Source organism: Paenibacillus sp. CF095 (assembly GCF_900101225.1).
Taxonomy (GTDB): Bacteria; Bacillota; Bacilli; order Paenibacillales; family Paenibacillaceae; genus Paenibacillus.
The window spans coordinates 57,672-115,342 of sequence record NZ_FMZN01000001.1 but is presented as its reverse complement, the minus strand read 5'-3'; the positions used below and the strand labels follow the sequence as shown (position 1 = coordinate 115,342).

Genomic DNA, 57,671 nt, shown 5'->3' with positions numbered 1-57,671 from the left:
TTCGGCTTTCATCTGCTTTGTTTGTCCAATAGTCATAACCGAATCCGGTGTTACATCGATTTCTTTTTCTTCAACCAAATCACCTTCCCAGATGATATCCATTGGTGTATGGTAGGCTACCACTTGCTTGAGACAACCTTGATTTGTTCTACCACCGTTCTCATAATCATTCCACTCCGTTACTTGGTGTGAACCTCCTGTTTTGGTAATGATTTTTACTATGGTACTACCTTCTCTTATAACCGTAGTACCAACCCCAGTATAGAATAACTGCTTATTGCTTGTTTGATAATCTACACTCTTAATCCGAATGTTTTCTACCATTCGCTGTGTAATTCTTTGGGATTGGAACTCTGGCCAATGTTCAGCAGGCCACCTGGAAAAATCAACTTCGTTAGGTATTTCTTTCTCAGCCGGGAATGGTCTAGAGCATGAATTACTATTAAGGTTATCCGAGTAAGTTGGTCCATTAGTATGGTCTGCCCTGAAGCTACCATTATCAAGCTGATACCAATAAACACCTGGATTTGCTACCCTTTCTAACGACTGTATTGTATTAGATATTTCTTGTTTCTTGGGCCCATACGGATCCGAGCCTGCAGCTTCTATAGGCGATGAAAAATTCAAACACAGTATATTAAAAAGAAAAATTAAGATAACAATTAAAGATTCCTTCTCACCATGGACCCACAATAATACTTCACCACCATTTAATACTACTTACATATTTTGAATTTGTAGAACATTTTTACTTTTTTCGTTAAAGATATATGCCCCCCTTTTTCCATCCAAAACGGATGTGATCCAAAATCTCTTCTTTATATCTTTCTTAATCAATTCACTCGAACTCTCAGGGATAGTAACCAAGCCATTTTTAGAGGTTTGTTTAAGATCCAATCGATTAAATTGTAAAAAACCACTATATAGGCCGCCATTGAAGGTGATTAAATTGGATTTCTCAATTTTTGATGTAAAAGATATATCTGCAAAAGCCATATAATTACCTTTGAAAAGATGTGTCTCTGAACCAATAAATAATGGTGCATAGATACCTTTTGCTTTACCTTGGGTAACATCTATGACGATATATCTATGGAGTGTAACTACACCAGATTTATTGGATAAATTAATTTCTTCTTTTGATATATCACTTACTTTGACAGAGTTCTTAGTATAAAAATAATTACTAATCGTCGTTAAATTCGTACCCGTCGTACCGACCTCTCTCATCTCATTCAGGTCACTGTACTTCCCGGCGTCCGTGCCCTCCACATCCATGTAACGCAGTAAAATGGCCGATACTTCTGCACGAGTGGTGGAATCCGCAGGTTTTAATGTGCCATCCTGGAATCCACCGACAATGCCTGTCCCACGAACAAGGGCAAGATACGGAATCTGCTCGGCACGAATGGTACCGCGGTTCACTTCCGGTGTGGGGAGCAGCGTATTTTTTGTATCGTTAAAAGCATCCTGAAAGCTGGTTCCGGACTTAATCAGTCCATTGGCAATCCATTTCATCATCTCGTAACGCGTTAGCTCCGCATTTGGATTGAATCCTTTGGCGTAATCGCCAGCGTTAATGAACCCTTGTCCTACAAGCTGGTTAACCGCCGCTTCAGACCAATGTCCCTTGAGATCAGCAAAGGGATTCTGCCCCTCTACCTTCTCTAGTCCAGTCGCGCGGGCGAGTATTGTCGCATATTCCCCACGCGTGATTTTGCCATTGGGACGAAACGTTCCGTCCTGGTAACCAGAGATCAGATTTTTTTCATAAGCTTTGGCAATTGTCGCTTGAGCCCAGTGACCCTTGATATCTTTGAACTTGCTAAGAGCAGTATCACCTGTTCCCGATGCAGCATTCGCTGTTGACGTCAAATGTACGGGGCCAATCGGTAATAGTGTTGCTGCCAATACAGCTGTCGTTAACAACCCGACGATCCAACCGTTCCGTTTTTTCTTCTTCTCGTGTCCTTCAATCTGCTTCTTCAATCTACTCACGCTCCTATGTACCTTAGTATGGGGATGCTTTACTTGGTCAACCTAGTCATTTCTCTTCATAACCAAAACCTAAATTTGCCATAATAATCAATATTCTACCATGTTGTACTAGGCTATTGGTATTATTTTTCGTCCATCCCCATCACGTCAAGGCGTGCGTCCCTCCTTCCATAGACCCACTTCATTCGCTTAAAACACAAAAAAAGGCCATGAATCCGCAGATTCATAGCCTTATGCTTTAAGGGTGTGGTCTTTCTTATGATATTGGAAAAATGAACTCACTCATAGAATAAACCATATCATTCCATTTGATCAACCTTTTTTTATTTCAGCCAGCTTTATTTTCCGTTCAATTCCTTATAGGACGCTTCGAGTTCCGTGATCAATTGATCACCACCGGCTTTTCTCCAGCTTGCGATTTCCTGCTCCCAACCTGCATCATCGATTTTACCCATAATGTACTTGGTCTGCGCATCCCAGATCATCTGATCCAGCTCCTGACCACGCTCGGTATAGATCGCAGAAGACAATGTGAGTGCCGGATTTGCAATGGCATATTGCTCATTCTCACGCGCCATCTTTGTACCTTTCATACCAATGGGAACATCAACCAGTTCAGGCACGTTATAACCTTCAATGCTTAACAAATTATCCCGATATGGCTTTACTTCACGCTGATAAGCGTCAAAATCTTTGAGTTCGGTTTTCCCATCAGCAGTCTTGGTGTAGTGCACATCAAGTAATCCACGGAGCTGCAACGTGCTCAATTCCTCGTCCATTAACTGGTCCAGGAACGTGAGAACTTGTTTCAATTGCTCCTCATCCGTAACGGATGCTTTCGGGATGACCAGCATTCCGTAGTTTCCTGGCTCCCCGGCGATTCGAATACCATCGGTTCCCTGAAACGGAGCCACATCAATCTCTCCATCCGGAGCATTAGGCGTAAGCCGCTGCTGAGAGGACTTTCCGTTCTGGGCCACACCGTTAAGCTTCATGCCAACTAGACCCGAATCCATTTTTTTGTCCGCATCAGAAGGGTCCAGGGCAGGGAAATCACTATTAATCAGTCCTTCGCTGAACAGTCGCTTGAAGAGTTTCATTGTGTCCACATATTCGGTGGTCAAAAACTCCGGGGTCAGTTTCCCCGCATCATCCACACCCCATTTGTTGACACCGCCAATACTCACAGCAATCCGCGTCAGTGGGGAAGAGACACCCTCATTATACTTTTTGAAGAGCAGTGCACCGTACGTATCTTCTTTACCATTCCCGTCAGGGTCATCCTTGCGAATGGAGCGCATCACTTCATACCAGTCATCCAGCGTTTTTGGTATATCCAGCTTCAAGGTATCAAACCAGTCCTTGCGATATACGATCGCAGTCCGTCCAATATCCCGGAAGTTCGGAATACCGTAGACCTTGCCTTCAATTTTGATATTGTTAAAATAAGCTTCGGATTGGGCAGACAGGTTTTTATAATCCTTCAGGTACGGCCCCAGTTCCCAGAACAGTCCCGTTTTGGCGGCATTAAATGTTGTCGGCACATAATTCACACGCATAATGGTTGGCATCTCGCCTGAAGCAACCATAACATTCACCTTATCATCAAAAGCAGACTGCGGAATCCACTGTACATTAACATCCGTATTGGTATATTCCTCAATCTTCTTTTCAATCCCGTTCTCCTTGGCCGGTATATCACCTACCTGCATTAAAGAGATGGAAATGGGAAGTTTACCTTCCCCTGCAGCAGGTGCTTTTTCTCCCCCGCAACCTGCAAGCAATCCAGCGGACATTGCACCAATTACAACGATTCCGCCTAAACGGGACATTGGACCTTTTGGACTCATGAACCATCTCTCCTTTTGGATAAGGTTATGTACACAGACCACTCCGATGACAGAACAACCTTCAGGTCGCTGTTATCCCCAGATTTTTTGATTCCCTTTTATAAAGGGGAAAATCCGGGGATAAGCCTATGCTTCCGATGCAGCTTTCTTTCAGAAAGCTTTTAGGCGAACGCTTCGCTTCCTCAAGTTATTTCTGTCCTCTACGTTCTCATGTACATGTTAGTTGGACTTGTAAAGTTCAATCTCCACTCCTGCCAAAATGAACGGAGCGACCGACTTCGGATCATTGATCCGAATGGACTCGGTCACATAATACTCATAGGACCCGTCACGATACGGGCTTCCTCCGAGACCTGCTCCGCCATTACACTGCGTCAAGGAAAGTACGCCTTCACGGTCCGTTTGCAGCAGATGCTGCACCAGACCCTGATATCCTTTTTCAGCAATCGCTTTGAACTTGCCACTCAGATACCCTCTACGCACACCTTTGGCCAATGCATAGACAAACATCGAGGTCCCGGAAGCCTCCAGATAGTTCCGCTCACGTCCCGGTTGATCCAACAAATGTGGCCATAGTCCGGTCTGCTGATCCTGCACATGCACTAGTGCGTTTGCTACCCGTTCGAAGATACCCACAATCTGCCCTCGCTGCGGATGATCTACTGGCAGGTGATCCAATGTATCCACAACCGCCATCACATACCAGCCCATCGCCCGGCTCCAGACATGTGGAGAACATCCGGTTTCTCCCGAACTCCAGCGCTGCTCTTTGCTCTCATCCCAGGCATGGTACAAGAGACCGCTACGTGGATCACGTGTACGTTGCTCCACCAGCAAAAGCTGCAGAGCCGCCTTGTCAAACCACTTCTCTTCACCCGTCACTGCGCCATACTGGGTCAGATACGGAGTCGCCATGTACAATCCATCCAGCCACATCTGGAAAGGGTAAATCTTTTTGTGCCAGAATCCGCCTTCACTCGTATGTGGCTGTCCCTTAAGCTGAGTCATAAGCAAATCAGCAGCTTTGCGATACTTCTCTTCACCCGTTTTCTCAAGCAGCAGGAACAACGATTTCCCCTGATTGATCTGATCCAGATTATATTCCTCAACCGTATAGGATTGAATGGAGCCATCTTCCTGAACAAAATGATCCATCAACTCACGGATGTAGTCAAAATACTTTTGCTCCCCCGTGTGCGTATACAGCTCCTCCAGTGCTTTCAGCAGGCAGCCATTCTCATAATGCCAAGTGGAGTACAGCTCATGGTTGCGATAACTTTCCATGAACTGCTGTGCCATGCGCACCGATGTGAATTGCAGTGTTTCTTTCATGATCAAGCCTCCGCTTCTGGCTCTTATTGAGCCTGTTTTTTATAGTCTTCGGCATATTCCTCACGAATCTTGTTTCCACCAGCATTGCCCCAATTCTCGATTTCCTTTTCCCAGCCACTTTGATCGATCTTGCCCATAATGTATTTGGTTTGCGCATCTGCAATTACCTGATCCAGATCCGCCCCACGGTCGCCATAGGTCGGAGAGTATAACGTCAGCGCAGGGTTTGGCACAGCGTGCTCCGCCAGTTCCTTGGCAAGTGCCGTACCTTTTTCACCCAGTTCGGTATCCTTCAACTTCGGTACGTTATATCCTTCGACATAAGGCAGGTTGTCACGGTAAGGCTTCACTTCACGCTGGAATGCATCGAAGTCACTCATCTCCACCTGATCTTCGCCCACTTTGGTGTAATGTTTGTCTTCCATACCACGCATCAACAAGGTCGCCATCTCAGGGTCCATCAGTTTATCCAGGAAGGAGAGCAGGTTTTTGAGTTCTTCTTCCGATTTCACCGTCGATTTAGGGAATGCCAGGATTCCGGAGTTACCCGTCTGTCCTGCAACACGATCTCCGTTGGCTCCAAGCAAACCAGCGATGTCTACCACACCATCCGGATTGTTTTTGGACAAACGCTCTTGCTGACTTTTTCCGTTTTGAGCAACACCAACACGGATACCGACAACACCGGAATCATACTTTTTCTCCGCTTCCGTAGAGTCGAATACGGCAAAGTCTTGGTTAAGCAGTTTCTCATCGTACAAACGTTTCAGCAGATCCAGCACCTGCATATATTCCGGTGTCATGAATTCCGGCGTGAAGCTGCCATCATCCTCGACTTTCCACTTGTTAGGTGCACCGAAACTTACGCCCAAGCGCGTCGTGAAGGAATATTGGTCCTCATTATATTTTTTGAAAAGCATCAGTCCAAACGTATTATCCTGACCGTCTCCATCCGGATCGGAGGTTGCCAGTGTTTTGATCGTTTCATACCATTCATCCGGTGTGGTTGGCACCTTGAGATTCAGCTTCTCGAACCAGTCCTTGCGATAGATCACTGTAGCCCGCGCAATATCCGAGAATACAGGAACCCCGTAGATTTTGCCTTCTACCTTGATGTTGTCAAAAAAACGCTCGTTCTGTGCCGACAGATTTTTGTAGTCTTTCAGCAATGGGCCAACTTCCCAGAACACGTCATTGCGCATCGCGCTGGTCACCGTTGGGTTATATTGCACCTTCACAATTTTCGGCATATCGCTTGAAGCGATCATCACGTTAATTTTGTCATTATAGGCCGAAGCCGGAATCCACTGGATATCCAGTTTGGTATTGGTATACGCTTCAATCTTTTGCTGAACTTCATTGCCTTTGCTTGGTACATCACCCACCTGTGCAATGGCTATGGACACATTTTGTACGCCACCCTCGGCAGCCTGACCCTCGTCTGATCCGCATCCTGCCAGCAAACCTGTCACCAGTGCCAGTGTGCTCAAGACAGCTACGGCTTTCTTTTTTGTTGCTTTCATAACATGAAAACCTCCCTTTTTTATACAGTCATACTGAACTGACTTTGAACCATGTGACGACTCAACCTTTCACCGAACCCAGCATCACTCCTTTTGCAAAGTGCTTTTGCAGGAATGGATATACCAGCATAATCGGGATCGTGGAGAATACGATAACAGCCATGCGAATGGTAAGCGGCTGGATCTCGGTCTCTTCGATACTTGTGTCTCCGATTCGGCTCTGTGCCAGAATGACAATCTCACGCAGCCAGACTTGGACAGGCCACTTCTCACTATCGTTGATATAGATAACAGCGCTGAAGAAACTGTTCCAGTGGGCCACCGCGTAAAAGAGTGAAAATGTCGCCATCGCTGGCATGGACAAAGGCAGAACAATCCGGAACAATACGCTGACATCGTTACATCCATCAATTTTGGCTGCATCCTCCAGTTCGTCGGGAATGGCCTGGAAGAAGTTTTTGAGTACGATCAAGTTAAAAGCACTAATAGCAGTAGGCAACATCAGCGACCATAACGTATCCGTCAGGTGCAAGGATTTCACGACAAAGTATGTTGGAATCATCCCCCCACTGAAGAGCATCGTGAACAACACACCGAGCAAAATGGGCTGGCGTCCACGCAAATATCTTCTGGAGAGCGGATACGCCATAAGTGATGTAAACAGCAGGTTAATGAAGGTACCGATCACCGTAATATAGACCGATACACCCAGACTGCGAATCAAGGTATCTGTAGAGAAAATGTAACGGTACGCAGCCAGAGAGAACTCTTTTGGAAAAAGAATGAATCCTCCCTTAGCCACTTCATGTGGACTGGTAAATGAGACAGCCAAAATATAAATGAACGGGATGACCGTCACGATACCAATCAACAGCAGCAAGCCGTGATTCACAAAATCAAAGATCCGGTTGCCCCACGTTTTATCCTGTTGCATCTTAATGTTCACTCCTGTCTGGTGAAGAACGTCTGCCCCCAAAGGTTAGTAGACGCCTTCCTCCCCGAATTTTTTGGCCAGCGTATTGGCACCAAGGACAAGCGCCAGCCCGACAACCGATTTGAACAACCCGACAGCAGCACTATAACTGTACTGTGCCTGGGTAAGCCCCTTCGTGTACACGTAGGTATCAAATACCTCGCCCACATCCCGGTTTGTCGGAGTTAGCATCAGGAAGATCTGTTCAAATCCTGTATCCAGGAAATTGCCCAGACGCAGAATGAGCAAAATGACGATTGTACTGCGAATGGCTGGCAACGTAATGTGCCAGGTTTGGCGCCAGCGATTGGCACCATCAATCCGTGCAGCTTCATAGAGCTGTGTATCAACACCGGAAAGCGCAGCCAGGAAGATAATTGTGCCCCAACCAACTTCTTTCCAGATGGATTGTCCAACAATCATCGTTCGGAACCATCCGGGTTCAAGCAGGAACGCCACCTTTTGTCCAGTCAGGTTATAGAGCAATTCATTAATTGCACCACCCTCGGTTGTGAACAGCATGTAGAACACACCGACAACAACAACCCAGGAAACAAAGTGTGGAACATAGACGAGAGTTTGCACAAATCGTTTGAAGCGTTCACGACGAACTTCATTCATCATGAGTGCCAGTACAATCGGCAGTGGGAAAAAGAACACAATGTTATAAATGGCTAGCAAAAACGTATTCCGAAATAATGTCCAGAACTGCGGTTCTCCGAAGAAACGCTGGAAATGTTTGAAGCCTACCCAGTCACTTCCCAAGATGCCCTTGTAAGGCGTGTAATCCTGAAAAGCCATCGTGATGCCATACATGGGTATGTATTTGAAAATAACAAAGTAAAGCACACCCGGTATTAACATGATATACAGCCACCGGTTTTTGATAATGTCCCTCCACAGCAGGTTTTTGTCACTGCGGGTAGTGGGCCGTGTTCGAGCCGCCGTTTCGGCTTTCATATTGTCTTCCTCCCCACATTGGAAACGATTACAAAATATCACTTCCTGAATTCATGTCTTCATTGTGGAGGATAAACGAATGACTGGCTATCGTCTCGTTTTAGCCTTTTGTTTTTCCTTATGTAGCAAGGGTTTAGCTCATTTCCCTCACAGAATCTAAAGGCGCAATGAACTGCTTTCAACCTCCATATTCCTGTCTTAACTTTATGGAGGAAAGTGGTCTTCTTCCTTCATCCGAACATAAAAAAGCCTGCCTGCCATGGCGGGCAGAGCAGGTTGTTTTATCGCTGCTGCTCCCGGTACTTGCCGGGGGTTGTTCCTGTGATTTTGCGAAACGTACGGATAAATGCGGTTGGATTGGTATAGTTTAATTTCTCGGCAATCTCTGATATTTTAAGATTTGTTGTTTGCAGCCAGGTCTTCGCTTTTTCCATACGATACTCTGCAAGATATTCCGTAAAATTGACTCCAGCTTCCTTCTTGAATACCCGACTGAGGTAGACAGGGTGAAAATTAAGCTCAGCGGCACAGGCTTCCAGCGATAATTCACGGTCATAACGTTCCTCGATCAAGCGAATCATGCGTCTCGCAATATTCATGTATTGGGATTCTTCCTGTTCTCGCCAGAAACGGATGACGGGCAGGAACAGCCGCTTGCGGAACCAATTGGTCATTTCGTCCAATGTGGACAACTTCAGCAAATGTGACATGGATGCTTTTTCACCCAGTACTTCAGCCACATCTCCACCTTGCTCCTGCACAAGCTGATATACACGAGACAATAACTGAACCATAATGACGGGGTATTCACTGAAATGGAGCTTTTTGTCTGCAAGCAGCCCCAAATATTGCTTAAAGTAGGCGTCCGTCTTCTCCTCATCTCCTTGCTTGAGCGCAGACGCAAGCTGATCCTCAATCATACGTAACTGGGTATACAACGCGGCCTCCATCTGACCACGTGGCTGAATATCCTCGTAATGCAAAATAATACGGCTGCCCAGACTTACCCGGCCCTGCAGAGCCTCTCGGCTCTCTTGAACAGCTCTTGGCGTATCGCCGATACAAGCGTAGGAACGACTGATACCGATACTTACGGGCAGATTCAGATAAGTCACGACACGTTCGCGAATCCAGTCTGCCTGGGTATGCATCCATTCCTTCAGCTTCACCTCATCCGTGAGTTCGGAGGCAAGTACGGTGACCTGAGCATCATCCAGCATGACCGGGGTGAACCGAACTGCCGAAGGGAGTAGCTCACCTACCATATTGTTGACAGCAAACAGCAACAGATCGCGATCCTGTTCCTCATATCGTGTCCCTTCCAAGGTATCGATCTGGAGCATGAGTACGCCAAGATTTGCCCACCCTGTCGGGAAATCGTACAATTCTCCCTGATATCTGAAATCCTCTTCCGAGATTTTGCCTGTGAGCAGTTTGGTCATAAAAAACTCCTGGAGGTGCACATGCTGCCCCTTCATCTGCTCACGCATCGTTTTCTCCGAGCTGAACAAGGTTGACAATTGCTCCTCAATATAGATAAATTCATCCTGTCGGCGTCCTGACGGAGCAACTGGGGAATCCAACCCCTTCGTAAATTGCAGCAGTCTGGAGATCGGTGAGTACATCCGCCGACTGCCGTATATGGCGAACAATCCCGTTACACATAACATGACCAGTGTAGCGATACCGGTAACCAATGCAATTTTCTGTGACTGGGCCGTAATCTGTCCAAGAGATACAACGGACACGTATAACCAGCCATTGAGCGGAGATTGCCTATAACTAACCGCCACTTGATTACCTTCCACCTCCGCACTGAAGAAACCCTCTGACTGGGCCGTCGTTTGTACCATTTCCTGAATTTCCTTATTCAGCGCGTCATATTTCCCGCCTTGCTGCATATCGTTCAGAAAATACTTCTGCTCCCGATCCAGAACGTACATATCTCCAGAATTCGTATTTCGGCTCAAGTAGGTACTCAGTTCCGTATCGGCGATATCAATTACAAGAAATCCCTTCGGTTTCACATTGGTTGGTATCATCGGGATTTTGAATACCATACTGACCACATTATCCGATGATATAAGGGTAGGTGCCTGTTCGGGTGTTAGTTCACCCATACCTGCTGACACAGGTACACTTTCTTTGGCTGAACTGGCATTCTGAGTGACCCAGAACAGGCTGTTGGTATAACTTAGGTAGGAGCCAATTCGGTCTCGAATGCTGAAATCATCCAATTTGCCAAAAGAACGCATGGACACGACCCAATCTTCATCCAGATTAACCAGATAGGCTTGGTCAATGTTCGTAACCGCTTGCAAGTTGTTAAAACCGGATGTCAGATCACGAATCTCCTGAAACTCGCTGCTGTCTAGTGGTTTCTTCATCGCTTGTAGTACCAGGGGCGAATTAACATACTGGATGGATGATAATTGCAGGCTGCGCAGAACTTGTTCTACCCTCATTTGGGTCTGATGTAATATCTGAAGATTGCTCTCACGCACTTTCTGTTCAATGTCACGTGATGCAATCGTATACGAGACCGAACCAATAACAATGACCGGAAGGGCTCCGAGGATCAGGGTAAAGCAGAGCAAACGCAGTAAATACTTAGGCAAGAAGAGCATCCTCCTTTATACATATGTTCATTAAATTAAATCGCTTTCATTGGATTATTTTACTATTGTTATTTTAAAACCCATTCTTATTCAAGTCCACTCATTTATTCTAAAGGTTGACTTCAAACCAATTTCCAGTTTATATTGGTTGCATATTCCTCAATCAAAGGAGAGATTTTTAATGTCGGTGAATGTTCTTAACTAACCAAGTTTCATATTCAGGAGTTTGGCCTTTCATTGCGCTTGTGCCCATATGGCATACGTGTATTTCATGATGCGCCAGATCCCTGTACTTAGTTAAGAACAGCGGATATCATAAATCGCCTCCGGGATTGTAATTGTCCGGGTCTATTTCCGCGCTGAGTTCAGCGCGGATTTTTTAATATAGACCTGTAGTGGACTTTGCTTTCCCATATGTTTAGGGCGGAGAATGACGTTTGTTCATTCTCCGCCCTTTTTGCGTTTTCCAGGAATATGTTTCAGCGCATCAACTGAAATTACAATTCAAATTCAAGGAGAGATTACGCATGAATGAAAACACATTAAACAGTCTGGGTTATCCACAAATTCAAAAAAACGTTGCAGACTGCGCCCTGTCTTACCTGGGCAAACGTTATGCGAGAGAACTAAAACCGATGGTAGATGCTCACCTTATTCAGATTCGCCTGGAAGAAACTGCAGAAGCGGCTGCGTTGATTCGCTTCGGGGCCAGTATTCCCCTCCCTTCACTCGACGGAATGGAAACCATTATGGATCTGCTTGGCACCGGTTATCTATTCAGTGAACGCGACTTCAGTCATCTCGCTCAGTTCCTGCGGAGCTGTGCACAACTCATGAAGTACATGGAGGGCAAATCTGGGGCCGCTCCCACCGTCAGTCGTTATGCAGCATCCATGATTCTGATCGAACCTTTGCTGAGTGAGATTGAGCGCTGCATCCATAGTGGACGCATTCAGGATCAGGCGAGCAAGGAACTCATTCGTATTCGTAAAAAAATAACGGTCAATGCGGAACGCATGAAACGAAAACTTGATTCTCTGGTGAGTAAACATCGCTCCATTATGCAGGAACATGTCATCAGCCAACGGGGAGGAAGAACGGTTCTGCCCATTAAGAAAGAGTTCCGTAAACAGGTGAAAGGCAGTGTACTGGATGAATCCGGGAGCGGGCAAACCGTATATATCGAACCTGTTGAATTAGTAAGTTTACAGATGGAATTGGCCGCTCTACAAGCGGAGGAGTCCCGAGAGGAGATGAGAATTCTCGGTGATTTAACCTCCCTGGCCGAATCATATAACCGTGAAATCGCACTGAACACCGAAACGGTAGGTGTATTGGACTTCCTGTTTGCCAAAGCCAAATATGCGGCCACCATGGACGGACGTACCGTTCGAGTTAATACTCAGGGCCACATTAGCCTTCAACGTGCACGTCATCCGTTCATGGGTTCTTCCATGGTTCCCCTTGATTTTGCAATCGGCAAAACGTACTCGTCGCTCATTATAACGGGCCCGAATACAGGGGGTAAAACGGTCGCACTCAAAACACTTGGTTTGTTAACCCTGATGATGCAATCGGGTTTGCTTATTCCGGTGGAGGAAGGTGGCGAGATGGCTGTTTATAACGAGGTAGCGGTTGATATTGGTGACGGGCAGAGTTTGGAACAAGCGCTCAGTACATTTTCCGCACACATTCGCAATATGATTGGCATACTGGAACAGGCCAATATGTCAACTCTGGTGCTCATTGATGAGATGGCTTCCGGCACAGATCCCGGTGAAGGTGTGGGACTTTCTATCGCCATGCTGGAGGAACTTCACAGCCGCGGAGCAACCGTTGTGGCAACAACACATTTTGGTGAAATCAAACATTTTGCAGCTGCCACGCCAGGATTCGAAAATGCCCGTATGGAATTTGACACCGTTTCTCTCCAGCCGCTGTATCGATTGCGTATCGGAGAAGCTGGTGAGAGCTATGCTTATTCCATCGCATTAAAGCTGGGCATGCCACAGCGAATTATCGAGCGATCCAAGTCCCTGTCCGATCAAAGTATTTCAAGAGATCGTACATTCGTGTTCACATCACCTCCTTTGGAAAATCCAGCCCTGACGCCTGATCGTTCCGTTGCAGAAGCAGAAGGCCCAGCAGAGTTATCCAGGAGGAACCAGTCAAAGGATTCAATCGGTCCCCACAAAAAGACAAAAACTAGAGTGTCGGATTCTCCTGCTCCTGCCAAAACTTTTCGCAAAGGGGATCGGGTGTATGCGGCCTATCTTAATCAGTCGGGCATCGTCTGTGATGTCGAGGATAGCCGTGGAAATATCGGGGTCATGCTGCGAGGACGCAAAGTCAAAATCCATAAGAAACGCCTGACCCTGCATATATCAGCCGATGAGCTTTATCCGGGTGACGATTATGACTTGGACATTGTGCTAGAAACAAAGGAAAATCGAAAGAAGCGTAAGTTGATGGGACGCAAACATGTGGAAGGCCTACAGATCGAATTACCGCCTGAAGAATAGCCGATGGGAGAAACAGATGTGGTGAACTGGAAGTCATATATACAGAGCGAAATCCATAATCACCGGCACATTTCTGTTATACTGGGGACCAGTATGTTTAACTTCAGCTCGTAGCTATTGCACAGGGAGGGAAGAACTGAATGTCTGCAGAACAAGACGATCAAGAGCACATCCATATCGATGTTCTTGTCTGCCCATTATGCGGGGAAACTAATCGCTGTTCCTATGCCGCAGGACATCCTCATTCGGAATGCTGGTGTAACCGGGCTACTTTCCCCGAGGGTGTGTTTGACCGCATTCCGGCAGAGCAGCGCCGAAAATCGTGCATATGTCAACGTTGTTTGGACGAATATGCCGATAAAAGCCAACCAAAAGAAGAGCCACACAGTTAACAACTGTATGGCTCTTCTTCATTATGCCTCATCTATACTGTTAGCTGGCTGCCACTGCTCTTACATTTGGTTATACTGGGCAACAGCCTGTTCAAGCACCGGATGATGCTCATCCATGGACGTATAATGATGCAGTACAGCTGTAATCCCCTTCTGGCGGATCATGTTCTGCAGTTCAACTGCTTCCGGATCATCAGAGACATCGAACTTGCAGGCTGCTGCCATACCCATAGCCAGATAAGTCGTATCAGTTCCATCCGCATAGGCCTGAAGGGCCGGGCGAACCAGACGATCATTCGGAGACAACTTGCGCAGCGGAGAACGACCAACACGAGTAACCTCATCGGTGAGATACGGGTTGACGAACCGTCCCAATATTTTGACAATATACTGCTCATGCTCTTCAGGGTTGAATGCAAAACGCTTCACCAGAACTTTTCCGGTTTCCTGCAAAGCACCGTAGACAATGGATTTCACCTTTTCGTCGGCAATAGCCTTCTGAATCGTGTCATACCCGTGCACATTACCTATATAAGCTGCAACGCAGTGTCCTGTATTAACAGTGAACAGCTTCCGTTCGATATACGGCTCCAGATCATCGACATATAGAATGCCCTCAACCGGTTTGAATGCAGGAGCCATCTGGGAACGATCCACCACCCACTCGTAAAAAGGCTCCACCTGTACATGCAACGGGTCTTCATGATGCTGAATAGGCACTATCCGGTCTACGGCTGAATCTGGAAAATAAACGTATTGATCCGCAAGGGAACGTACCTTTTCATCAAGCAGAGCATATACATGCTCTTTCAACTGTGTACTGGCTCCAATGGCGTTCTCACAAGCAATAATGTGAAGAGGGTTTTGAGCAGGACCGGAATTCAGTCTTTTCTCAAGTCCTTTCGCAATGCCTGGTGCAATATGTTTCAGCACACCCACACCCACTGCGGTTGTAATCAGATCAGCTTCCACAACGGTTTGGGCAACCGTCTCCAGTTGGGTTCCATCGATTGCATTTACGCCTGTGACGGTCTCCTGATCCTTGCTCTCGTTAGCCAGTTCCACCGTATATTGCCCCCGTTGCTGGAGAGCTGTAACCAAGTTCTGATTCACGTCGGAGAAAACCACCTCATAGCCCGCACGGGACAGAATCAAGCCGATAAATCCGCGTCCAATGTTACCTGCGCCAAAGTGTAGGGCCTTCATAGCTCCATTTCACTTTCCAGAATAGCGATAACTTCTTCAGCAGTTTTAGCCAGACGCAGGGCCTCCATATTCTCATCTTCAGCACAGATCACCGCGATGCTAGTCAGGATCTCCATATGTTCCCCGCCTTGAGCCGCGATACCAATGACCATATAAGCCTTTTCTTCGCCAAAATCAACACCCTGTGGATACTGAATGACAGAGATACCTGTGGATAAAATGAAAGCTTTGGATTCCTTCGTACCGTGCGGAATAGCCAGGCCGTTCCCTACATAGGTCGAGACAATCTCTTCCCGTTCAATCATCTTTTCAATGTAATCAGCGGTAATATGTCCCGCATCCTTCAGAATCTGTCCTGCCATGCGAATCGCTTCGTATTTGTCCTGAGCCGTCGCATTCATGATGACTTTATCTGTTGTTAACATACTCATAATGGTTGACCTCCAATTTCGGTTTTACTGCGATAAAATCCAACAAGTTCCTGGGACAGGTAATGAATGAGTTCATCCCTAATTCCCTTTTCCAGCAATGTAATCATTTCTTCCTGCAATAACAGTGCGCTGATCTCACTGAGAACCTCCAGGCTTTCCTTGGATAATTCTCTGGGACCGAGCATCAAGAGGACATGGGTAACTCCTGCCGGATCATCCGGCGTACGAAGGAGTGGCTCAGTGAGCTGAAACAAGCTAATGGACGGCCTGTAGATCCCCTCACTGCGTGTATGAAACAGCGCAAGTCTTGTGCCGGGAATCTTCTGACTCCCCACTGCCTCACGTGCCTCCAACCGTTTTGCGATCTCCCCCGGTTCCTTTAGCACACCAGATCCATGGAGTACGTTGCACATCGCATACACCGTTTTATAGAACCCGATGTCCTGATTATCCAGCGGGTACACCTGAAACTTGCCAATAATTCGGACGATTTCAACTAAAATAGCTTCCATTCCATCAGGGTCAGAGTATCGACTTGTCGTCTGAACCTCTGCTTCACGGGGCTTATTATGCTGTCGTTGTAATGTTGTTGTTCGGATAAAATGACGCAGACGTTCGCTCTCTTCTGCCGTAAGCAGTGGACTCACTTTGTAATACTGATGCTCATCCATCGGCAGATCAACAGTAGATAAGACCAGATCATATTGATCTGTAGGTATCCGGGCAGCCTCGTACCAGGACACGCTATCCATGATCCGAATCTCGGGAATCTCCTTGGATAATCTGCTGGAAAGCATGCGTGATGATCCAATTCCGCTTGTACACACGATGATCGCCCTGATCTCCCGTTTCAATGCACGTAACCTCTCGATGGAAGCTCCAAAGTGCATAACCAGGAAACCAATCTCCTCATCCGGAACTTCTGTACCTGGCCAAGCTTGCCCCACAGATTTTTTGACCTCTTCAAAGAGGGAATCATAATCCTTGCGAATCTGCTGCAAAAGCGGATTACGAATCATCTGTTGTCCTTCAATTCGCTCCATGACAGGTTGCATATGACCAAGCAGACCTTCACGAAGCAAACGATCCTCATGAAAGGCGTAATGCGTCCTCGCCTGCATCTGATCAATCAGTGAATGTACCCTGTCCAGTAAAATCAAGTCGTCTATTGGCAACAGCCGCGAAGAGTGAATCCGCTGCTCTGTCTCAACTAATAGTCTGTGAAAATAAGCTTGCTCATCTTGGGAGAATGTCAGCCCCAGCTGGGTCGATAACACACCACACAAGCGGGAAGCCATATAAGGTGGAACCTTCATCTCATCCTGCTCTGCAACTGCATCTCCCGTGTTCTCTCGTGGAGACATACGGCCAATGCCAATGCCTTTACGAATACGTACAACCGCTACGGATAATTGAATCAGCAGCTTCATGTATTGGCGTTCCGGGATGTTCTCCAGCCATTCGATGTCTGGTTGCCATAACGCATTTTCGATCGTAAGCACATCACCGTGTCCAATCATATCCAGCAGTTTTTGGTTTACGATGGAGCCCCCTTGTTCAGGTTGTCTTCCGAACAGGTCGGACTCATCCAGAAATTCCAGTGCAAGTGCAGCTATGGCTGTGCGATGAATCGTCTCACTTCCATTAATCTTGACGCCATATCCACGTCTGCGAACCAGCTTCAGTCCCGCCTGACGAATCCGTGACTCCAGATCGTCCAGATCAGTGGTTACGGTGGATACGGTCACTTTCAGATCCGAGGCCAGGGCGAGCAACTTTACAGGCTCCGGTTCATCAAGCAGGATGCAAAGCATGAAGAGCTTACGCTCTTCCGGCGTAAACTCTACATATTCTTTACCCTCTAGTTGCTGGCGCAATATAGCCAGATCATCGGAACCAGCATCAATTCGGATACCGGTTCCTGATTTTTTTTCCAGCCTCATGCCCAAAGGTTCAAGCCATTGTTCAATCATTTGCAGCTCCCGGTGAACTGTTCGGGTACTGACCTTAACTTCAACGGCGATTTCGCCGGCAGTGACTTCATGTGGATGCTCCAGCAGAAACTCCACGATTTCACGTTGTCTTTTGGTAATACTCATATCTCAGCCTCCGGCTCAGGGAAAACAAATGCGTACAATTACTTTAGACGTTCAACGAGCGCATCGTATTCCGGGCTTTTTAGGAAGTTGTCGATGGATATATGTTCTGCGTTCGGCGCAACGGAGCGGGCACGATCGGTTAATATTTGTTGTGTGATTACCACATCTGCATCCGGCGGGATATCACTGATAGCCGTATTGGTCACCGTAACGTCAATCCCCTCTGCCTTCATCTTCTTGCGTAGAATGGAAGCACCCATGGCACTCGACCCCATCCCTGCATCACAGGAGAAGACAATTTTCTTCACGTCTGTTTTGACTGTAGAAGAAGCCATATCTGCGGCTCTGTCTGCTTCACGATGATTAGCCGTAATGCCAGCGTTTGGCACGGTTCCTTGACTCTTCATGTCTTTCATCCGACTGGATGCGGACTCCAGATCTTCGTCCTTTTGTTTACCCGTTTTCAGCAACACTGCTGCTACCAGGAAGGAAACGACGGCTGCTACAAGCACCCCTGCAAGCATTGGCAGGTATCCACCTTTCGGTGTTAAGAGGAAATACGCGATAATACTACCCGGTGATGGTGCTGAAACAAGTCCTGCTCCGGTGAGCATAAATGTTAATGTACCTGCGACGCCACCCGCAATTGCGGCAAGAATCAGAATCGGTCTCATCAAAATGTAAGGGAAGTAGATCTCATGAATTCCCCCGAAGAAATGAATGATAACGGCACCCGGTGCAGAAGATTTGGCCATTCCGCGTCCGAAGAAACAGTAAGCAAGCAAGATACCAAGTCCCGGACCCGGGTTCGATTCAAGCATGTATAACACGGATTGCCCTAATTCTCTTGCTTGATCTGTTGCAATTGGTGTTAGAATCCCGTGGTTGATTGCATTGTTCAGGAACAATACTTTACCTGGTTCAATGATTAGGTTGACCAGCGGCAGCAAACCAAGATTCATTAAGCCTTGTACCCCGGCAGATAATACTTTGCTAATTGCTTCTACAGCAGGCCCGATGCCCAGTAGCGCAAAAATCCCCAAGATCCCGCCAATAATACCGGCTGAGAAGTTGTTAACCAGCATTTCAAATCCGGCTCTAACTTTACCTTCAATCGATTTATCAAACTTTTTGATGATCCATGCTGCCAGTGGTCCGGCAATCATGGCACCTAGGAACATCGGGATATCACTACCCACGATGACCCCAATGGTCATAATGGCACCCACGACACCACCACGCTGACCATGCACCATCGTACCCCCGGTGTAACCGATTAACAGTGGCAGCAAATATTTGATCATCGGATCGACTAGCTGTGCCAGTGTCTCGTTAGGGAACCAGCCTGTTGGAATGAACATGGCCGTAATTAATCCCCAGGCGATGAACGCTCCCATATTCGGCATGACCATACCACTCAGGAAACGGCCAAAACGCTGCACACCTACCCGTAGCCCACCTTTGGAATTGGACGATTGGTCCAAATTACTCATTGTATTATCCTCCTTGGATCAAGTGATTATGATTTATGAAAGGGGTATCATTTCTCCCCTGCTGTAATCCTAAGCGAGAATGCTCTCCTGTTCAATGAAATGAAAGCGTACTTTCGTCATGAACAATGATGACAACATTAGGTTATGTAATCGTTTTAATCGATGCATAATGGCTGAACCCATTGGTACACAAGGTTTTTCTTGCCTATGACTTTTATCATTTCCAGAGTCATTTTCTAACCTATAGCTTGGTCCAATCAGATGATTTACATCCACAATCTGCTCAAATCTACATTCAAAACCATTCTTGGAAAGCACAAAAAACCTGTGCAAGCATCCGGCTCACACAGGTCGAAACAATATGAAACTCATTTCATTTGCTTATAAAATATATGTTAATAAGTACAAGTTCGTTGATACTATTCTTCCGTATGTTTACGATACGCGTCTGCATTCATCAATGTAGACAATGCTGCTGTCAGATCTCCCTCAACACGAATCTCAATCATCCAACCTTCCTCGTAAGGAGAGCTGTTCACAAGTTCAGGGGAGTCCTGCAACGAATCATTGACTGCAATAATTGAACCTGTGACGGGAGAGAACAAGTCGGAAACCGTTTTGACCGATTCAATCGTTCCAATGCTGTCCTCTGCTTTTACATTGGTTTCAAGGTCAGGCAATTCCACAAACACAATGTCACCCAGCTGATGCTGCGCGAACTCGGTAATGCCAATACGTACAGTATCCTCCCCTACGGTTTGCACCCATTCGTGCTCTTCACTGTACAGGAAATCACTTTTCAATTCGCTCATCAATATCCGCCTCGCTTTTCATTAAATGAGTGCATGCGTTCTTTGACCTTAACCTTTTTCCCAGAACATAGCGTATGATATTTTTGATTAAAATGTCAAGATACCTCACAATTTATTTATTGATCACCTCTAAATCCTGTAACCCGATTACACTCTTTCTTCATATACTGGTGAATATTAGAATAGTAAGCGCAGTCTTTTTAAATACACGAACAATAAAATTGAAACCAAATTAAATATTCGGTTTTTAATTATAATCTATGACATCGTTCTTGACATCGGTAGTGGATTCACGTTTTAATGAGAGGAGTAAATGTGTTTATTGGACTATGTTATACCCGCGGATGAATGTAAAGGGAGAGATTACCCGTGACACCCGATTCGGGATGTACATGAGGTAACGCCGAAGGAGTAAACCACCGATAAGCGGGGGTGAATCTCTCAGGCAAAAGGACTTTTACGGGACGCAACTCTGGAGAGCATCTATTCGCCCTGTGCGGGCGTTATGATCACCCAAGGGGAAACCTGCTGCACAACGCAGCGGGGTAACTCTCAGGTACAAGGGACAGAGCCTTAGAATACAGCGTGCTACTTGGCATGCCGATTCTTTGGCCTGTCCTTTTCCTTTTTCCCAAAAAACGAAAAACAGGATGTAGAACGGCGCTGTCATAGCTGCCTTACCATACTTATCTACGAAAAATCTCTGCTGAAAAATGTAAAAATACCCTGGTTCATTGATCCACGATTGTATATCCGGCCGGTTGACGGCCCATGACGAGGTGATTTGATGTCCGATTTGCTTAGAACACCACTCTTCCCACTGTATCAGCAATACGAAGGCGTACGGTGCATTGATTTTGGAGGCTGGGAGCTTCCAGTGCAATTTAGCGGAATCCAGAAAGAACATGAAGCGGTGCGTGAGCGTGCTGGACTATTTGATGTATCCCATATGGGTGAATTCACCGTACAGGGTGAGCAGGCTGAAGTTTTTTTGCAACAAATGACGACCAATGATGTGACCACGCTCGTTCCGGGTCAAGCCCAGTACACCCTGATGTGTTATCCAGATGGCGGTGTGGTAGATGATCTGCTCGTGTATAAGCTGGAAGATCAGCATTACATGCTCGTTGTTAATGCCTCCAACATCGACAAGGATTGGGCGTGGCTGCAAGAGCACTTGATCCCTGGCGTAAGCATGACTAACGATTCTGAGCAGACGGCGCTGCTCGCCTTGCAAGGTCCACTGGCTGTAGATATTATCGGGAAAGTTACAGATACGGATGTATCCTCGATTGAGCCTTTCCGTTTTGTACAGCAGGCAGAGGTATGCGGCGTTAAATTACTGTTGTCCCGTACAGGTTATACCGGTGAGGACGGCTTTGAACTATATGTACCTGCGGACCATGCTGCTGCGGTGTGGAATGGATTAATGCAAGCCGGAGAAGGTCACGGACTCGTACCAACCGGACTTGGTGCCCGGGATACACTGCGCTTTGAAGCAAGGCTCCCCCTGTATGGACAGGAATTGTCGGCAACCATCTCTCCGCTCGAAGCTGGCGTTGGCATGTTTGTGAAGCTGAATGCCGGACCTTTTATCGGATACGAAGCCTTGTTACAGCAAAAAACTGACGGGCCTGCCCGCAAACTGGTCGGCATCGAAGTGCTGGAGCGTGGTATTCCCCGCCCCCACTATCCGATTTACGCCGAAGGCGTACAGATTGGTGAAGTAACAACAGGCACGCAATCACCTACATTGAAGCGTAATCTGGGGCTTGCTCTCATCGACAGTAAATACGCTGCGCTGGGAACCCCGCTTGAGATTGAGATCCGCGGCAAGAAACTAAAAGCCGAGGTCGTGAAGACCCCTTTTCATAAACGGACACGTACGTCGAAGACACCTACTCAAGGAGCTGATCAAGCATGAGCAAGCACCGTTACATTCCCATGACTGAGCAAGATCAGAGCGCCATGCTCGCAACCATCGGTGTGGATACGCTGGAGGAACTGTTTCAGGACATTCCGCAGGAGATTCGTTATCAGGGCGAGCTGCCCGTATCCTCCAAACTTGATGAATATGCGCTGACACGTCATATGTCCAAACAAGCCGGCGCTAACGCCAATTTCGAAACACACGCCAGCTTCCTCGGCGCTGGCATATATGATCATCATGTTCCTTCCGTCATCAATCATGTCATTTCCCGTTCCGAGTTTTACACTGCCTACACACCTTATCAGCCTGAGATCAGCCAAGGTGAACTACAGGCCATTTTCGAATTTCAATCCTACATCTGTGAATTAACCGGTATGGCTGTAGCCAATGCCAGTATGTATGACGGCGCAACTGCCTTTGCAGAAGCAGGTAATCTGGCCGCAGCGGCAACTCGTCGCAAACAGCTCATCGTATCCCGTACCGTTCATCCGGAAGCCCGTCAGGTATTGCAGGCATATGCGCACGGATTAAGTCTGGAGATTGTCGAGATTGGTTATAAGGATGGCGTCACTGATTGGGATGCCCTGCAAGCCGCCATATCGGACGATACCGCTGCTGTCATGATCCAGAGTCCGAACTTCTTTGGTGCTGTAGAAAATGTAAAACAGGCTGCCGACCTCGTGCATGCGCACAAGGGCCTGCTCGTTGTAAGTGCTAACCCGCTATCGCTGGGTCTGCTGGAAGCCCCAGGCAAGCTGGGTGCCGACATCGTTGTAGGTGATGCGCAGCCCCTCGGCATCGCCGCTTCACTCGGCGGCCCGACATGCGGATATTTCGCCGTATCCCAGCCTCATATGCGCCGAATTCCTGGCCGAATTGTAGGCCAGACCACCGATCGCAACGGCAAGCGTGGTTTTGTACTCACACTGCAAGCACGTGAACAGCACATCCGCCGCGAAAAGGCGACATCCAACATCTGTTCCAACCAGGCTTTGCTTGCACTCAGCGCATCTGTGTACATGTCCATCATGGGTAAACAGGGCATGATCGATGTCGCGGATCTGAATTTGCAAAAGAGTCATTACACCCTGAATACATTAACTGCGATTCCTGGAGTTAGCCTTACTTTTAATGCACCAACATTTAATGAATTCGTGATTAAACTTCCTGAAGGAACAGACGTGGATGCTCTTCAGTTGAAACTGCTGGATGCAGGCTTTATTGGTGGCTACGAACTCGGACGTGATTATCCGGAGCTTACCGGACATATGCTGATTGCTGTTACCGAACGGCGCACTAAGGAAGAGATTGACGAATTCGCACGAGCATTGGAGGGATCGCTGTGACTCAGGAAACGACGACAACAACGACAACATCGGTACAAGGAAAATCGGAAACAGGTACCTCTGTCTCCACTTCGGTTCAACCTGAGACGGATACAACATTTAGTGCACAGACCTTATCTCCTGCTTCGGAACAATCATTGATTTTTGAACTCAGCAGCCCTGGACGTGTCGCTTATTCCTTGCCAGAATGTGACGTTCCTCGTCAGGCTGCCGATACGTTGATTCCCCGGGAAATGCTCCGTTCGGAAGCAGCAGCACTGCCGGAAGTGTTTGAGGTAGATGTTATTCGACACTATACCGCTCTGTCCCGCCGCAACTTCGGGGTAGATAACGGATTTTATCCACTGGGCTCTTGTACAATGAAATACAATCCGAAGATCAATGAGGACGTGGCCCGTTACAATGGATTCGCCAAAATCCATCCGTACCAGCACGAATCCAGCATTCAAGGTGCTCTTGAACTGTTATATACATTGCAAAACGACCTTGCAGGTCTGACAGGTATGGACGCTGTGACTCTGCAACCAGCCGCGGGTGCCCATGGAGAATGGACTGGTCTTATGATGATTCGTGCCTACCACGAAGGTCGTGGCGAACAACGTACCAAAGTCATCGTGCCCGATTCTTCGCATGGTACCAACCCGGCAAGTGCAACCGTTGCAGGATTTGAAACTGTGACGATTCCATCCCGAGCAGACGGACTGGTCGATCTGGATGCACTCCGTGCAGCAGTCGGTTCGGATACGGCAGCATTGATGCTGACAAACCCAAATACACTTGGTTTGTTCGAGAAAGACATTCAGGAGATTGCATCCATCGTACATCAGGCTGGTGGCTTGCTGTACTACGATGGGGCGAACTCGAATGCCATTATGGGCATTACCCGTCCGGGTGATATGGGCTTTGACGTGGTGCATCTGAACTTGCACAAAACGATGAGCACACCTCATGGCGGTGGTGGACCAGGCGCCGGACCAGTCGGCGTGAAGAGTCGTTTAGTTCCGTTCCTGCCTAAGCCAATGGTGATCAAAAATGATGACGGTAAGTATGCATTCGATCGTGAAGGCGATCAATCCATTGGCCGGGTAAAAGCCTACTACGGTAACTTCGGTATATTGGTACGTGCCTATGCCTACATTCGCACCTATGGACCGGAAGGATTGCGCCGTGTATCTGAGTGTGCGGTACTCAATGCTAACTATATGATGGCCCGTCTTGCGCCTTACTACGAGATTCCTTATCCGGGTGTATGCAAACATGAATTTGTCATGTCTGGTCGGGGTTTGAAGCAATATGGTGTGCGCACACTGGATGTTGCCAAACGATTGCTTGATTTTGGATATCACCCGCCTACGGTGTACTTCCCGCTCAACGTGGAGGAATGCATCATGATCGAGCCAACAGAAACCGAGAGCAAAGAAACGCTGGATGGGTTCATTGATACGATGATACGGATTGCCAAAGAAGCGGAAGAGACACCTGAATTGGTACTCAACGCACCTTACGGAACACCGGTCACTCGTCTTGATGAGACCACCGCTGCCCGCAAACCTGTATTGAACTGCGCTTGCAGTTAATCAAATCATTGTTAACACAAAAAGCTCTTGCTGATGTTCCAATCAGCAAGAGCTTTTTATGTTGCCTTCCCGGTCTACTTATGCCACTCTTACAGCTCACCATCCTCCTGCTAGAGCGTGTCTCAAACGCAGGCAAGTTATGCTCCGATGTATACCAGTGTCCGAATCACATTGTCCTGTTTATAACAAAAAAAGCCGATATCCACAATGAATCGCGGATACCGGCAGAATCGCTGCATCAATGCAGCTCATTATCGGAAAAAGAAAAACCTCAAATCCGGAGGAAACCCCGGCAAAATTACGCTTTAATGCTTTGAACCAATTCAACGACTTGTTCAGCCGTTTGCATATCCAGAGCTTTAGCAGCCAGTTCCTGCATATCCGCACGGGACAGCTTGGTGATCTGACTACGAGCAGGCAGAATGGAAGTTGCGCTCATGCTGAACTCATCCAATCCAAGACCGAGCAGCAATGGAATTGCTGTTTCGTCTCCTGCCATCTCACCACACATGCCAACCCATTTGCCTTCACGATGTGCTGCATCGATAACCATTTTAACCAAACGCAAAATGGCTGGGTTGTAAGGTTGGTACAGATACGCTACACGTTCGTTCATACGGTCTGCAGCCATAGTGTATTGAATCAGATCGTTCGTTCCGATACTGAAGAAATCCACTTCTTTGGCAAATTGATCCGCCAGAACTGCAGTCGAAGGAATTTCGACCATGATTCCGAGTTGAATGCTGTCAGAAACAGCAATACCTTCAGCAACCAGCTTCTCTTTCTCTTCGAGCAAGACAGCTTTTGCTTCACGGAATTCACCCAGTGTTGCGATCATTGGGAACATGACACGCAGGTTTCCATGTACGCTTGCACGCAGCAATGCACGCAATTGTGTACGGAAGATATCCAGACGGTCCAGACACAGACGAACTGCGCGGAAGCCGAGGAATGGATTCATTTCTTTTGGCAGATCCAGATACGGAAGCTCTTTGTCTCCACCGATGTCGAGTGTACGAACAACGACAGGTTTGCCTTCCATTTTTTCCAGTACCGCTTTGTAAGCATTATACTGAATGTCTTCGGAAGGAAGCTTGTCTCTGCCCATGTAGAGGAACTCGGTACGGTACAGGCCTACAGCCTCGCCGCCGTTCTCCAGAACACCTGTTACATCATTTGGTGTACCGATATTGGCTGCAAGTTCAACATGAACGTTGTCCACCGTTACCGTTGGCTCATCACGAAGTTTTCTCCACTCTGCACGTTGTGCATCATACTGTTCCTGTTTGGCACGGTATTCAGCAATAACTTCATCAGTAGGGTTAACCAGTACGTGACCATCCAGACCGTCAACAATGATCATATCGCCTTGTTTCGCTTGAGCCAAGATGTCCTTGGTTCCAACAACAGCCGGAATTTCAAGAGAGCGAGCCATAATCGCCGAGTGAGAAGTACGTCCACCAATGTTGGTTGCAAAACCTTTAACAAATTGGCGGTTCAATTGAGCCGTGTCGGAAGGTGTTAGATCCTCCGCAAGCACGATCACTTCTTCATTGATCTCAGCTGGACTCATGAAGTCGATACCAAGCAAGTGATTTAGCACACGTTTGGTAACGTCACGCATATCTGCAGCACGTTCCTGCAGGTAAGCACTCTTCATGTTCTCAAACATGGAGATAAATTGTGATGCCGTTTCGTTCAAAGCAAATTCTGCATTGATCATGTCATCTGCAATTCTAGCTTTAACCGGATCAATCAGTTCCGGGTCATTCAAAATGAGCAAATGCGAAGCAAAAATCTCTGCTTTTTTCTCGCCAAGCTCTTGTAAAGTACGCTCTTTGATCGCCTCAAGCTCAGCCTGGGATTTACCCAGAGCTGAGTCGAGTTTTGCGATCTCTGCGTCAACGTCGTTAATTTGGCGTTTTTCTACAGAGTAATCAGGATGCTCCAAGATAAACGCCTTGGCGATAGCAATACCCGCCGAAGCCGCGATCCCGGAGACATTAAGCATTAATTTCGCCCAACCCTTCGTTAACCATAACGTCAGTCAAAGCTTGAAGAGCTTCAGCTTCGCCTTCGCCTTCAACGATGATGCTGATGGTGTCGCCTTGTTCCAATCCGAGGGAAAGAACACCCAGAATGGATTTCAAAGTTACTTTTTTACCGTTAGCTTCTGCAAAGGATTCTGCACCTTTGAATTTGTTTGCTGTATTAACCAGGGCTGTCGCCGGACGTGCGTGGATACCATCTTCGTCTGTAATTCTGAATGTTTGTTGCATTACAATCATCTCACTTTCAGTAGTTTGGTTTAGGCATTGCATATATTTACACTTGCTTGCCATCGTCGTAACACTTCTTATTTTATCTCAATGATTGGCTGTTCGCCAACTTTCAGCACTCCACTCTTCTTCAGAGTTACTGTGGAGCCCTCTGGCAGGTTAGTGAAAATAACTGGTGAAATGATCGAAGGAGCGTTTGCTTTGACATACTCCAGATCCACTTCCATAATCGGCTGACCTGCCGATACCAGATCACCTTCCTGTACCAGTACGTTAAAGCCTTGACCTTTCAGCTTCACCGTATTAACACCTATATGAACAAGCACTTCCTTGCCACCATCGGACATGATGCCCACGGCATGTTTGCTTGGAAATACATTAAACACTTTACCATACACAGGAGAAGTTATCGTACCATCATGTGGCAAAATTGCGAACCCGTCACCTGTCATTTTCTCAGCAAAGACCGGATCAGGTACGTTTGTAATGTCCAGCAATTCACCATTGACTGGCATGACGATATCCTCAGCAACGATGCGCTCGCCTTGCTCACCTTGTGCCTTCTCCTCTTCAGGAGTTGGTTTGGCAGCTGCTGGCGTTGGTGCTGGTGTTCTTCCTGCAATAATATCCTGCATTTGAGATTTGATCGTGTCAGAACGTGTACCGAAGATGGCTTGAACATTATTACCCACTTCAAGTACACCAGATGCACCCAATTGTTTCAAACGATCTTTTTTCACATTGGATTTCTCATTAACTTCAATCCGCAAACGAGTAATACAAGCGTCCAGATGTTTGATATTTTCCTTGCCGCCAAAAGCTTCAAGAATGTTATGTGGCAGGTCATCCGTTGAACCAGAGCCTCCGCCAGATTCGGTTTCAGGCGTTGCATCCTCTCGTCCAGGTGTTTTGAGATTGAATTTGCGAATGATAAACCGGAAACCGAAGTAATAGATCACCGCAAGAATCAATCCGACAATAATCACGTCCCACCAAGGTGTACGGTTCGGAATAATCCCGAAGATCAGGAAGTCAATGAACCCACCGGAGAAGGTCATACCGATCTTTACACCCAGAATTTGCATGGTCATGAAAGACAAACCTGCAAAGATACAGTGTACTGCAAACAGGATTGGTGCTACAAACAGGAACGAGAATTCAAGTGGTTCTGTGATACCTGTCAGGAACGAGGTCAGCGCAGCTGAACCCATGATACCTGCAACATACTTTTTGTGTTCCGGTCTTGCTTCATGGTACATCGCAAGTGCGGCCGCTGGCAAACCGAACATCATGAACGGGAATTTACCAACTTGGAATGTTCCTGCTGTGAGAGCAACGCCATCACGTAACTGGCTGAAGAAAATCTTCTGATCCCCACGAATAACATCTCCGGCTTTATTCACATACTCACCAAACTCAAACCAGAATGGGGAGTAGAAAATGTGATGCAAACCGAACGGAATTAATGACCGTTCCACAACTCCAAAGATGAACGCCGACAAGGTCGGACTTGTATCTACCATGAAGTGAGATATGGAATTCAGTCCATTTTGAATCGGAGGCCAGATAATCACAAGAAGCAACCCGATTACAAGGGATACTACCGATGTGATAATCGGTACAAATCGTTTACCTGCAAAGAAACCGAGGTAAGACGGCAGTTCGATTTTGAAAAACCGATTGTAACATAGCGCGGCGGCAATACCTATGATTATACCTCCGAACACGCCTGTACTTAATGTTGGGATACCCAAGATGCTGGCATAACCCGGTACTTCACCGATCATGGCCGGAGTAACCCCTACTGCGCTACCTAGTGTGACGTTCATGACCAGATAACCGATGATCGCTGCGAGACCTGCAACCCCTTCGCCACCGGCCAATCCGACGGCTACACCGACGGCGAACAGCAATGCCAAATTATCGAATACGATCTGACCTGCGTTCATCATAATTGTTGCGATCGAGTTCACCCAAGGGGTGTCGAGCGCCGTTACATATTGCAAGAAATCTGGATTAACCAGCATGTTACCAATTCCGAGCAGCAAACCTGCCGCAGGTAGAATGGCTACAGGCAGCATGAGAGCTTTACCTACTCTTTGCAATACACCAAAAAGCTTTTTAAACATCGCGTCGTTTCTCCCTTTCGTCTAATTTATATGTTGTGATGCAAGCAAGGGAACACAAAAAAAGGCATGAATTAATAAAGTAAACTGTGCCAACCTTGGGGTATAGCATACCCTGTACAAGGAAAGAACAATCACACTTTAATTAACTCATGCCTGATCGAGTCAGTAACACGTCGCTTATGTTTATTCAGTTGCTTGATTACGGAAACCATTGTAGCACCAGTTCTAATCTATTGCAAGCCTTTACACCAAAAAAATAAATTCCGCATTCCATCACTGGAATGATCTCACTTATTCTCTTCTTCCTTCCGCTGATTCAGCCTTTGCAGATGAATGGTAAGATAACCTACCTCCGCAGGATAAACCGGCAGTTTCAGTCTTTTCTCCATTACTTTGGTCAGTTTCCATGCAAGCGAGTACATTTCGGGATACTCCAACTTAAGCAGGGAATCTAACTTATGAAGCTCTTCCACTTTGTCTCCACGGCGAACACGCTCAAGGGCGAAACGAAGATGAGTCAGCAAACGAGAGTAATCAAGCGATTCCGTTTCAAACGAATAATCAAGTTGATCAGACACCAGGTTCACCAAATCAGTGATCAATTGTGAATGTTCACGTACCTGGGATATATTTTGATTGGTCATTGCGCTATAGATATGGAGGGCAACAAAACCAATCTCGTCCATCCCCAAATCTACACCCATTTTCTCTTTGATCAGACGAACAGCGTATTCTCCCATTCGATATTCTTCAGGATAAATCTCGCGGGTTTCATATAAAAATGGATTTTGTATGATAATGCCCTGCTCCTTGCGTTTTAACGCGAAAGAAATATGATCGGTTAATGCAATATGGATATGTTCATTCAGAGGAACGTCCGTACGCTCTGCAATATACGTAATAACTTCGTTAATAATCTCGATCAGTGCTTCATCCACCTGTGGAAGAAGCTGTTTGTACTGCTCTTGCTCCTGCTGGTTTTTCAAAATGAACATTTTCTCCACAGCCATCAATGGAATGTGATCACTCGGTTTTCGGTTAAAGCCAATGCCTTTACCAATAACAACGACTTCCCCGTGTTCAGGATGCTGTGCAATGATTACATTATTATTTAGCGCTTTATCTACATGCAGGCTGCTCATTGTTTGCACCTCTTTTTCACACCATCTTAGGTGTGATTAAGTCACACCCTGTTACGAACGAAAAGACACCCGGAGCGGGCAAACCGCGCCGGACGTCTCGCTTAAAAAGTAACAAAAATTCGTCTTAAGGTCAATAGAGCAACCATGCAAGATTCGAAGTGCTTCTTACTCGTCAACTCCAGCTCTTTCCACAATCTTGTCGATTATAGAAGGAGTTGTAACAGCTTCGCTCTGTTGAATGGCAACTGGCGCAGGTGTTTTAGACTTCGTAAGGCCTTTAATCAGCTGCTCTACATCGATGCCGGATACACTTTTGAGCATCTCTGGAGCGGTCGCCATAAGTTCGGTAACATAGTTACTCACTCGCGCTGCACCTTCACCTTTACCTGTATCTACCACCGTCAGTTTATCAATGGATGCAATTGGCTCTGCAATTTTTCCAGCCAGTTCAGGCAGCATTTTGACAATGATATCGAGTACAGCTGCTTCCCCAAACTTCTGGAACGCTTCGGCCAGTTTTTCCTTCGCTTCTGCTTCTGCAAGACCACGCAAACGAATAACTTCTGCATCTGCTGTACCTTTGGCAAGTTCTGCATCCGCCATGGCCTGACCTTCAAGTCGCTTCTGTTCAGCTGTTGCTTTGGCATGTGTTTCGATGGAATACTGTACAGCATCGGCTTCACGCATTCTTTTGGCTTTATCTGCTTCGGCAGCCTGCTCTACCGCATAACGATCCGCTTCTGCCTTTTTCTTCACTTCAGCATCATATTGCTTCTCACGTACGACGATTTCTTTTTCCTGGAGATCGATCTCACGTTCTTTACGAACGAGTTCAACCTTCATTTCTTCTTCTACCACGGTCTGTCTCGCACGAGCTTCATGGATATGGTACGCCTGATCAGCTTCCGCTTTGGCTGTATCCTGATCCCGTTTAAACGTGGCTACTTTCAGTTCTTTCTCTTTCGCTGCCTCGGCGATATTGGTATCACGCAGCAACTCTGCCTTTTGACCCTGCTCTTCCGCATTTGCCTTCTGAATACGTGCATCACGCATGGCTTCCGCTTCAGCAATCTCGGCATCACGCTTCACAGCAGCAATTCTCGGTTTACCGAGCGCATCCAGGTAGCCCTGTTTGTCACGAACATCCTTGATGGTAAATGAAACAATTTGCAGTCCCATTTTCTTCAGATCTCTAGCTGCTACGCCTTGAACCTCTTGCGCAAACCGATCCCGGTTCCGATATACTTCTTCCACCGTCATTGTACCGAGGATGGCCCGCAAATGCCCCTCCAGTACTTCCTGTGCTTCGCTTCTCAGCGCTTCTACAGGTTTACCGATGAATTGCTCAGCTGCCGTAGCAACGTCCTCTACAGCGCCTCCAACCTTGATAATCGCTACGCCGTCAGCAATAACCGGAACCCCTTGCTCCGTGTACACTTCAGGTGTGGAGACATCCAGCTTGTGGGACAACAAGGAGATAAACTCAGATTGCTGGAATACAGGCAGGATAAATGCACCGCCACCACGAACAATCTTAATTTTTCGGCCAGAATCATCATCGGAGATATTTTTGCTACCCAGGAATGATCCCGTAACGATCATCGCTTCATCCGGTCCAACCGTTTTGTATCTCGCCCAGAAAGCCAAACCTAAAATTAGAATGACACCGACTACAACTATAGGAATCAGCAATACATCCCAATTCAAATTCAAATTATCCATTCCACATCTCTCCCCTTATTCATTCATGATGAGTGCTTAAACTACTTAGGTAGTAAGAATACTTATAAATCTTTAAGTACGTTCTCATCCCATTCCGACACACGCAGTACGCCATCTACAACATCCACTACAACAACACGGGCTCCCGCCGCAATGGGGAGGTGTTCAAAACTGGATGCCGTTTGAATCGTACTACCGGATGCGAAGCGAATCATCACTTCGCCAAAACCTTTTTCCGGCACCGGAATGGTAATTTCCCCAATTTTTCCAGATAACTCTTTCATTGAAAATGCAATCGAGACATCGCTGTTACGCATCGGTTTGATATATGCGAAGAATACCAGCATGGCTGCAGCAATACCTATAAGCAGGGATAATATTAGACCCGACATCGCACTTAATGAACTATAACGTGTCAGCATAATGCCTGCCCCACCGAAGGTTGTAATGGAACCAGCTAGTACAACGGGTTTGAAAAAATCAAGACCTGGCATTTCGAAGGCTCCGTCCAGCAAGCCGTCAATCAAGTCACCCAGCACAAGGCTGACAACCGCAAATATTGCTCCTCCGATTAGACACCCCCAATAAATTGTCTCCATCCCCTGTTCCTCCTCTCCTCTGCCGCAAATTCATCCTAACTGGGCATTCCACATGTAAATAAATACGTAGCTAACATCAAAATGTTTCAAAATCTTTCCTCAAATGTATTCTGAACCCGATAATGGGTATTATCACGACATTCGCTTCTTCTTGCTTCATGTTCCTCCATCATTCACGTGTACAGCCCGAATACATGAAAAAACCGCAAGCCTCCATGAAGGAGACTTGCGGTTATTCGACAACAGGATGTGTCCGTTCACTTGTCAGTGATTATTAAATTACAGAGAAGCCTTGTAGATGGATACAACATCTTCCCGTTGCAGTTTCTTGAAGTTACCGAATGGACCAAACAGCATAGCTTTATCAGCCATTACGTCGATCTGGCTATCATCGATATCATAATCAGCCAAACGGTTAGGGGCACCAATGGATGTCCAGAATTTGCTGAGCGCATCAATACCTTCTTCGGCAATCTGTCTGTCCGACTTGCCTTCAGGATTCACTTCGAATACATTAATTGCCAGACGTTTGAATCGGTCCACATTGACATCCAGGTTATGTTTCATCCAGTGCGGGAACAAGATCGCCAGTCCGCCACCATGTGGGATATCATACACTGCGGATACCGCGTGTTCGATATTATGTGTTGCCCAGTCTCCTGCGAGACCCATATTCAGCACGCCATTCAGTGCCATTGTTCCGCAATATAGAATCGTTTCGCGAAGTTCATAGTTCTCCAGATCTTCAACCAGACGAGGTGCTGCTTCCATAACGGTACGCAGAATTGTCTCACAGAAGCCGAGTTGAACCGGTGTGTTGGCATCCAGATGGAAGTAATGCTCCAATACGTGGGACATCATATCCACCATACCGTATACCGTTTGGTCCAGTGGAACAGTGTATGTATTCACCGGATCCAGGATGGAGAAAGCAGGGAATGAATAAGCGCTACCCCAGCCCAATTTTTCTTGTGTATCCTGATTCGTAATAACCGAACCGGAGTTCATCTCCGAACCGGTTGCTGCCATCGTCAATACGGTACCGAGTGGAAGAGCATCCTGTGCAACAGCTTTGCGCTGTGCAAAATCCCACATATCGCCATCATATTTGGCACCTACAGCAATAGCTTTGGAGCAGTCCAATACACTACCGCCACCTACAGCGAGGATCAGGTCGATATTATTTGTTTTGCAGAGGTCTACCCCTTTATGCACCGTAGAAAGACGCGGGTTAGGCTCAACGCCTGCCAGTTCAGTCACTTCTGCTCCAGCTTCCTTAAGCAATCCGATCACTTGATCATACAGCCCACTGCGTTTGATACTGCCGCCGCCATATACAAGCAGAACCCGTTTACCGTATTTCGGCACTTCTGTCTTTAATGCTTCCAGTTGTCCTTTACCAAAAATCAGACGGGTCGGATTATAGAATTGGAAAGATCTCATATCTATTGTCGCCTCCAATGGAGTTTAGAATTTTTAGTGCAACTCCAATTATAGTACCCCGTTTATAGAAAAACAAATCGATAGTCACTCACTTTATAACAACCCGTTGATCTCCAAATGGGCTCGAAACATCTCGCTCGTTGAAGGCAAATCCTCAGCATTCACCCATGTTTCTGAGGCCCATAATCCAGCCTGTTTGAATGCCCGCGGACAATGGATAAAACACTCTTCCACATCCACAATGACAGCCGCACCTATGGTTTTACCACTCCAGCCCATACTGGCGATGAACTCCTCATCCTTGGTAATGGATGCTGTGCCATTAATACGCAGCACTTCATTCATACCCGGAATCAAAAAGAGCATACCAATACCAGGGTTCGACAACATGTTCAACAACGAGTCTATCCGCCGATTGCCTGGGCGTTCGGGATAGACAAGCCGGTATGTATCATACACTTTTACGAATCCCGCTCCATCACCCCGAGGTGACACATCACTTTTTCCATCACGATCGGAGGTGGAGAGGAAAAATAATGGTGACATGGATATAAATTTCTGAACATGTGAATCCACAAATGAAATTGCCTTGTTACGCACATGTTCATGCGGTTCACCCACCATGCCTTGCAGTTCCTCAGCATCTGTAATCAACGGAATATTCAATGCCTGCTTTTCCAAATCATTACCCCCATTCCCTCAATTCATTGCGGTACTCTAGGACTTCTCTCCATTATAACTGCCACAGAAGTTCATTCCAATGCGCACAAAAGACAAGAACGACTAGACGACAAGAACACCCGCTCATGATTGGGCGGGTGTTCTTGGTTTGTAGACTACTATTCAGTGTATCCCATGCTGCTTACAAAACGACGGAAAGCCTGGCGTCCTGCTTCATCATATTTGTAGACACCTGCATGTTCCAGAATCTCGGCAAATTTCAAGCCAACTTCCTGTTGGACAATGGCAACGGATTGTTCTTTGTCCAGGTTAGGACCAAACCGTTCAATCAATTCTTCCGCCCAGCCCAAATGTTTGTTCAACACATGATCAGAAGCTTTGGCGGCTTCAGCAAGTTTGGCATCTCCAGCGAGGATATCCGCGATACTGTCCAGTTCTTCTTTCAGACGACCTGGCAGGATGGCAAGCCCCATCACTTCGATCAGACCAATGTTTTCTTTCTTCAGATGGTGCATTTCACGGTGCGGATGGAAAATCCCTTCAGGATGCACATCATTCGTACGGTTGTTACGCAATACAAGATCCATCTCATAACCACCATCTGCACTACGACGAACGATTGGTGTTACCGTATTGTGTGGTACTTGTTCCCCGTCCACTTCACTGAATGCTTCGATATCCACAGCAGAATCACTGTAGACCTTCCACGCTTCATATACGGCGTTACCCGCTTCTAGCAGCTCTGCAGGGTCGTGAGAAGCCAGACGCATTACAGACATTGGCCATTTCACAAGACTCAATGTAAGTCCAGGTGCATCCGCATGGCGGAAGACCGCCTCTGGCTGTGCATTTTGAATAGCGAATGTATGACGTCCACCCTGGAAATGGTCATGTGTCAGGATAGAACCGCCCACGATCGGCAAATCCGCATTAGATCCGATAAAGTAATGCGGGTACTCCCCGACAAAGGCAAGCAGTCTGCGTAGTGTATCTTTGGTCAGTTTCATCGGCACATGATCATGATGGAAAATGATGCAGTGCTCGTTGTAGTACACATACGGCGAGTATTGGAACAACCAAGGCTCGTTGTTAAGTTCCAACGGAATGACTCTCAGATTCTGGCGGGCCGGGTGATTCACCCGACCAGCGTAACCTACATTTTCACGACACAGTTGGCATTTTGGATATACCGGTGGCGGAAGCAACTTCGCCATGGCAATTTCCTTTGGACTTTTCTCCGGTTTTGACAGGTTGATAGTAATCTCCATGTCTCCATAGGCCGTGTCCTGTGTCCAGTAGACGTTCTTCGAGATCCGATCCATCCGAATATAGTTGGAGTTAATTGACAAGTCATAGAATTGAGATGTAGCTGCCTCAATACCTTCCGTCTGCTCCGTGTGGCGGAATGCGCGTACCACTTCGGATGGGCGTGCCATCAGATGGCCCATGATCTTGGCATCCAGCAAATCACGGAATGTATCGCTATTTTCAGGAATGAGTCCAATGGAAAATCCATAATCGATCAACGTATCCAGCATCGCCTGTGGACCATCAGGCACAGTTGTGTCCAACTCGCCGGCATAAGGCTCTGAGAATCCGAATTGTTCCAGCAAGAGGTTGCGGCTATAATCCCAATCCGCTTCCTCGATTAATTGTTTCTGCAAGGCAAATGCAACCAGACGTTCAATGGCATGCAGTGCTTCCTGCTGCTCCGGTGTCCGCTCTGTGGCACCTGCTGCAATATGAGTCTGTGACATAAGGTGTTCGCCTCCTAGTTTTTTCCGTAGCCGTCAGGACGTGATTGGTGCCAGCTCCAAGCGCTTTGAATGACATCTTCCAGATTGGTCCATTTCGGATTCCAACCCAGGACAGATCTCGCTTTTGCAGATGAAGCTACCAGCACAGCCGGGTCACCTGCACGACGTGGTTCCTGTACAACCGGAATATCGAGGCCAGTCACTTTTTTAGCTGTTTCGATCACTTGTTTTACCGAGAATCCTGTGCCGTTACCCAGGTTGAACACATTACTGTTCTCACCTTTGCGAAGATAATCTACTGCACGCAGATGTGCATCAGCCAAATCACTCACGTGGATATAGTCACGGATACATGTTCCATCTTCTGTTGCATAGTCGTCACCAAACACGGCGATGTGCGGGCGTTGTTTCAAAGCCGTTTGCAGCACCAGTGGAATCAGGTGACTCTCTGGTTGGTGATCTTCACCAATTTTACCGCTGTCATGAGCACCGGCTGCATTGAAGTAACGCAGGGAAACGTATTTGATATCCTGAACTTTATCGAACCATGACATCATGCGTTCCATCATCAGCTTTGTTTCGCCGTATACGTTGGTTGGCTCTGTACGATCGCTTTCTTCGATTGGCACTTTCTCAGGCTCACCGTAGGTAGCTGCTGTAGAGGAGAAGACGATGCGACGTACGTTCGCTGCATTCATCGCTTCCAGCAGACAGAGTGTACCAAACACGTTATTGTCATAATATTTAACCGGGTCTTTCATACTTTCGCCTACGAGTGAATTGGCTGCAAAGTGAATAACTGCATCAATTGAATTCTCAGCAAACAGCTTCGCCAGAATTTCTTTGTCACGCAGATCCCCTTCATACAACTTACCGCCGAGCAACGCTTCACGATGCCCTGTCTGCAAGTTATCCAGTACAACAACCTCTTCCCCACGTTCCAACAATGCTGCTACCGTATGAGATCCAATATACCCTGCTCCACCTGTCACCAAAATTGCCATTTTACTTCGCCTCCTTCAATTCTTTAACACCGTCGCCTACACCGCATACATAGAAATCACCTTTAAGACTGGTACGCGCTTCATATGCAGCGCCCACTTCACTTACAAAACGCTCGACATCATTTTCATGCACAAGTGATACGGTACAACCGCCAAATCCTGCGCCAGTCATCCGAGCACCAAGCGTGCCTGGAATCCGCTGAGCCTCTTCAACCATAACATCCAGCTCATCACAGCTTACTTCGTACAAATCGCGAAGCGATTCATGAGAAGCGTTCATCAGCTTGCCAAAGGTTTCCAGATCGTTACCCTGCAATGCTTCGACCGATGCGAGCACGCGAGCGTTCTCTTCCACAACATGTTGTGCACGCTGTCTTACTTTCTCATCCTTGATCTGATCCTGTAGTGTTACGAACTGCTCTGGCGTCAATTGAGCCAGGTAATTCAGTGCAGGCAGCTGTTCCTTCAAGATGGCAAGTGCCTGCTCGCATTGGGAGCGACGTTCATTGTATGCCGAATCTACCAGACCGCGGCGTTTGTTTGTGTTACCGATGACCAATTTGTAGGAGCCTGTACGGAAAGGAACCTTTTCGTACTCCAGTGTGTCACACATCAGCAGGATCGCGTGATCCTGAGCACCGTTTGCAACAGCGAACTGATCCATGATTCCACAGTTGACGCCTACGAACTCATTTTCCGCTTTCTGGGACAGAAGCGCCAGTTGAACCGTATCAATATCCGATACACCCTCCAGAGACTGAATCGCAAATCCGGTGAGTACCTCCAGAGATGCAGATGATGAAAGTCCTGCCCCGTTCGGAATCTCCCCGTGGTACAGGAAGTCGTAGCCTTTTGTTACATCTACGCCTTTGCCTTGCAATTCAACCATGACACCAACAGGATAGTCGGTCCATTCTCCGGTTTTTTCCTTACCGATGGAGGAAGTGTCTAGTACCCCTTCGTAAGACATGTTCGTGGAAGCCAGTTGCAACTTGTTGTCCTGACGCTCACGAATGATCAATGTTGTTCCGAATTCAAGTGCTGCCGGGAGCACGTATCCACCGTTATAGTCAATGTGCTCACCGATCAGATTCACACGCCCAGGGGCATGAAATACACGGATGTCCGCTCCACTCTCTCCGTACTTCTCAATAAACTTTTGTTTCAATTCAGTTACGTTCACTGCTGGTGCACCTCGCCTCGTTGTTGTGGTTTTCTTAATGTTATTATATAAGAAAGCGGTGCCTCTTGTAATGCAACCATGTGTGTTTCATATGGATAAATGTGACCTTAAGGCGTATAATGATCGGAGCATCCCAGAAAGAAGGAAATAACCATGGCAGATCAATCCAACGGCAAGAAAGACCCTCTTGCATCTACTATCGAAAAAATACAGGAATCACCTTCCGGTAAAAGTGGAGCACTCAGTTATTCGGTTGCCTCCAATCCGGTCTATTATGAGCAAGGCGCACTGCATGTCCTGTTTGCCGGAGCAAGCCAGACCCTTCCGGGTCACGCCGTCGGACCCAAACTGTTTGATTATTATCTGCTGCACTATGTAGAAAAAGGAGCGGGTACGTTCCGTACCGAACTGCACACCTACGAGTTATCCGCAGGTGACTGTTTCCTCATTCATCCAGGGCAGCTGGTAAGCTACCAGTCTCATGCCCGCAATCCATGGCAATACCGCTGGATCGCCTTCACGGGCAGCCAGGCTGCCCAGCATGCCGAGGAGGCGGGATTCCGCCCGGAGAAGTCCGTTTTTCATGCCGGATCCTCGTGTGGAATTTCCGATTGGTTATCCGTGATGCAAGATGCTTTTGCCGAGCGCAAAGAAAGCTCCCATTTCACATCACTGGGTACGTTATATATGATTCTAGCCGAAGCACAGAATCACCTTTCGCAGGGCCAAACCTTAATTCCAGGTGAATCATCCATCCGACGTACGGTGAAACAGATGATTCAATATATGTCTACCCAATATGCCTATCCTGTCTCCATTGAACAAATGTCCGCGAGTCTTGGATACAATCGGGCCTATCTATCCCGTATTTTCAAACAGGAAACAGGACTGTCCCCAGTCACGTATCTGCTAAAACTGCGGATCGACAAGTCGCGCCAACTCCTGAGAGAACGCCCGGATCTGTCCATCGAACAGGTATCTGCCTCAGTGGGACTGCCAGACGCGCTGTATTTTTCCAAACAGTTCAAACGATTTCACGGTGAAGCGCCTAGCTTGTATCGAGAGAAAATACTGTCCCGCCCACTAAATCAGGGGTTACAGAAGAATGCTCAACAAAACAAACGGTAAGCAACTTAACGGACGGAGCCACGTAAGACAAAAAAAGGTGCATTCCGCCATTATGGCTAAGATGCACCTTTTGCACTTTATTTATTTGTCATCAGGCTCCGGAGACAGGATGGATTCAATCCGTTCCAATTCCTCTGTAGAGAAATCCAGTTGACTGAGCGCAGCCACATTCTCTTCAATCTGGGAAGGACGACTTGCGCCAATCAGCGCGGAAGTTACCCTGCCATTACGCAGCACCCATGAGAGTGAAAATTGGGCCAAACTCTGACCGCGGGCTGCTGCAATCTGGTTCAGCGCACGCACTTTGCGAAGCGTCTCTGGAGAGATGTTGTTTTCATTCAGGAATACCGACGGTCCTTTGGCACGTGAGTCTTCCGGGATACCATTCAAGTATTTGTTTGTGAGCACACCTTGTGCCAATGGACAGAATGCAATACTGCCTGTTCCATACTCATCCAGCACGTCCTGCAAACCATCTTCAATCCAGCGGTCCAGCAGCGAGTATTTCGGTTGATGGATTAACAGGGGCGTACCCAGACTTTTCAAAATTTCGGCAGCCTGTCTTGTTTGCTCTGCGGGATAGTTGGAGATCCCTACATAAAGGGCTTTGCCCGAGCGAACAATATGATCCAGTGCCATCATCGTTTCTTCCAAAGGCGTTTCGGGATCATAACGATGTGAATAGAAAATATCCACATAATCCAGACCCATACGCTTCAAGCTCTGATTCAGACTGGATACCAGATTTTTGCGTGAACCCCACTCGCCATACGGCCCGGGCCACATATAATAACCCGCTTTGGTGGAGATCACCAGTTCATCACGATAAGGTTTCAGATCCTGGGCCAGTACCTGTCCAAATAACTGCTCTGCCGAACCTGCCGGTGGGCCATAATTGTTGGCAAGATCAAAATGTGTAATACCCAGATCAAATGATCGGGTAATCATATTACGGCCATTCTCAGCGTTATTGATACCGCCAAAATTATGCCACAGCCCCAGTGAAATCGCTGGCAGTTTCAAACCAGAACGTCCAACGCGGTTATATTTCATCGTTTCATAGCGAGTATCGCTTGCTACGTAGACCATTATGAATCCCTTCTTTCCCCAGGTTCCGCCTCTTGTATCCGGTCTATACCGGAGAATGCGGTTATTCAGTCCATACGTTCAACCAAGAAGCTGGTCCACAATATTCATTACCTCACCAATCGGCTCTGTAATCAGCAAATCAGCCCTGCGGTCGTAAGCGGTAGGTGTGGCGTTAAGAAGAACGGTATGTTTTCCTTGAAAATACGTAATTAACTGGGCGGCTGGATATACCGTCAGTGACGTGCCGCCCACGAGTAACAGATCGGCAGAAGACAATGCATCAATAGAGCGATACAATGTCGTCTGGTCCAGCTCTTCCTCGTACAGCACTACATCCGGCTTGATTACACCACCACATGCGATACAGCGAGGTACGGTATCTTGGGATTGTATAATATCATTCAGCGTATAAAACTGTTTGCAATCCATGCAGGCATTACGATGAACTGAGCCATGAAGCTCCAAGACAGTGCTGTTGCCTGCCTTCTGATGTAGTCCGTCAATATTTTGCGTGATCACTGCCTGAAGTTTTCCTTCCTGCTCCAGACGGGCCAATAGTCGATGACACCCATTCGGTTCCGCATCTGGATGAAGCATTTTGCCACGATAAAAATCATAAAAAATATCGGCATGTTGATCAAAAAAATGCCGGCTTAACAATTCTTCCGGTGGATAAGGCGAATGCTGCTCTGTCTGATACAGACCCGCAGCCGAGCGGAAGTCGGGAATCCCGCTTTCCGTTGAAGTCCCGGCCCCTCCGAAAAAAACAATCCGGGAGCTTTCCTGAATCCAGGCAGCCAGTTGTTCTGTTGCGTTCATCCTCTCTCCTCCTTTTACTTACTATATAAATTGAACTAAAGAATATTTACACTGGCCACTCCGTTTTGTGTAAATGTTGAGTTCAATTTATATCCTTCAACCAAGCAAGGGTGACTTATATAATTACGCTAAGCTCATTATAATGATGAATAATGGCATGGGCATCAACCAGATGAGATCCTTGATCTAACTGTGGACAGTAACCAAGCGTATAGGATACCTCTGCGTGACGCCCCATCTGCATATCCCCATTGCTGTCTCCAATTACAACGGCCTCGGCAGGATCGATATGTAATTCACGGCAAGCCAAGAGTGCTGCTTCTCTATCCGGTTTGCCCTGGGTCACCCGATCACAGCCCACAATGGAGGTGAAAAAGGAACGAATCCCCATCCAATCCAGATGTGTTTCTGCTGCCGCTGTACTGTCTGAAGTGACGACCGCCAGTGGTATGTCTGCTGCCCTGCATTTCTGCAAGAAATCCAGCAATCCTGACATTGGTTCAGCGGATTTGCGCTCTCTTACCGATCTCATAGCCACACTTGAAAATTGGCGTATCGTTGTGATCGCTTCATTCCATGGCATGCCTGCTGCATATAGCTGCCCGGCAAGCAATCCCGTGCACTCATCCACAGTCGCAATGGCCAGCGGGCCTTGCGGATCATATCCAACAATGTGACCTTCTGCATTATGAATGGTGCCCAGGACGTGCTCCCGTTCAACCGTAAATGAAGCTCCAAGCTCATTCATACGTGATTGTAACTGACTCAGCAACGTCTCTGCCCACGGCCCCCATAGCTGGAGGAATTCCAGCAGTGTTCCATCTTTATCAAACAGGATACCTTTACATGGGATCTGCGCTCCATTCACTTGAAGCATGGTCATCCATATCACCTCCATCAAGTTATGCTATAAATGTAAATGCATACAGCCCTTAATGCAGAATAATCAAAACCTACTTAATCGTACTTAACCAACCCAGTACTGTCTTGACCGTCTGATTCAGCTGTTCTTCTCCACTCACTTCCGGCTCGCCATCTCCTTTTTGATGACCATAATCACCGAACTGGGCGTGGTTACCACCTTCAATGGTGTAATATACCGTGTCTTCTGGAAGATACATCCGTCCACTTTGATACTTCGTGGCATTCACGACCTCATCTTTAGTTCCCAGAATGGATAAAGCAGGTATTCCAAGTGACTTTACGCTTCCTTTTTCATCCGGGTAGGATGCCAGAAAGAAGATGCCCTGTAGAGCATCAGGATGCGATGCTACATAACGTGCAGCCATCGACCCGCCGAGAGAATGTCCACCCATAACAAATTGTTCGTCCGGATATGCGGCCAGAATCTCATCTGCCAAGTTTGGCTTGAGTACTGCCAGATTAACTGGCATTTTGGCAATAATCGTGTGATGACCGGCAGCAGCCAGCTCATGGGCAAGTGGTGCGTAACTTTCCGGTTTTACCAGTCCACCAGGGTAGAAAAGTACACTTTTCCCAGTCGGTTTATCTGGCACAAAATCAATCCAGTTCTCTTGTTCGCTCACGGTCACCTTATTGGCTGTTTCCATAGCCGCTTGGGCTGTTTCCTGTGGACCGTATGGTGTGAATAATTTCCACGCAACAAATCCACATCCAATGACAATGAGCGCCAGAAGTACGAGCAGGAATTTCCCGATGCCCCTCTTCTTGCGCCCTGTATTATACCGATTTCTCAACATTAATCACCTTTCTTCACTTCCGCAGGTGCCGCGGCTCACAGAATTGGGAGCCTTTGTCCATCAGGCTCCCCTTCTACGAATTAAAAAATATTATTCAGCCTTGGCCTTGCGGTAAGCATCCATATATTGTTCCGCTTTGCGACGGACATGACTCAGGTCACCCGTCTTCACAGCTTCCGATGTCAAGTCGGAGCCGATACCTACAGCCACTGCTCCACCTTTGATCCAATCTCCCAGATTAGACAAGGATACCCCGCCAGTTGGCATAAAATTCGCCTGCGGCATAGGGCCCTTCATCGTTTTGATAATCGAAGGATCATACAGATTACCCGGGAACAACTTCACAATGTCCACGCCGAGTTCCAATGCGCGTTGAACATCAGCAATCGTCATCACACCAGGCAGAATCGGAATTCGATACAGGTTGCAGATCTGAACCGTATCCGGGTTCAGGGAAGGTCCGACTACAAACTCGGCACCCGACATGATAGCCGCTCTCGCCGTTTGCGGTTCAAGCACCGTTCCCGCACCAATAATCGCGAATTTCTCTGGATCTTGTGTGTTCCAATGGTATACACGGCTTAATTTTTCAATGGCTTTGAGTGCACTGGGTACTGTCATCGTAATCTCGATAACTTTAATGCCACCCGCAATCGCTTGCTCGGCCATGGCAATGACTTGATCCGCAGAATCTGCACGCAGAACTGCCACAACCCCATTGTCCGTAATCTTTTGCAACAGCTGAAGCTTCTTCATTTCATTCTCTCCCTTGTCAATGTGGTGGTTGTGTATACAAGCCTTACATTTAAGAACGAAGATGAGCCATATATGATTTCAGCAGCGACTAACGCTCAACATGGGCAACGTTGTTCAGCTTGGCCTCGACCTGCCCCCACGTCGGGAGCGCCTCCCAATCGCCAACAGCCTGTATAACCATGGAACCGGTCAAATTGCCGAGACGGGTTGCTTCCTGCGGGGAGTATCCTTTTAATAAACCCGACAAAAATCCCGCGCAGAATCCATCTCCTGCACCTACCGTATCCAGAACATAATCCGCCTTGAAGTACGGAACTTCCGTTAGGGTACCATTCGCCAATACGTAGGTCAAATCAGGGCCACCCTTCACGATGCACACAGCATTCATGGCAGATAAACGCTCAAGTACTTTTTGATCATTTTCTTCGTTATATAGAAGTTTCATCTCGTCCAGACCCGGTAAAAAGTAGTCCGCCAGTTCAGCTAAACGCAGTAAAACTGGACGGGCCTCTTCCGCAGACCATAGTTTGAGACGCAGATTTGGATCAAAGCTTACTTTCACCCCTGCCTGTTTGGCAATATGTATGGCAGCCTCTACGGTTGCAAGTCCGGACGGGCTTATCGCTGCCGTTATACCCGTAACATGCAATATCTTCGCCCCGGCAATATAGTCGGGATCCAGATCATCAGGTGTGATCGCACTTGCAGCAGATAGCTTCCTATAATAATGCACCGAGGCTTTCCCGGAAGCGTTCTCACGAATCATCAAACCAGTGGGCTCGTGATCACTTAACCTTACCCGGGATACATCTACGCCTTCACCGCGAATGGCTTTCAGAATCATGTTGCCGATCGGATCATTGCCCAAGCGTCCAAACCAACCACTGGTATGCCCCAGGCGGGATACGCCAATAGCCAGATTGCTCTCAGCACCCCCGAAAGACTTGTCCAGTGTGGCTGCATATTCCAGCCCTCTTGTATCCTTGGCAGTCAGCAAACCCATACTCTCCCCAAACGTAATAATTTCCGGGCTTTGATAGGGACTCGTTGACATGATTTCTTCCCTCCTTATAATTACATTCCCTCATCTTCTTTTTCTATTGTCATCCTCTATGCAACCGTTGTCAATCCCGGAGCGTTCATTTTGTTGTCACAGCTTTGAGAAAAGATAACGCTTACCGATGTGAATTAAATCACAATATATAATGCACATCCATATTACCCTTATTACAGATGCAAATGACCTGGCAACCAGGGTCTATAAGGGGGCTGCACCATGAAAAATCAGACACTGATCCGGGATGATCAGGAATCTTTCTTTTACAATCTGCGCTTTATGCTTATCGTCTGTGTCCTTGCTGGTAATGCACTTGAACCACTCATTACACGTTTTGCAGGAGCGGAAGCTCTGTTCCTGTGGATATATACGTTTCACATGCCACTATTTGTATGGGTAACCGGGTATTTTGCGACACACTCACTCCAAGGTGCATCTGGGCGAAACGTCCTGAAGCAGATTGCACTACAGTATGTACTGTTTCAGTCCTTATACGCATTGATGGACTTTACCGTATTCCACACACCCCATATGCGGCTATCCTTCTTTGCACCTTACTTGCTGTTATGGTTTCTCGCGAGTCATTTCTGTTGGCGACTGTTGCTTCGTCTGACGATTTCCTGGAAACCGATATATCGGCTGATTGGATCGATTACGCTCGGTGTAATTGCGGGGTATTTGCCTATCGACGGATTCTGGCTCAGCTTCAGCCGTACGTTTGTATTTCTGCCGTTCTTTGTCATCGGTTATGACTATGGAGCAACCATCCGTTCACATTTATTATCCGGTTGGGGGCGAAAAACCGCAGCCATCCTCTCTGCTGCACTGTTGGTGTGGATTGGGTATGGTGGTTTGAACATATCATCCGGATGGTTACTCGGCAGCATGACGTACGCCGAACTGGGTCACCACGAATGGTATGCCGGCATCTTCCGACTTGGAGTCTACCTATTGGAGATCGCATCGGCAGCACTGTTCTTGGCCTGGGTACCTTCCTTGACTTCCAGACTGACGGACCTTGGACGACGTACACTCTATGTATTTCTGCTGCATGGGTTTCTCGTTCGTCTCGCGATCTGGTCCGGAGTCTACAGTTATATGGGAAGCTCGGCGTATATTCCAGTCATACTGGTCATTGCCGTACTCTTCGCAGTCACACTGGCTCTGCCGGCTGTACGTCACACGTTCAAACCCTTAATTGAACCGGATATATCCCGATTTTCTTTCAATCGACATGAGGTGTTTAAACGATCGGCCTAATGCTCTGACGTGTCTCTTCACCATCCGTTCTATCCTGGTGTGTTGTTTCAGGCTGGAAATAAGGTGGTAAATTAGGGATACGCGCTACAAAAAACAACTTATCGTTGTAAGGAGTGATTTGTAATGGCACGTCAACCGACGTCAGAACGCAAGATGAGCCGTGAGGAAGCTGGCAGATTAGGTGGCAAAGCGACTTCCAAGAACCATGACCGAAGCTTCTACCAGATGATTGGAAAAAAGGGTGGAGAAGCGACTTCAGATGCCCATGACACTAACTTTTACAAGCAGATTGGTCGCAAGGGCGGCGAAGCAACCTCCGAAACTCATAATAAGGAATTCTATCGTGAGATTGGACGCAAAGGCGGAAGCAACTAATGAATTCCGCTTGCCACATCGAAACATGATCATAGCTTTCCCGTAAAATCAAGAAGTCTAATTCCATGAAAATGGTTTAAGGCTTCTTTCTATTGATTGTAGAAATATGACGACGGTTGTGATAGACTCAATAGAAAAACCGGGTGTTCACGGGTTTAAAGCAGCAAAGAATTTCACAAACTACGGGGAGCTCGACACCGGCATGCCGGTCCTTTTTTTTAGAGTACGGATGAAATTAAACGACAGATGCACTGCCATTTACTTTTCCATTCATGTTGCTCAATATTATATATTTGGGGGGAATACACCATGTCAGCCAAGAAGATGCGTTCCGATATGATCAAAAAAGGTTTTGACCGTGCACCACACCGGAGTTTGCTCCGCGCAGCGGGCGTTAAAGAAGAGGATTTCGGCAAGCCGTTTATTGCCGTATGTAACTCATACATCGATATCGTGCCCGGGCACGTCCACCTTCAGGAATTCGGTAAAATTGTAAAGGATGCTATTCGTGAAGCCGGTGGCGTTCCATTCGAATTCAACACCATCGGAGTAGATGATGGTATTGCCATGGGACACATTGGTATGCGTTACTCGCTGCCAAGCCGTGACATTATCGCGGATTCCGTGGAAACCGTTGTATCTGCACACTGGTTCGACGGCATGGTATGTATCCCGAACTGCGATAAAATTACACCCGGCATGATGATGGGTGCACTCCGCTGTAATATCCCTACCGTGTTTGTCAGCGGTGGACCGATGAAAGCCGGTCGTGACAGCAATGGTAAAGCTCTGTCCTTGACCTCTGTATTTGAAGGCGTAGGCGCTTATCAAGCAGGTAAAATCGATGATAAGAGCTTGCTTGAACTTGAACAGTTTGGCTGTCCAACATGTGGATCATGTTCCGGTATGTTTACGGCAAACTCCATGAACTGTCTGGCTGAAGCGATGGGACTGGCTATGCCAGGTAACGGAACCATCCTGGCTGTTGCTCCTGAGCGTCGTGAGTTTGTTAAACAATCTGCTAAACAACTGATGGAACTTATTAAAATGGATCTGAAACCACGTGATATCGTTACTGTAGAAGCGATCGATAACGCGTTTGCACTGGATATGGCGATGGGTGGATCTACGAATACAGTACTGCACACGCTGGCACTGGCTCATGAAGCAGGCATCGAGTATCCAATCGAGCGCATCAATGAAGTAGCTAACCGCGTTCCGCATCTGGCGAAACTTGCACCTGCTTCCGATCTTCACATCGAAGACGTTCACAATGCAGGTGGCGTAAGCGCAGTGCTGAACGAATTGCTCAAGAAACCAGGTGCAATTCATGGAGACTGCATTACAGTTACGGGTAAAACGATCCGTGAGAACGTTGAAGGAAAAGAAATCCAGGATACAAATGTCATCCACCATCTGGATAACCCGCATTCCGAAAAAGGCGGCCTGGCTGTATTGTTTGGTAACCTTGCACCACAAGGCGCTATCATCAAAGTTGGTGCAGTTGATGCTTCGGTTGGCGGATACCACAAAGGTCCTGCCATCTGCTTTGACTCCCAGGAACAAGCGCTGGAAGGTATTGCTAACGGCAAAGTAAAAGAAGGACATGTTGTTGTTATCCGTTATGAAGGACCAAAAGGCGGACCAGGTATGCCTGAGATGCTGGCTCCTACTTCCCAGATCGTAGGTATGGGATTGGGTGCCAAAGTTGGTCTGATCACCGATGGACGCTTCTCTGGTGCATCCCGCGGAATCAGTATCGGACATATCTCTCCGGAAGCAGCTGAAGGTGGTCCAATCGCCTTTGTTGAAGAAGGAGACATCATCGAGCTGGATCTGAACAACCGTATCATCGAATTGCACATCAGTGACGAAGAGTTTGAACGTCGTCGCGCTGGTTGGAAAGGCTTTGAACCGAAAGTAAAAACCGGTTACCTGGCTCGTTATTCCAAACTGGTTACCAATGCAAGCAACGGTGGCGTACTGAGTATCTAATTCACTAATAAATAAAGGGTTGCTCTTCTGCCAAATCTGGCGAAGGGCAACCCTTTTCTTTTGCTTGTTGGTGTGATCAGTCCGTTTAGTTCCGCTCTGGCAGTATCTCTTGTTCAATTAACAACGATTCATCTCTGGATTCTTCTACCGTTGCTGCCACCTGCATCGTATGTTGACCGTAACGTTCCAACAGTAGATCCAGCGGCATGGCAATCATCTTGGGTACCAATTGTTCTGTACGCTGTTTTAGACGTTTGGTTCCTGCCGGGTGGATAACACTTAACAGCAGCTTCAAGTATACTTTGGATGCAGCACTAAACGGTCCAGGAGGCAATTCTTGTATGGTAAATCCGAATTTTTCTGGGCCTCTATTAATCATGCTCACACCGTATATCGCCTTGGCAGAGCGTAACTCCGGTTCGAGTGCCACCATGCGTGCCAGATCCGGCAATTGCTGTTCCATGGTCCGAATCATGCGAATAGCCAAATGCATACTGGAACGTGATGTCACTCCAAGTTCAAACAACTTCTGATTGTCAAAATGTAGTTCTATCACCGGATCTCCATTTTGAATAACATGGCCATCATTCATCTCCACCCGCGCTCCGTGATATACTCGTGATCTGAAGTGCAGCATTGGGTTCTCTGGCGAAGCCGTCCGTAGATGATATACCCAGTGGAACAACTTCTCCCAGCCCAGCCATAAGGCAACAACGGTTCGTTTCCATAGCTTCAATGGTGTCTGTAATTGCGTTTTGTTCTGAAATTCGCTCACTGTGATACCTCCCATCAACGTATCAACGCGTACACTTTGCAGGCCTAGCCGTTCAGCTTCCTGTAATACGACTTCCAGCGCCTGAAGCATCTGCTCCGGCGCGTGTGCATCTGCACCAAGGGTCGTTCCTCGATCATGCAGCAGCATGACCTCTCCGCCTCTCAGTTCCTTCAGCATCCGTTCGGTCAATCTCTGGGCACCTACTCGGCTTCTCCAGTCTTCAAACATGGAAGACCACAGTACAATCTTTCGTTCTTTCTTGCTGAAAAAATCAAACAAGTTCATAATCCCCCACGGTGGACGATAATAACAAGTCTTCACGCCGGTTACTTCATGAATAATCTGACCTGTTCGCTGAATCTGATCTCGAACGGTACGTGGCCGCATGAGCCAGTTCGTCTTGTGAATATAATTATGAATGCCAATAAGATGACCTTCCTCATGTATGCGCTGTATGAGTTCAGGATGACTCGAAGCATGTTCTCCAACGACAAAAAATGTGGCTTTTGCTTGATGCTGACGAAGCAGATCGAGCAGTCTCGGCGTATAATGTGGATCTGGCCCATCGTCAAACGTTAATGCAAATTGTGTATCACTTCTTCCCCGTCGAAATACACGAAAACCAAAAAGCCTGCTAATCAAACTTGGAATAAAGGCGTAAAAAGATGAAAGATACAATAACCACAGTAAAATACTATGAAGTATCGTTGTCATGATACAAGCTCCCCACTTCTCATGCTGAATTACGGTGCACAATGGCACTATCTAAAATAAACCGCCTTTAATTTTATCATAGTTCAGACTTTTCTTGAATCCTGTTTTCCCAAAAAGATAGCTATCGTGTACAATAAATACAATCTAATTATTGCCATCAAAGGAGCCATGTCCATGTTACCGCTTTACAAAAAATACGGGCGAACTGTCTTTGACATCGCGTTGCTCGTATTAACCGTGTATGTGATCATGTACGGTTTCAGTCAATTATACCAAGTGGCTGCACCGGTCTTTCTATCATTCATTGTGTATTGGATGATTGAACCGCTGGCCAAATTTTTACATCGCAAAGGATTACCCAAGACACTGGGAGCCGCCATCTCCGTCTTGTTGTTTCTTGCATTGATTGTCGCTGCTTTTTTTGGTGTAGGTTTAATTATCATTTCACAAATTTCCAATCTTCAAGATAATTTCCCCGTATACATTGAAATGATACAACGTGAATTCACCAATCTGGTGTTGTTCATTCAGGACAAGTCAGACGCTCTCCCTGATGGAGTTATGGAAAAAGCGAATGATTATTTTGCAACACTGACCGGATTTCTGTCCAAATGGGTAACTAGCGGAGCGCAATTTGTCGTAGGTTTCCTCAGTTCATTCTCTTCGTTTATTACGAATTTCGGAATTGCGATTATTCTGGCATTTTTCCTCAGTATCGAGATTGAATCCTGGCGCAAGTTCGCCCGTGCGAAAACGCCCAAAACATTAAAGTTAGCTATGGAATTCATGCGTAATCACGTGTTCAAGACGATCCGCTCGTATCTGAAGGCACAGCTGATCATGATGCTCATTACGTTTGTATTGATTTATGCAGGTTTGTTGATTTTGGGAACCTCTAACGCGTTTACCATTGCAGCAGTTTGTGCGGTTTTTGATCTGGTACCATTGCTTGGCGTTCCTGTTGTGTTTATTCCATGGATCGTCTACCTATTCATTATTGGCAATAGTAGCCTGGCGATTGGCCTGATTGTGATTCTGGCAGTGACGATGCTGACACGACAATTGCTGGAACCGAAAATATCGGGTAACTCGATTGGTGTATCTTCGGCGTACTTGATGCTTTCGTTTATGCTGATCTCCCTTTCGATCTTTGGCCTGGCTGGTGTAGTGTTATCTCCAGTGCTTCTCATCCTACTGAAAGAACTGTTACAACAAGGGTACCTGCAGAAGTGGATTCACCTGCCAAAAGATGAATTTGAATCCTCTCCATTAGTGATGGACCCACCCGTTAACAAGGCCTCAGCGAATTCTGCCGAGTCTACTGTACAACGTCCCGTTTCTGCGAAGGATCATGAGGACTCAGCCAAATAGTCCATCACCTTCCTGAAGAGAGCCGTCGCCTGATGTTGGCTGTCAGGAGAGACATTTTGAACAAGAACGGCTACAGCATATTGGGGTTGTTCTACCGGTCCATAACCAATGAACCATTGATTGTTGCGCTTCTCCCCATGTTTCTGTACCTGAGCTGTACCTGATTTCCCTGCAACATGCCACCGTGCACGCTGCAGGGATTTTCCTGTTCCCTCACGGACTACCTTATTCATCCAGGATAACAGTTTATGCGCTGTTGCGGGAGTAATCTGTCCTGATGCTGAAGGTGAATCATGCAAGGGCATCTCCAGCATGGTGCCACCATCCGCATATCGGATGCGCTTAACGAGACGTGGGGCACTAACCTTTCCATCATGTAACAGTGTAACGATCAGATTGGCAGCTTGCAGCGGTGTGACCAAGACATCGCGCTGACCGATTGCTGTCTGTATTTTCGCACCTTCATCAATAGAAGAAACAGCCTCTGTTCTCACACGCCCGTGATCCTCATGATCAAAGTGTCGTAACACGGGCATTCCTGCCATCTGCTTCCCCTCCCAGCCAATCGGACGCGCGAGCCCCAGACGATCAGTCGTGTTCTCCAGTTGTTCCATACTAAGCCTGCGCGCCGTTTCCGCGAATACGATGTTACAAGACTCAGCGAATCCTTGCTCCAGATTCAGGTCTCCATGCCCATGCTCCTTCCAGCAAGACAGCCCATATCTTCCGTACTCACCACCGCAATGGAATTCTTCTCCGTTAGAAACCGCATGATACTCCAAAGCAGCAGCCGCAGTGACAATTTTGAAAATGGAACCCGGTACGGCTCCCTGTACTGCACGATTCCCCCAGGACGATTCTTTAGGGTTCACATGTTGTGGCTGATAGAAAGGGCGGGAGATCATGGCGCGAACATCTGCGTTAGCCGCATCTAACACAACAATGGCCCCTTCTTGTAATCCAGATTCTTGTGTCAACTCCTCCAACCCACGCTGTAACTCAGCATCCACTGTGGTTTCTACACGTAAAGGATAATGGCTATTGGCCGGTGCAATGACATGCGGCTGAATATCAGGGATAATCTCTCCACCACCTGAGACCATGCGTGATACAAGCGTAGGGCCAATTCCCCTCAACAACGGTTCAAGTGTCCTCTCCAGCCCAGCTGCCCCTGATTTCATAGCAAATGGCTGTTTTACTTCATCCTGATGCCCATTTAGAACTTTGGAGGACTCAGGCTGTTCAGCCAGATAACCCATCCACTGCATCCCTGTATGCCCCTGTAGATACCTTGTCATCATCGGATAGATGCCAGCTCCTTGCAGATGCAAACTACGTAGGCGCTCCACCTGAGCAGCGGTCAAATGAACAGGCTGATGTGTACCTGCTGTCCAGAAATGAGGAATACTTTCCTGAATCCATTCCTTCTTCAATTGATCTAGATCGGTATGTAATATAGCTGCTAACTCTGTCATCTTGGAGCCTTCTAATGTCCCACGCTTGCGTAATTTCTCTAATGGACCTGTCTGTGGAAAAAGAACCAGTCCCCATTGCAGCTTACCAGTCAACGCTTCACCTTTGTAATCCGTAAATTGTCCCCGCCCCGGGTCAAGCATCACCCCGCGTTCACGCTGCAATACAGACATTTCACGTACCGTGCGGTGAAATCCAGGCATCGTCTGATTCACCTGAACGATCTGGACCCATCCCAATCGTAATATAAGCAATCCAAAGACAAGAGTTAGAAGAATACAAGTTATATAGATTCGCCGTTTCGCAAGGAGATGCATCCCAATCTCACCTTTTGTCGTTTTGACCATATTATTGCTGATATGACTTGGAATTATCCGGTAAACAAAAAGAAAACCTGTCCCATGTGCGGGACAGGTTCTCCTCATTTCAACCTTGGCTTGTTACACCGTAAAGCGTGACAAGGTTTCTTTCAGTTCAGTGGACACATTCTCCAGTTTGCCAGACAGATTGACCAGCTGGTTACTGATATTTTGCTGTTCACTGCTCAAGGAAGCTACTTCTTGAGACGTTGCAGAAGATTCTTCAGCTACAGCGCTGACATTACTCATGGCTTCAGACAATGTACCTTGGGATTTGTTTAATTCTCCAATAGAACCTGTCACCATGCCCAGACGTTCCACAAATGCACCCATCTGTTCCTGTACGGAAGCAAAGATGACGTTGGTATCTTTAACCGCATCCATCTGTTCCTTGAATAATGGATAAGCTGCAGACAAAGCATCCACGGTCTCATTCATTTCAGTCATGATTTTGTCTGTGATCTCTCCAACCATCTCAATGGATTGTCTGGATTGAGCCGCAAGCTGACGAACCTCATCAGCCACCACCATGAATCCGCGTCCGGCTGCACCGGCACGTGCTGCTTCAATGGTTGCATTCAGGGAAAGGATATTTGTCTGTTTCGTTATGTTTTGCAGCACTTCAAGCACTTTCAGAACAGAGGACGTGCTCTCTTTCAGCGAATCAACCTTATTCACCAGTGCACCAATCATTTCTTCTGTCTTCTGGGTTTTGGTCATCAACTGATTCAGATGTTGTGTTCCTGTCTGACTGGACTTCTCTACATGACGAGCAGAATCACCCATCTGTTCATTAGCAGCGATTACACTCTGCATCTGACGAGAGATATTGTCAGTTAATTCATTACCACGTTCCGCTTCAGTTGCCAAGCTGCCTGCACCGCCTGCGATCTCCTCTGTAGCTACGGCGATCTCCGAAGCAGATACAGCCGTTTTCTTGGATGCACTGCTCAGCTCAGAGGCTGTATCCAATACTTCCTGCGCAGAACGATTGGTTTGTTCAACCAGCTTAGTAATCTGCTCCATCATCAGATTGAAGGCAGATGAGAGCTGACCAATTTCATCTTTGGAGCTGTATGGTGTACGAACTTTAAGATTACCTTTCGCACCTTCCTGCATCAGGTCTTTCAATTTGCCAAGTGGACGAGCGATCATACGCACCATCCAGATTCCAATCAATACTGCAATCCCCGCATCAATCAGCGCCATCCACAGGGTTAGGGTCAGAATACCCTTTGCATCCTGAACCAAAACAGAGGTAGGTATCATACCAACCAGTTTCCAATTGGATGTATCCATCGTACTGTATACAGCCAGCATTTCCGTAGATTTGCCATCTACCGTATACTCCGTATTCGTGCTACCTGCTGGTTCGGTCAACTCTTTGACAAATGCAAGCTCTGTATCTTGTCCCGTACGATCCGAGATCGAGGATGCAACCACTTTATTATCCGGAGCAATCAGTTGAAGAATAGCTCCTGGCCCCAGATCAAGCGATTTCAGTTGTTCCTCCAAAACTTCCAGTTTCAGTTCAATAACCAGAACATACGACTGAGTAGTCCCCTGCAAGTTTTTCATGGAACGTGCGATTTTAAACGTTGGGGTTGAGCCATCTTCCTTGACCTCTGTTGGAAGCCAGCGATAACCGCCCGCCTCAATCAACTCACTGTACCATGCTTCCTGGCGAATGTTGCCCATGGATGAACTGTTGCTACCTGTACCCATAATGGACTTTGTATCGTCCGTAGGTACCAAATAAATCGCTTCCATAGATTTATTTGTAAATGCAACATTGGACAATTGCTTGTTGATTGAACTTGAGTTTATGAATGTATCATACGCAGTCAGATTTTGATCTGACATTTTTTGTAGCAAGGACTGCATTTCCGGATCAAAGAAAATCTGTGTGGATGTATCCACAAACCTCTCCAAAATAATGTCCATTTTTTGTTTGGTCTGATCAATGGTCTCCTGATTGGCACGTGAGGCATTTTTCTCTATCGTACCTTTGGCTTTTGAATAGGATAATAGACCTAAACTTACTACAAAAATCATAATTCCCGCAAAGAAGATCAAGAACAGTTTAACCCCTACGGATTTAACCGGATTTGCTTTCTTAATCTGTTCGAAAGAAGCCCCCCCAAAGTTTTTCCAATCCCGGTTTTTTAATTGTTTCTTCACCCAATCGGTCTTGATCCAGCCCAGCTTGAGCTTGCTGCGGTCAATCTTAAACATTCTTTTGCCACTGCCTGTTGTTTTGCTTTTGACTACTTTTTCTTTCTTCACTTTCTGAACCTTCTCAGGATTAACCTGCTCGGCTTTTGTCACTTGCTCCCCACTGTCGTTCTGCTTCTTTTGAACCAATCCCATTCACCTGCCAGTAATTTACTTGTTGGATTTTTCTTTCTCTCCCCTATAAATATGTAGTATTCGACAGCTTTCTTCGTTCCCCTTTCACTTTCCAGAAATATTTTACAACTTTATTCCTATTTTTCTATAAAAAAAAGACCCCCATCTGCCGATAAACGGAGGTCCCCATGTAAATTTCATAACACTATTTTGTTAAATCATAATACAATATTGACACATTATAGGTATTTGAGCCTATTTCTTTTTTCTCATCATATCGAAGTACGAAACCGGTTGATCTACCTTCATTTTAATCAGTTGCAACGGGTGACGAGCAGCATCTAGAACATTGCCTTCTTCATCCTGTATTTCACCGACCACCTGTTTGAAAAAGTGACCTCCCGGACCGAAAAATTCGATTTCCTGTCCTGGTTTGAAGTGATTGCGCTGTTGAATGGTTGCCATTCCTGTTTCAGCATCATATCCCATGACCAATCCAGCGAAGTCAAAAGGTACAGCCTTTTCTTCCGGTTCATAGATATGATCTTCATGGTCTGGTGTATCATAGAAAAATCCGGTATTCAGCGGGCGATTCGCCGCTTTGTTCATTTCTTCAACCCATTCAGGTTTCAGAACATAATTTTCCGGGTCTGCCATATAGGAGTCAATAGCTTGACGGTATACATTAACCACAGTTGCCACGTAGTGGATCGATTTCATACGTCCTTCGATCTTGAAACTGTCCACGCCCACATCAATCAACTCGGGAATATGGCCAATCATGCACAGATCCTTAGATCCCATGGAGAATGAATTATCCTGTTCCTGGAACAGAGGAAGCTGATTCTCACCCAGTTTGAATGGCGCAGGTGCCTTCATCTGCATGTCCTCTTCGCTGACCCACACCGTATCTTCTCTCGCATCCTCGAACAGATCATACTTCCAGCGACAAGACTGGCAACAGCCACCCCGGTTGGAGTCCCGATCCGTAAAGTGATTGGATAGTACACAACGTCCGGAATACGAGGAACACATTGCCCCGTGAATAAAGGCTTCAATTTCAATATCCACATTGGCCTTGATCTCTTCAATCTCTTCAAAGCTGGTCTCACGTCCGAGAACAACACGTGGAAGTCCTTCATCTTTCCAGAACTTCACGGCTTGCCAGTTGAGTGTGGATTGTTGAGTACTTAGATGTACCTCAAGGCCTGGCACAGCACGAAGGGCTACTTCAATAATAGCTGGATCGGCTACGATGATCGCAGAGATTCCCGCATTATAGAGGTTTTGCAGGTATGTTTCGATACCCTCAACATCCTCATTATGTGCATAGATGTTCGTCGCTACGAACACTTTGGCTCCATACTTTTTGGCAAACTCCACACCTTCACGCATCTCTTCAAAGCTGAAGTTATCCGCGTTGGAACGC

43 protein-coding genes, 1 pseudogene and 1 riboswitch (2 of these 45 cut by a window edge) are annotated in these 57,671 nt (G+C 47.0%); of the genes and pseudogenes, 10 read left to right on the top strand and 34 right to left on the bottom strand.

The window, feature by feature from the left end:
* From BLS69_RS00530 to BLS69_RS00495, 8 genes are all read right to left on the bottom strand, one after another.
* Positions 1-324 carry the 5' portion of a DUF5704 domain-containing protein gene (locus tag BLS69_RS00530; RefSeq protein WP_256332190.1) on the bottom strand. Its footprint begins 2,970 nt before the window's first position, so only the first 324 of its 3,294 coding nucleotides appear in the window; its start codon is at positions 322-324; its stop codon lies beyond the left edge, outside the window.
* Positions 325-720: 396 nt separating this feature from the next.
* Positions 721-1,989 (bottom strand): S-layer homology domain-containing protein, encoded by a 1,269-nt coding sequence (locus tag BLS69_RS00525; protein ID WP_091027737.1) that lies wholly within the window; start codon positions 1,987-1,989, stop codon positions 721-723.
* Positions 1,990-2,336: 347 nt separating this feature from the next.
* Positions 2,337-3,848, bottom strand: a complete 1,512-nt coding sequence (locus BLS69_RS00520) for an extracellular solute-binding protein (RefSeq protein WP_091027735.1) — start codon at positions 3,846-3,848, stop codon at positions 2,337-2,339.
* 219 nt (positions 3,849-4,067) lie between these two features.
* The gene (locus tag BLS69_RS00515; protein WP_091027732.1) at positions 4,068-5,180 is read right to left on the bottom strand and encodes a glycoside hydrolase family 88/105 protein; all 1,113 of its coding nucleotides are present in this window, start codon (positions 5,178-5,180) and stop codon (positions 4,068-4,070) included.
* A gap of 23 nt (positions 5,181-5,203) precedes the next feature.
* Positions 5,204-6,703 carry an extracellular solute-binding protein gene (locus tag BLS69_RS00510; RefSeq protein WP_062835837.1) on the bottom strand — a complete coding sequence of 500 codons (1,500 nt, stop codon included), beginning with the start codon at positions 6,701-6,703 and terminating at the stop codon, positions 5,204-5,206.
* Between the two features lie 61 nt (positions 6,704-6,764).
* Positions 6,765-7,637: a carbohydrate ABC transporter permease gene (locus BLS69_RS00505; RefSeq protein WP_062835838.1), complete on the bottom strand. Its 873-nt coding sequence runs from the start codon at positions 7,635-7,637 to the stop codon at positions 6,765-6,767.
* Between the two features lie 45 nt (positions 7,638-7,682).
* Positions 7,683-8,636: an ABC transporter permease gene (locus BLS69_RS00500; protein ID WP_091027730.1), complete on the bottom strand. Its 954-nt coding sequence runs from the start codon at positions 8,634-8,636 to the stop codon at positions 7,683-7,685.
* Positions 8,637-8,917: 281 nt separating this feature from the next.
* On the bottom strand, positions 8,918-11,254 hold the full coding sequence (locus tag BLS69_RS00495) for an AraC family transcriptional regulator (protein WP_176872517.1): 2,337 nt from the start codon (positions 11,252-11,254) through the stop codon (positions 8,918-8,920).
* Between the two features lie 527 nt (positions 11,255-11,781).
* On the opposite strand from BLS69_RS00495, the gene BLS69_RS00490 reads away from it, so the two are divergent.
* A complete protein-coding gene (locus BLS69_RS00490; RefSeq protein ID WP_091027724.1) occupies positions 11,782-13,776 on the top strand; it encodes an endonuclease MutS2 in 1,995 nt (664 codons plus the stop codon).
* 140 nt (positions 13,777-13,916) lie between these two features.
* Complete coding sequence (locus BLS69_RS00485; protein WP_091027721.1) at positions 13,917-14,168, top strand: cysteine-rich CWC family protein; 252 nt, start codon at positions 13,917-13,919, stop codon at positions 14,166-14,168.
* A 60-nt stretch (positions 14,169-14,228) separates the two neighbouring features.
* Here BLS69_RS00485 and BLS69_RS00480 read toward each other — a convergent pair whose 3' ends face one another.
* The 5 genes from BLS69_RS00480 to gcvH all read right to left on the bottom strand — a co-directional run bounded on the left by BLS69_RS00480 (position 14,229) and on the right by gcvH (position 20,209).
* The gene (locus tag BLS69_RS00480; RefSeq protein WP_091027720.1) at positions 14,229-15,374 is read right to left on the bottom strand and encodes a mannitol-1-phosphate 5-dehydrogenase; all 1,146 of its coding nucleotides are present in this window, start codon (positions 15,372-15,374) and stop codon (positions 14,229-14,231) included.
* Positions 15,371-15,805: a PTS mannitol transporter subunit IIA gene (locus BLS69_RS00475; RefSeq protein WP_017686856.1), complete on the bottom strand. Its 435-nt coding sequence runs from the start codon at positions 15,803-15,805 to the stop codon at positions 15,371-15,373. Before BLS69_RS00475 ends, BLS69_RS00480 begins: the two co-directional genes overlap by 4 nt.
* A complete protein-coding gene (locus tag BLS69_RS00470) occupies positions 15,802-17,904 on the bottom strand; it encodes a BglG family transcription antiterminator (protein ID WP_091027717.1) in 2,103 nt (700 codons plus the stop codon). Before BLS69_RS00470 ends, BLS69_RS00475 begins: the two co-directional genes overlap by 4 nt.
* 38 nt (positions 17,905-17,942) lie before the next feature.
* A complete protein-coding gene (locus BLS69_RS00465; protein WP_091027715.1) occupies positions 17,943-19,397 on the bottom strand; it encodes a PTS mannitol transporter subunit IIBC in 1,455 nt (484 codons plus the stop codon).
* Positions 19,398-19,816: 419 nt separating this feature from the next.
* Positions 19,817-20,209 carry a glycine cleavage system protein GcvH gene (gene gcvH, locus BLS69_RS00460; RefSeq protein ID WP_047844042.1) on the bottom strand — a complete coding sequence of 131 codons (393 nt, stop codon included), beginning with the start codon at positions 20,207-20,209 and terminating at the stop codon, positions 19,817-19,819.
* A 344-nt stretch (positions 20,210-20,553) separates the two neighbouring features.
* A riboswitch (glycine riboswitch) is annotated at positions 20,554-20,676 on the top strand.
* Positions 20,677-20,996: 320 nt separating this feature from the next.
* On the opposite strand from gcvH, the gene gcvT reads away from it, so the two are divergent.
* The 3 genes from gcvT (at position 20,997) to gcvPB (ending at position 25,062) form a co-directional block, all read left to right on the top strand.
* The gene (gene gcvT, locus BLS69_RS00455) at positions 20,997-22,133 is read left to right on the top strand and encodes a glycine cleavage system aminomethyltransferase GcvT (RefSeq protein ID WP_091027713.1); all 1,137 of its coding nucleotides are present in this window, start codon (positions 20,997-20,999) and stop codon (positions 22,131-22,133) included.
* On the top strand, positions 22,130-23,485 hold the full coding sequence (gene gcvPA, locus BLS69_RS00450; RefSeq protein WP_091027712.1) for an aminomethyl-transferring glycine dehydrogenase subunit GcvPA: 1,356 nt from the start codon (positions 22,130-22,132) through the stop codon (positions 23,483-23,485). Before gcvT ends, gcvPA begins: the two co-directional genes overlap by 4 nt.
* Positions 23,486-23,622: 137 nt before the next feature.
* Positions 23,623-25,062 (top strand): aminomethyl-transferring glycine dehydrogenase subunit GcvPB, encoded by a 1,440-nt coding sequence (gcvPB, locus tag BLS69_RS00445; protein ID WP_091034744.1) that lies wholly within the window; start codon positions 23,623-23,625, stop codon positions 25,060-25,062.
* Between the two features lie 298 nt (positions 25,063-25,360).
* Here the strand turns inward: gcvPB and ptsP are convergent, their stop codons facing one another.
* The 11 genes from ptsP to BLS69_RS00390 all read right to left on the bottom strand — a co-directional run bounded on the left by ptsP (position 25,361) and on the right by BLS69_RS00390 (position 39,001).
* Positions 25,361-27,073 (bottom strand): phosphoenolpyruvate--protein phosphotransferase, encoded by a 1,713-nt coding sequence (gene ptsP / locus BLS69_RS00440; protein WP_036617013.1) that lies wholly within the window; start codon positions 27,071-27,073, stop codon positions 25,361-25,363.
* Entirely contained in the window at positions 27,066-27,341 is a 276-nt protein-coding gene (locus BLS69_RS00435; protein ID WP_036617010.1) for an HPr family phosphocarrier protein, read from the bottom strand. The genes ptsP and BLS69_RS00435 overlap by 8 nt, the downstream gene beginning before the upstream one ends.
* Before the next feature lie 77 nt (positions 27,342-27,418).
* The gene (ptsG, locus tag BLS69_RS00430; protein ID WP_091027710.1) at positions 27,419-29,470 is read right to left on the bottom strand and encodes a glucose-specific PTS transporter subunit IIBC; all 2,052 of its coding nucleotides are present in this window, start codon (positions 29,468-29,470) and stop codon (positions 27,419-27,421) included.
* 287 nt (positions 29,471-29,757) lie between these two features.
* Positions 29,758-30,612, bottom strand: coding sequence for a glucose PTS transporter transcription antiterminator GlcT (glcT, locus tag BLS69_RS00425; protein WP_047844046.1), 855 nt, complete (start codon positions 30,610-30,612; stop codon positions 29,758-29,760).
* Positions 30,613-30,777: 165 nt separating this feature from the next.
* On the bottom strand, positions 30,778-32,334 hold the full coding sequence (locus BLS69_RS00420) for a flotillin family protein (RefSeq protein WP_091027708.1): 1,557 nt from the start codon (positions 32,332-32,334) through the stop codon (positions 30,778-30,780).
* Between the two features lie 62 nt (positions 32,335-32,396).
* Entirely contained in the window at positions 32,397-32,933 is a 537-nt protein-coding gene (locus BLS69_RS00415) for an NfeD family membrane protein (RefSeq protein ID WP_017686844.1), read from the bottom strand.
* A 279-nt stretch (positions 32,934-33,212) separates the two neighbouring features.
* Complete coding sequence (locus BLS69_RS00410) at positions 33,213-34,376, bottom strand: iron-containing alcohol dehydrogenase (RefSeq protein WP_047844049.1); 1,164 nt, start codon at positions 34,374-34,376, stop codon at positions 33,213-33,215.
* 93 nt (positions 34,377-34,469) lie between these two features.
* The gene (locus tag BLS69_RS00405) at positions 34,470-35,057 is read right to left on the bottom strand and encodes an MSMEG_1061 family FMN-dependent PPOX-type flavoprotein (protein ID WP_256332187.1); all 588 of its coding nucleotides are present in this window, start codon (positions 35,055-35,057) and stop codon (positions 34,470-34,472) included.
* 158 nt (positions 35,058-35,215) lie between these two features.
* Positions 35,216-36,814, bottom strand: coding sequence for a UDP-glucose--hexose-1-phosphate uridylyltransferase (locus BLS69_RS00400; protein ID WP_091027705.1), 1,599 nt, complete (start codon positions 36,812-36,814; stop codon positions 35,216-35,218).
* A 14-nt stretch (positions 36,815-36,828) separates the two neighbouring features.
* Positions 36,829-37,818 (bottom strand): UDP-glucose 4-epimerase GalE, encoded by a 990-nt coding sequence (gene galE / locus BLS69_RS00395; protein ID WP_017686840.1) that lies wholly within the window; start codon positions 37,816-37,818, stop codon positions 36,829-36,831.
* A gap of 1 nt (position 37,819) precedes the next feature.
* Complete coding sequence (locus BLS69_RS00390; protein WP_091027704.1) at positions 37,820-39,001, bottom strand: galactokinase; 1,182 nt, start codon at positions 38,999-39,001, stop codon at positions 37,820-37,822.
* A 153-nt stretch (positions 39,002-39,154) separates the two neighbouring features.
* On the opposite strand from BLS69_RS00390, the gene BLS69_RS00385 reads away from it, so the two are divergent.
* The gene (locus BLS69_RS00385; protein WP_240768087.1) at positions 39,155-40,129 is read left to right on the top strand and encodes an AraC family transcriptional regulator; all 975 of its coding nucleotides are present in this window, start codon (positions 39,155-39,157) and stop codon (positions 40,127-40,129) included.
* A gap of 81 nt (positions 40,130-40,210) precedes the next feature.
* Here the strand turns inward: BLS69_RS00385 and mgrA are convergent, their stop codons facing one another.
* From mgrA to BLS69_RS00355, 6 genes are all read right to left on the bottom strand, one after another.
* Positions 40,211-41,218 carry an L-glyceraldehyde 3-phosphate reductase gene (mgrA, locus tag BLS69_RS00380; protein ID WP_036674510.1) on the bottom strand — a complete coding sequence of 336 codons (1,008 nt, stop codon included), beginning with the start codon at positions 41,216-41,218 and terminating at the stop codon, positions 40,211-40,213.
* Between the two features lie 78 nt (positions 41,219-41,296).
* Complete coding sequence (locus tag BLS69_RS00375) at positions 41,297-42,037, bottom strand: NAD-dependent protein deacylase (protein ID WP_091027701.1); 741 nt, start codon at positions 42,035-42,037, stop codon at positions 41,297-41,299.
* A 115-nt stretch (positions 42,038-42,152) separates the two neighbouring features.
* Positions 42,153-42,920: an HAD family hydrolase gene (locus BLS69_RS00370; RefSeq protein WP_091027699.1), complete on the bottom strand. Its 768-nt coding sequence runs from the start codon at positions 42,918-42,920 to the stop codon at positions 42,153-42,155.
* 70 nt (positions 42,921-42,990) lie between these two features.
* The gene (locus BLS69_RS00365) at positions 42,991-43,758 is read right to left on the bottom strand and encodes an alpha/beta fold hydrolase (protein WP_091027697.1); all 768 of its coding nucleotides are present in this window, start codon (positions 43,756-43,758) and stop codon (positions 42,991-42,993) included.
* Positions 43,759-43,848: 90 nt separating this feature from the next.
* A complete protein-coding gene (locus tag BLS69_RS00360) occupies positions 43,849-44,514 on the bottom strand; it encodes a bifunctional 2-keto-4-hydroxyglutarate aldolase/2-keto-3-deoxy-6-phosphogluconate aldolase (protein WP_017686833.1) in 666 nt (221 codons plus the stop codon).
* Positions 44,515-44,602: 88 nt separating this feature from the next.
* Positions 44,603-45,568 (bottom strand): sugar kinase, encoded by a 966-nt coding sequence (locus tag BLS69_RS00355; RefSeq protein ID WP_091027695.1) that lies wholly within the window; start codon positions 45,566-45,568, stop codon positions 44,603-44,605.
* Positions 45,569-45,790: 222 nt separating this feature from the next.
* Here BLS69_RS00355 and BLS69_RS00350 point away from each other — a divergent pair, with 222 nt between their 5' ends.
* The 3 genes and pseudogenes from BLS69_RS00350 (at position 45,791) to ilvD (ending at position 49,201) form a co-directional block, all read left to right on the top strand.
* Positions 45,791-46,831 carry an acyltransferase family protein gene (locus BLS69_RS00350; RefSeq protein WP_091027693.1) on the top strand — a complete coding sequence of 347 codons (1,041 nt, stop codon included), beginning with the start codon at positions 45,791-45,793 and terminating at the stop codon, positions 46,829-46,831.
* 123 nt (positions 46,832-46,954) lie between these two features.
* A pseudogene (locus BLS69_RS00345) lies at positions 46,955-47,197 on the top strand (KGG domain-containing protein); the annotation flags it as partial.
* Positions 47,198-47,515: 318 nt separating this feature from the next.
* Positions 47,516-49,201 carry a dihydroxy-acid dehydratase gene (gene ilvD / locus BLS69_RS00340; RefSeq protein ID WP_074096200.1) on the top strand — a complete coding sequence of 562 codons (1,686 nt, stop codon included), beginning with the start codon at positions 47,516-47,518 and terminating at the stop codon, positions 49,199-49,201.
* An 85-nt stretch (positions 49,202-49,286) separates the two neighbouring features.
* Here the strand turns inward: ilvD and BLS69_RS00335 are convergent, their stop codons facing one another.
* The gene (locus BLS69_RS00335) at positions 49,287-50,690 is read right to left on the bottom strand and encodes a polysaccharide deacetylase family protein (RefSeq protein ID WP_091027689.1); all 1,404 of its coding nucleotides are present in this window, start codon (positions 50,688-50,690) and stop codon (positions 49,287-49,289) included.
* 174 nt (positions 50,691-50,864) lie between these two features.
* On the opposite strand from BLS69_RS00335, the gene BLS69_RS00330 reads away from it, so the two are divergent.
* A complete protein-coding gene (locus BLS69_RS00330) occupies positions 50,865-52,061 on the top strand; it encodes an AI-2E family transporter (RefSeq protein WP_091027686.1) in 1,197 nt (398 codons plus the stop codon).
* Here the strand turns inward: BLS69_RS00330 and BLS69_RS00325 are convergent.
* The 3 genes from BLS69_RS00325 to BLS69_RS00315 form a co-directional block, all read right to left on the bottom strand.
* Positions 52,040-53,851 (bottom strand): peptidoglycan D,D-transpeptidase FtsI family protein, encoded by a 1,812-nt coding sequence (locus BLS69_RS00325; protein ID WP_256332186.1) that lies wholly within the window; start codon positions 53,849-53,851, stop codon positions 52,040-52,042. The two genes, BLS69_RS00330 and BLS69_RS00325, sit on opposite strands and share 22 nt — an antisense overlap.
* 123 nt (positions 53,852-53,974) lie before the next feature.
* Positions 53,975-56,263: a methyl-accepting chemotaxis protein gene (locus BLS69_RS00320; protein ID WP_091027682.1), complete on the bottom strand. Its 2,289-nt coding sequence runs from the start codon at positions 56,261-56,263 to the stop codon at positions 53,975-53,977.
* 234 nt (positions 56,264-56,497) lie between these two features.
* Positions 56,498-57,671, bottom strand: partial view of a peptidase U32 family protein gene (locus BLS69_RS00315; RefSeq protein WP_091027680.1) — the 3' portion only. It continues 155 nt past the right edge of the window; the window shows 1,174 of its 1,329 coding nt (coding positions 156-1,329); the start codon falls outside the window, past its right edge; the stop codon is at positions 56,498-56,500.

Excerpts from the sequence above, each read along its gene's own strand:
- BLS69_RS00520 (WP_091027735.1), bottom strand. The coding sequence starts at position 3,848 with ATGAGTCCAAAAGGTCCAATGTCCCGTTTAGGCGGAATCGTTGTAATT.
- BLS69_RS00515 (WP_091027732.1), bottom strand. The coding sequence starts at position 5,180 with ATGAAAGAAACACTGCAATTCACATCGGTGCGCATGGCACAGCAGTTC.
- BLS69_RS00510 (WP_062835837.1), bottom strand. The coding sequence starts at position 6,703 with ATGAAAGCAACAAAAAAGAAAGCCGTAGCTGTCTTGAGCACACTGGCA.
- BLS69_RS00505 (WP_062835838.1), bottom strand. The coding sequence starts at position 7,637 with ATGCAACAGGATAAAACGTGGGGCAACCGGATCTTTGATTTTGTGAAT.
- BLS69_RS00500 (WP_091027730.1), bottom strand. The coding sequence starts at position 8,636 with ATGAAAGCCGAAACGGCGGCTCGAACACGGCCCACTACCCGCAGTGAC.
- BLS69_RS00490 (WP_091027724.1), top strand. The coding sequence starts at position 11,782 with ATGAATGAAAACACATTAAACAGTCTGGGTTATCCACAAATTCAAAAA.
- BLS69_RS00485 (WP_091027721.1), top strand. The coding sequence starts at position 13,917 with ATGTCTGCAGAACAAGACGATCAAGAGCACATCCATATCGATGTTCTT.
- BLS69_RS00480 (WP_091027720.1), bottom strand. The coding sequence starts at position 15,374 with ATGAAGGCCCTACACTTTGGCGCAGGTAACATTGGACGCGGATTTATC.
- BLS69_RS00475 (WP_017686856.1), bottom strand. The coding sequence starts at position 15,805 with ATGAGTATGTTAACAACAGATAAAGTCATCATGAATGCGACGGCTCAG.
- BLS69_RS00470 (WP_091027717.1), bottom strand. The coding sequence starts at position 17,904 with ATGAGTATTACCAAAAGACAACGTGAAATCGTGGAGTTTCTGCTGGAG.
- BLS69_RS00465 (WP_091027715.1), bottom strand. The coding sequence starts at position 19,397 with ATGAGTAATTTGGACCAATCGTCCAATTCCAAAGGTGGGCTACGGGTA.
- gcvH (WP_047844042.1), bottom strand. The coding sequence starts at position 20,209 with ATGAGCGAATTGAAAAGTGATTTCCTGTACAGTGAAGAGCACGAATGG.
- gcvT (WP_091027713.1), top strand. The coding sequence starts at position 20,997 with ATGTCCGATTTGCTTAGAACACCACTCTTCCCACTGTATCAGCAATAC.
- gcvPA (WP_091027712.1), top strand. The coding sequence starts at position 22,130 with ATGAGCAAGCACCGTTACATTCCCATGACTGAGCAAGATCAGAGCGCC.
- ptsP (WP_036617013.1), bottom strand. The coding sequence starts at position 27,073 with ATGCTTAATGTCTCCGGGATCGCGGCTTCGGCGGGTATTGCTATCGCC.
- BLS69_RS00435 (WP_036617010.1), bottom strand. The coding sequence starts at position 27,341 with ATGCAACAAACATTCAGAATTACAGACGAAGATGGTATCCACGCACGT.
- ptsG (WP_091027710.1), bottom strand. The coding sequence starts at position 29,470 with ATGTTTAAAAAGCTTTTTGGTGTATTGCAAAGAGTAGGTAAAGCTCTC.
- glcT (WP_047844046.1), bottom strand. The coding sequence starts at position 30,612 with ATGAGCAGCCTGCATGTAGATAAAGCGCTAAATAATAATGTAATCATT.
- BLS69_RS00420 (WP_091027708.1), bottom strand. The coding sequence starts at position 32,334 with ATGGATAATTTGAATTTGAATTGGGATGTATTGCTGATTCCTATAGTT.
- BLS69_RS00415 (WP_017686844.1), bottom strand. The coding sequence starts at position 32,933 with ATGGAGACAATTTATTGGGGGTGTCTAATCGGAGGAGCAATATTTGCG.
- BLS69_RS00410 (WP_047844049.1), bottom strand. The coding sequence starts at position 34,376 with ATGAGATCTTTCCAATTCTATAATCCGACCCGTCTGATTTTTGGTAAA.
- BLS69_RS00400 (WP_091027705.1), bottom strand. The coding sequence starts at position 36,814 with ATGTCACAGACTCATATTGCAGCAGGTGCCACAGAGCGGACACCGGAG.
- galE (WP_017686840.1), bottom strand. The coding sequence starts at position 37,818 with ATGGCAATTTTGGTGACAGGTGGAGCAGGGTATATTGGATCTCATACG.
- BLS69_RS00385 (WP_240768087.1), top strand. The coding sequence starts at position 39,155 with ATGGCAGATCAATCCAACGGCAAGAAAGACCCTCTTGCATCTACTATC.
- mgrA (WP_036674510.1), bottom strand. The coding sequence starts at position 41,218 with ATGGTCTACGTAGCAAGCGATACTCGCTATGAAACGATGAAATATAAC.
- BLS69_RS00375 (WP_091027701.1), bottom strand. The coding sequence starts at position 42,037 with ATGAACGCAACAGAACAACTGGCTGCCTGGATTCAGGAAAGCTCCCGG.
- BLS69_RS00370 (WP_091027699.1), bottom strand. The coding sequence starts at position 42,920 with ATGACCATGCTTCAAGTGAATGGAGCGCAGATCCCATGTAAAGGTATC.
- BLS69_RS00365 (WP_091027697.1), bottom strand. The coding sequence starts at position 43,758 with ATGTTGAGAAATCGGTATAATACAGGGCGCAAGAAGAGGGGCATCGGG.
- BLS69_RS00360 (WP_017686833.1), bottom strand. The coding sequence starts at position 44,514 with ATGAAGAAGCTTCAGCTGTTGCAAAAGATTACGGACAATGGGGTTGTG.
- BLS69_RS00355 (WP_091027695.1), bottom strand. The coding sequence starts at position 45,568 with ATGTCAACGAGTCCCTATCAAAGCCCGGAAATTATTACGTTTGGGGAG.
- BLS69_RS00350 (WP_091027693.1), top strand. The coding sequence starts at position 45,791 with ATGAAAAATCAGACACTGATCCGGGATGATCAGGAATCTTTCTTTTAC.
- ilvD (WP_074096200.1), top strand. The coding sequence starts at position 47,516 with ATGTCAGCCAAGAAGATGCGTTCCGATATGATCAAAAAAGGTTTTGAC.
- BLS69_RS00335 (WP_091027689.1), bottom strand. The coding sequence starts at position 50,690 with ATGACAACGATACTTCATAGTATTTTACTGTGGTTATTGTATCTTTCA.
- BLS69_RS00330 (WP_091027686.1), top strand. The coding sequence starts at position 50,865 with ATGTTACCGCTTTACAAAAAATACGGGCGAACTGTCTTTGACATCGCG.
- BLS69_RS00325 (WP_256332186.1), bottom strand. The coding sequence starts at position 53,851 with ATGCATCTCCTTGCGAAACGGCGAATCTATATAACTTGTATTCTTCTA.
- BLS69_RS00320 (WP_091027682.1), bottom strand. The coding sequence starts at position 56,263 with ATGGGATTGGTTCAAAAGAAGCAGAACGACAGTGGGGAGCAAGTGACA.